Here is a 57,050-nt window from a genome sequence, read left to right on the forward strand (position 1 = left end):
CAGCGGAATTTTCAGATCGCCGCTCTCCTCGCAGGCATACGGAAGCTCGGTGTACGCGTTCTTGACGAGTTTCCACACCGCATCCGGCAGTTCGCGCCGTTCCGGACGCCAGGAGCCGATGGCAACAAAGCATTTACCGCGAAGCAGCTCTTCATCATCCGGGTAGACCGGATCGACCGCTTGGGTGGCGGAGATCAGGACGCGGCTGTGCTCAGCCAGTTCACGGGTATCCGCGCAGGTATGAATCTGGATGGCGTTTTTTCCAAACGATGCCAGACGCGCCAATAAGCGCTCGATAAAGCCGGAAAGATCCTTAGCGTATGCGTCATACAGATAAATATCTGTGATCGGGCGCACCTCGCAGGCATAGAGAAGTTGGTGTAGTCCCTGCATACCGCAGCCAACCAGACCAACTGAGGCAGCATCCTCTGGAGCCAGATAGCGCAGTGCGACACCGCCGACCGCACCGGTCCGCATTGCGGTCAGGGCACTTCCGTTCATAATCGCCTTCGGCAGACCGGTCTTTGCGTTATTTAAAATCATAAGTCCGTTCAGATACGGAATTCCCAGAGAGGGATTGTCCGGAAATTCAGATAACATCTTTGTACCGATGACGGAATCCAGAAAACACGGCATATAGAGCATCATATTTTTATCACGCTGTGCGATAAAACGATCCGGCATCTTGTAATTACCACTTTTGTGAATCGCATACGCATCTTCGATCGCGTCCATGACATCCTCTAAGGTGACGGACTGCCACATTTCTTGTTCGCTGAGAAATAACATATCAAAACCTCCTGAATATTTATGAATGAAATAAAACATATATACTAAAAATAGATTTATCACAAATCAAATATGGTTTGTATAGCTGGATTGTAGCAGTTTCACGTTTCATTGTCAAGATGAAAACAGAATAAAAATCAAGTTGCATATTTGAAATGGGGCGTGTATAGTAAAGAAAATTGTAGCGGTTCAGTAGGTTTACGCATTTACTGAGCTACAGGAAATGGATAAAATTAGCACAAGCGAGAAGGGAAGAATACCTGGAAAGGAAGGGGTAATGGGAGAAGTAATTAAAGTATTAGACTGGTTGTTAGAGAATTTGGTACAGATATGCACGGTCATGCTAGAATTGTTTGGAATCATTGTGCTGGTTTCGACAGCGGTATCCTGCTTTGTTCAGTGGATACGAAACAAGCGTCAGCTGATCCGCCTGAATCTGGCACAGGGAATTGCGCTGGCGTTGGAATTTAAGATGGGCGGCGAGGTACTCAGGACGGTTGTGGTACGAGAGTGGTCGGAACTTGGAATTTTGGGAGCCATCATTGTCCTTCGGGCAATGCTTACATTTTTGATTCATTGGGAGATCAAGAACGAAAAAAGAGAAACCCAGGAAGAGCAGGGAGGAAAGCCAGAGTAAAAAAGGAGCACGAAAAAGGGAGTCTGCAGGATGAGCGGACTCCCTTTTTTCGTGGTTAAACAAGATTAATGCGAAAATTATTTGTCGTAGAAATGAATGCGTTCCAGAATTTGCTTCTGGCTTTTGATTTCCATTTTGGAATAAATGGAAGCCAGATGCTTTTTGACAGTAGGGATGCTGACGAAGAGGGTGGAAGATATCTGATCGTTGGAATAGCCGCGCAGTAAAAGGCTTAAAACATTTACTTCTCGGTTCGTCAGGGAAAAATCCCGGCTGATCTGGGAAAGAGTACGATCCATCACATAGGATAAATCGAAGAACAGACATACAAAGCAGTCGTTGTCTGGTCCCTCCTTAAGATGGGAGCGGCTTACCTCCAGAAACAAAGGGCTGTTTTCCATCTTGTATTCGATATTTTGTCCGGTGATGCTTCCGGAACGGAGCAGCTGCCGGCAAAGAGAGCGAAAACAGTTGGAAATTGGATTGTTGGATAAATCTGCAAATCCATGATTCTCCATGTATGTATGGTAGGTTGTGTTGCACCCGATAAAATTCAGTTTATCGTCAAAACAGCCGATTCCGATGCAGTTGTAATTTTCCAGTACATGAAATGCCCGTCCGATGTTGAGCTCCCGCCCGTAATTTTTAAATACGTTGCAGAAATGCGGCTGGAATAACCGGACAAGGCTTAATTCATCTGGCAGGAAATTTTTTTTATCGTTGGATCGGTGGATGGAAAACACACCCCGCAGATCCCGGTTCCGAATCGAAAAATTCGTTTCAATGGAATCATGCAGCCCCATGGGAAGTAGAAATTCCTGAAAATAAAGAGAATTTTTTCGAACCTCCTGATTGAACAGTTGGTTGGTCAGGAAAGTTACATTGCTGTCGGAGTCCAGAATCGACAGAACATCGTCCATATGGCAGTATTCTTCCTGATACCGCCGTTTCTGTTCATCATTCCAGTTGATGGTGTAGATGGAATGGGTTTTGTAATTCTGTCCCTGCTTTTGGTAAAACAAAAAATTTGCTTTTTCAAAGAAAACAATATTGTTCAGGTTCAGGAAAAAACTCTCCATCCGTTTTTCAAGAAGAATTGAATCGTCGTAAAGTTCAGCAATGATCCGATTGACGTTTTCAATTCGTGATGTTGTAAAAAGATTTTCAGCACTCATGAAGATGCCTCCTTTCCCGTGAGTATTCAATTAGTGAAAACAAAATGGAATCAATACTAGACTATAGTCCAACTATTGTTTTAAACTATTTTTAATAGACTGATAATATATAAAGCATAATAAAATGTTGTTATGATTATTGCAAGTGGAAAAACTTTGAAAATAGAAAAAGTATCCAAAAGTATACTATGATAGAACCGAAAGTATCTACTGTTAACTGACGTCATGTATCATAATAACCAAAACACAAAAAACTTTGTATTAAAAATGATGTTTTTTGAAAGTTTTCATCATGATATGATTTTAACAACGAGATTTCAGAAAACTGAAAGAGAACGGACAAAATTTTTAATACGGAGGAGCCTATGAAAAAAAAGAATGAATTTTGTTTGCAGGAGATTAAGGGGAGAAAGGCAGTAACCTGTATCGAGACACATACAGAGGGAGAGCCAACCCGAACCATTTTATCGGGATTTCCGGAAATTCCGGGGAATACGATGGAAGAAAAGATGCTCTATATGATGCAGGAACAGGACTGGATGAGAAAAGCAATTTGTTTTGAACCGCGTGGAAATGACGTAATGTCCGGAACGATTGTTACCAAGCCATGCAATCCGGAGGCAGATTTTGGTGTTTTATATTACGAGGTTGGAAACTGGATGCCGATGTGCGGACATGATACGATCGGAGTTTCAACGGCACTGATTGAAAGCGGACTCTTAAAAGCGGAGGAACCGTATACATATGCGACCTTAGATACACCATCTGGATTGGTAAAAGTGAAAATTGAGGTGAAAGATGGCAAGGCGGTGCGGGTATCCTTTAAAAATGCCCCGGCATTTGTGATGAATCGGGATGTAAAGGTACAGGTTCCTGGATATGGTGAGATTCCGTTAGACATCGCATACGGTGGAAATGTATTTGCGTTAGTACCGGCATCGGCAATGGGCTTAAAGCTGGATAAAGAAAATGCAAAAGAGATTGTTGAAAAAGGAAATTATCTTAAAAAGTTTATCAATGAGCAGGTAACAGTCAAGCATCCGTATCTGGAAATCATGAACCAGGTAACGCATGTGGAATTTTTCGAACCGGGTACAGAAGGGGTTTCGGATGTAAAAAATGCAGTTGTCATTCCCCCGGCAGCGATTGACCGAAGCCCTTGCGGAACCGGTACATCAGCGAAGATGGCACTTCTTCATGCAGAAGGAAAGCTGGCAGTCGGACAGTCGTTTGTGCATGAGAGCCTGATTGGAAGTTTGTTCCACTGCCATATCGTTGAAGAGACAGAGGTGGCAGGAATTCCGGCAGTAGTACCGGAGATCAGCGGACGAGCGTTTGTGATGGGAGAGAGTACATGGTTATTCGATCCGGACGATCCATTCCCGGAAGGTTTCTTATTAGGCTAAATCGATAGAAATAAAATAAGAGTTTAAAGGTACAGGGAGGTACTTCTGAGGGAAAGAAGTACCTCGGGAGTTCACATAAAAACAGTATAAAGGAGGATACTTTATGAAAAAGAGATGGCTTTGCGGTACGATGGCATTGGTAATCGGAGCGATGGCAATGGCGGGGTGTTCAGGCGGAAATTCTTCTTCATCCGCATCTGCAGCCGGAACCGAAGCAGCAGATAGTGGTTCCAGCGTAGATACTTCCGGAGCAGAGATGACGATCCGTGTAGCACATGTATGTGGAACCGGTTCTCCGTATGATTACGGTGCGAATGCTTTTAAAAAGCTGGTCGAGGAGGGCAGCGACGGACGGATTAAAGTAGAGGTTTATGCAGGCGATATGACAACCGACGAGGTTGAGTGTGTTGAGATGGTTCAGAATAATAACCTGGAAATCGGCTGGGTAGGAACTGGTGCACTGGGCGGATTTGTACCAGATTTAGGCATTTTTGAGCTTCCATTCCTGTTTGAGGATGAGGATAATGTCAATAAAGCGCTGGAGGGAGAATTTGGCAATTCCCTTCTGGAGCAGTTAAGCGCGGTTGATGGAATTACAGGACTTGGTTTCCATGAGGATGGCTGGAGAAATATCCTGACTAAAGATAAGACAATTAATACCGTAGATGATATGAAGGGCGTTCGTATGAGAACCATGCAGAATGAAGTTTGCGTGGCAACCTACGAAGCACTTGGTGCTACACCGGTTGCATTGGCATCTGGCGAGCAGTTCACAGGACTTCAGAATGGCGTTGTAGATGGAACAGACAATAGTGCATTATATGCAGTAGCAGATGGTTATATTGAGGTTGTTAATAATATCTGCGATATTCATCATTACTATTCCAGCGGTATCATTGTTGCTTCTTCAAAATGGTATGAGGGTTTAAGCGAAGAAGACCAGAAACTCGTGAAAGAGTCAGCTATAAAAGCAGGCGAAGAGCAGAGAGCTTGGTTCCTGGAAAATGACGAGGCAAAGATTGCTGAGTATGAAGAAAAAGGTTATACCGTAACACGTCCGACTGATATTGATGCATGGAAAGAAAAAGTTGCTCCGGTATATGATAAAATGTACGCGGCACATCCGACCTGGGAAGGTCTGGTTGAGATGGTTCGCGCAGCGAAATAAAGTACAATAATTTTTGAACTATCATGTACTCCCGGAGCCTGTTTTCGGGAGTACATTTACAAAGAGGGGAGAAAAATGGCAGGATTGATTGAAAAACTTCACAAGATTGGCGACGTGATCAATACGGTTGCCAGAGTTGCATTAGGGGTTACGTCAATTGCTTTATGTATCGCGGTAATCGGCCAGTTTATTTTGCGATGGTTTGGAGCTACGATGCCATGGGCAACGGAGTTCTCCTGTTATATCTTCGTTTGGACCACGATGCTTGGCAGTGCCGTAGCAAGCCGTCATCTGCTTCATATCGGTGTTGACATGGTAATTAACTTGTGCCATGGAAAAACACGTCAGTTTATGCTGGTTCTGGCGGATGTGATTTTATTATTTGCACTTGTTTTATTTACAATTTCAGGTTGGAACTATACAGTTGCACAGATTCCGCATCTGGGAACGACGATCAAGGTTTCGCTGGCGCTCTTTTATGCAGCCCTTCCGGTCAGCGGTCTCATTATGATTTATTATACATTTGTGCAGCTTCTTGAAAATATATGTTACGGGGAAGCGAAAAAGATTCCTCTTCCGGGGGATGAAGAGTAGGAGGTCAATATGTTCAGCAGTATAATTTTATTTGGAAGCTTTTTCTTGTTTCTTGCATTAGGCGTTCCGATTGCTTTTGTATTGATCGTAGCGACGGTCTCCTATGCGCTTTTAAGTACCGGTGATGCTAACCTGGCGTTGGTTCCGCAGCGAATTATCTATGGTATTAATAGTTTTACCATGCTTTGTCTTCCATTCTTCGCTCTGGCAGGAAATATTATGAATCACGGCGGTATTACCATGCGTCTGGTTCGTTTCGCACAGGCATTCGTTGGACATATCAAGGGTGGTCTGGCGATGGTAGACATCCTGGTATGTATGATGTTTGGTACAGTTTCAGGCTCGGCGGTAGCTGGTACGGCGGCAGTTGGATGCCTGATGATTCCGGCAATGAAGGATGAAAAGTATGATCCGGCGTTTACAGCAGGTCTGACCGCGTGTGCATCCTGCTGCTGCCCGATTATCCCACCGAGTCTGGCATTCGTTATTTACGGTGCGGCAGCGAAGGTATCCGTTGGCGATATGTTTATCGCCGGAGTAGTACCGGGTATCCTGATGGGTATTATCATGATGCTGGTTGTTTATGTATTTGCAGTGAAACGTGATTTTTCAGCAGGTCCTAAGACAAGCTGGAAGGAAAAATGGGAAGCAACCAGACAGGCACTTCCATGTATCGGACTTCCGATCATCGTTGTTGGCGGTATCATGGGTGGTTTCTTTACTCCGACCGAGGCAGCGGCGGCAGCGGTTCTTTATTCCCTGATTCTGTCGGCATTTGTATACCGGACCGTTGGCTGGAAAGAGCTCTGGAAATCGATTATCGACAGCGCGATCGACAGTGGTACGGTTATGCTGATTGTCGGCGGCTGCTATCTGTTTGGATGGGTTATCTCCAATGAGAGATGGGCAGTTTCTGTAACGAATATGCTGGTTGGTCTTCATACTTCTTTAGCAGTAAAACTGTTACTGGTCAATCTGGTTCTTCTGGTTGTTGGTATGTTTATGGATAGTGCTCCGGCAATCATGCTGGTAGCGCCGATTCTGGCACCGGCGATGGCAAGCCTGGGCGTTGATCCGATTCAGACTGGTATGATTGTCTGCCTGAACCTGACCATCGGTCTGGCAACTCCGCCGGTAGGTGTCTGCTTATACACGGCAACCAATATTGCAAGATGCAAATTTGGAGATACGGTTCGAAATGCAGTACCATTCCTGGTAGCGATGCTGGCAGCATTAGCGATTATTACGAATGTTCCGGTAGTATCCAGAATTCCATTTATTTTAATGGGACGATAGAAACGAGAGGGGACGTTGAAGTTGGACGTTCCCTTTTCCTTTACAAAAACACGAATCAAAAATGATGAATAAAAAACATGGAATGATTGATACAAAAAGGAGGACAAACCATGGAAAAACTACCCTGCAGTATCTTCAATGATGTACTCGGTCCGGTGATGCGCGGACCTTCCAGTTCCCATGTGGCAGGGGCGGCGCGGATCGCCTCCATGATCCGGCAATCTCTGGATGCACCGGTGAAAAAAGCGATTGTTGATTTTGATGTCAATGGTGCGCTGGCGGCATCGCACACGGGACACGGAACGGATATGGGATTTGCCAGCGGGCTTTTGAATATGGAGCTGGATGCGCCGGATGTCGCACAGTATGAGGCGATTGCGAAAGAACGGGGATTGGAGATCGAATACCGGATCCTTGATTATGGGGCAGAGCATCCGGGCAATTACCGGGCAGAGGTCTGGGATCAGAATGGAAATGTCGTGCATTGGGAGGCGATCGCAGTCGGCGGCGGTATGGTCGAGATGCAGAAATATGAAGGATTTTCGGTGCAGATAGCCGGAGATTTCTATGAGCTTCTGGTAATTGCGGATGTGGCACCGGGAATTGAGGAAAAAATAGAAGCGCTTTTGCCGGATGTTGAATTTTTCCAGAGCGATCAGAAGAATGGTCAGATCCTATATAATTGGAAATTAGCTGTTCCGCTGACAAAAAATGTGATCCAAGCCATCCGTGATGTGGCGGGTGTCAGCCAGGCGTGCTATCTTGAACCGGTGCTTCCGACGCATTCCAGCAGTACCTGTCAGGTTCCATTTTCAACGGCAGCCGCCCTGGTTGATTATGCGAAAGAGCATCCGATGGAGTCCTGGGAGTATGCATTGGAATATGAAGCTTGTCGGGGCGGTCAGTCGAGAAAAGCCGTATACCGTCAGATGGAACAGATCTTGTCGGTCATGGAACAGGCGGTTGAGACGGGATTAGCCGGGACAAAATATCGAGATCGTATTCTGGGCGAGCAGGTCAGCAAGGTGGCAGCAGCCGAGCAGGCAGGACGCTTGATTCCAGATCCGATTGTCAATGAGATCATCCGCTGTATCACGGCGGTGATGGAAAGCAAGAGCTCCATGGGCGTGATCGTAGCAGCACCGACCTGTGGCTCCTGCGGATGCCTGCCGGGAACGGTCATCGGACTGGCGCGGGCGCTGTCACTTCCGAGAGAAAAGGTAGTACAGGGACTTCTGGTTGCGGGTCTGGTCGGTGTCTTTTTCGCAGAGGAAGCGACGTTTTCGGCGGAAGTAGCCGGATGTCAGGTAGAGTGCGGTGCCGGTTCTGGTATGGCAGCGGCGGCACTCACGGCGATGATGGGCGGAACTATCGAAAATTGTATGGATGCGGCGTCTGTAGGACTTCAGAATATCACAGGGCTTGCCTGTGATCCGGTCGGAAACCGTGTTGAATGGCCATGTCTCGGCAAAAATATCATGGGCGGAAGCAATGCGCTTGCCAGCGCCAATATGATACTGGCAGGTTATGACAAGGTGATCCCGCTGGATGAGACGATAGGCGCAATCTATGAGATCGGTCTGTCACTGCCGCTGGAATTGCGTTGTACCTTTGGCGGTCTGGGTAAGACAAAGACTGCCCGGGAGATTCTGAAGCGGTCCGACGCGCATTTTCCGGGGGAAGAGGCGCGGTAGAAGTTTGTAGATGTGCGTAAAAATGGCAGGCATTTATGGAAATGTGAAATAGGACAAAAATTGATTGAGTGACTCTGTGGAGATACCATTTTTATAATGGTACATCTACAGAGTCATTTTGGATAAATAGTTTAAAGCTATTGTTAAGAAAAGATGCTACTGTTCACAGGTAGGCACTTTTGGAAGCGAAAGTGCCGGAAAAGATAAGAGATAAGAAAAAAGACTCCGTAGAAACAACGATATTATTCGATTCTATGGAATCCTTTATGAATAGTAATAGTAGATTTTATAGCGCCGTCGCCTTCGGCAGACTAAAAATAAATTCCGTCCCCACGCCCTCGGTGCTGACAACGTCAATATTTTCCCCATGTGCCTGAATAATCTCTTTGACAATCGCAAGCCCCAGCCCGGTGCCCTTTTTATCTTTTCCGCGCGATAAGTCGGTCTTGTAGAAACGTTCAAAGATTTTCTTCTGGCTGTCCTTCGGGATGCCAATGCCGGTGTCTTTGACGGAAATGAAGATTTTTTCATACCGGATGGAGGTCTGGATGTAAATGATCGAATCCTCGTGGCTGAATTTGATCGCGTTGTCGATCAGGTTGTAGAGAACCTGCTGGATTTTTCCGAGATCGGCGTAGACCATCTGGATGCTATCCGCAAAGGTCAGGTCAAACGTGATGCCTTTCGCGCTGCACGTGCCCTCGAAGGTTGCGGCGGTATCCTTGATCGTCCGGTTGATATCGAAATTTGTCCGGGTTAAGTAGCCTTTGCTGTCCAGGGAGTTGAGTGTCAGCATGCCTTGGGTCAGCTTGTTGAGGCGTTCGGTTTCGGAAATGACGATGTGCAGGTATTTATGATAGAGTTCCTGCGGGATTGTGCCGTCGAGAATCGCCTCGAGATAGCCCTTGATGGAGGTCAGCGGCGAGCGGAAATCGTGCGATACGTTCGCGATGAAATTGTGCTGGTACTGTTCCATTTCATTTAACTCGCTGGACATATAGTTTAATGTGCTGGCGAGATAGCCGATCTCGTCGTGGGTGGTAATCGGGATATTGTGTGCCAGGTTTCCGGCTGCATATTCATTGGCTGCGACCGTAATCTTTTTGAGCGGGAAATAGACCACTTTTGTAAAAACTAGAAGCACCACCAGGGATAGGAAGAACAGGATGATCGATGTTATGTAAATAATATTCAGAAATCCGTTCTGTTCCGCCTCAATGTTCTGGATTGGCATATGAATCACGATGTAGCCGTAGGTCTTCATATTGCCTGTGATCGGGGCGGAAACGGAGAGTACCTTGCTGTCAAACAGATTGTAATACTGTCCGATGGAATAGAGCCGGTTGCCCTGTGCGGTCGGGTCGAAATCGTCGATTGCGATGCCGGTACGACTGTCGCTGCTGTCCGCAACGATGGTGCCCTCATGGTTCAGGATCCAGATATCCGACTGCAGATAGGCGGAAACCGCCTCAAGCTGTGGGTATGCCGAGTCGAGATTGATGGTTTTGCCCTCGTAGGCTTTGCTGCACCGATCGGCAATCATGGTCGCCTCGTCATACAGAACCTCCGATTCGCGTTCCACCAGATGGTGGTAGGTCATCTCAGATGAGATGGTCGCGATCGTGATGAATCCAAGCAGACCGAAGATGAGATAGCCGATCAGCAATTTATAATAAAGAGAATGTGTGTAGTGGTTTGATTTCATGGTAAACCTCCGGTTACCTCTTCGCGCAACAGTTCAGTTCCTTTACTAACAGTTACCGTTTTACCTCAAATTTATATCCAATCCCCCAGACGGTCGTCAGCGCCCACTTGTCGTTGCCCTTGATTTTTTCACGGAGGCGCTTGATATGGACATCTACCGTCCGCGTGTCGCCGATGTATTCATATCCCCAGATATGGTCGAGAAGCTGCTCCCTTGTGAATACCTGGTTTGGTGAGGACGCGAGGAAATAGAGCAGTTCCAGTTCCTTCGGCGGCAGCTCGATCGAGTGTCCGTTGTAAATGACGGAGTAGTTCGTCAGGTTGACGATGAGATCCGGATATTCGACAAAATTGCCATGCTGTTCGGTCACGGACGATGCAGGCATCTGCACCGGCAGCTGGTAGCGCCGCAGAACGGCTTTGACTCTGGCAACCAGCTCTTTCGAATCGAATGGTTTGATCATGTAGTCATCGGCGCCCAGCTCCAGCCCCAGCACCTTATCAAAGATTTCGCCCTTGGCGGAGAGCATGATGATTGGCACCTGGGAGGTGCTTCGCAGTTCCCGGCAGACCTGATAGCCGTCGATGCCCGGAAGCATCAGATCAAGGAGAATCAGGTTGGGCTGAAATTCGGGAAATACCCGGAGCGCTTCTTCCCCGTCTCCGACAATTTTCGTTTCAAAACATTCTTTCGTCAGGTAAAGTGAGATTAGTTCAGCAATGTTGTAGTCGTCATCTACGATGAGAATGCGCTGCTTTTCAGCCATGTTGATTCCTCCTGTTTTTTTGGATATTTGTAACTGTTCAGTACCTTCACAGTTATGGATATTTCTTATTTAAATGTCACGATTGTAACGCCTGTATCGCCTTCGCCAAACTCGCCAAGCCGGTATTCCTTGACATAGCTTAATTTCTTCAAGTGGCGGTGTACGCCCGCTTTCAAAGCGCCGGTTCCACGACCATGTACGACGCGGACCTGCGGAAGATGCGCCAGGTAGGCATCATCCAGGTATTTGTCGAGTACCGGGATCGCCTCATCGACGGTCATGCCAATCAGGTTGACCTCCGGCGATACGCTGAAGGACTTGGACATCTTGATCTTGCTGCTTCCGCTTCCGGATCCGCGGGAACCGCCCGTATGCGTGCCGGAAAGTCCCGGTCCGGTGATGGATGCTTCCTCGACCATTTCCAGATCGCGGATATTGACGAGGGAGCGCAGAATTCCCATCTGTACATACAGATCGCCCTTGGCGTTCGGCAGGGAGCTGACGGTTCCCTTTAAATTCATCGAGAGAACGCGCACGGTATCGCCGAGACGCAGCTTTTTCGCGGAAACGGCTTTTTTCGGTGCGGCGGTTTTCTTAACTGCCAGTTTCTTGTCTACATCCTGGATCTTGCCGCGCAGCTTGGTCCGCTCGGCTTCCAGTTCTTTATTGACGCCGGAAGACTTGGCAAGCTTGTTGATGTTGCGGATCGTCTGATCGGCGGTGTCCTTTGCATCCTGAAGGATCTTCTGAGCTTCCTCGCGGGCTTTGGAAAGCATTTTTTCCTTCTGCTCGGAGAAACGTTCTTCCTTCTGCTGGAGGCGGTTCTTCAGCGTTTCAATTTCCTGTTTATAGGAGGCGATCTCTTCGCGCTCTTTTTCAATGGTCACGCGGCTGTTTTCCAGATTGGCAAGCAGATCCTCGAAGGATTCGTCCTTCTGCTCCATCTGGTTTTTCGCCTCGTCGATGATATAATCCGGCAGCCCCAGCTTGCGGGAAATGGCAAATGCATTACTTTTTCCTGGAATACCGATGAGCAGGCGGTAGGTCGGGCGGAGAGTCTCGACGTTGAATTCGCAGCAGGCATTTTCAACGCCTGGCGCGGTCAGCGCAAAGACTTTTAATTCGCTGTAATGCGTGGTTGCGATTGTCCGGCAGGTCATGTTGTGCAGGAAATTTAAAACCGCAATCGCCAGCGCCGCGCCCTCGGTCGGGTCGGTACCGGAACAGAGCTCATCGAAGAGACAGAGCGAATTGGCGTCCGCCTCATTTAAAATCGAAACGATATTCGTCATATGGGCGGAGAATGTACTCAGATTCTGCTCGATGCTCTGCTCATCGCCAATGTCGGCAAATACATTGTCAAAAACAGCCAGCTCGGATCCCTCAAATGCCGGGATATGGAGTCCTGACTGTCCCATCAGGGTAAAGAGTCCGACGGTTTTTAAAGAAACGGTTTTACCACCCGTGTTTGGACCCGTCACAATCAGAAGGTCAAACGAATCGCCAACCCAGATGTTGATCGGAACGACCTGTTTCGGATTTAAGAGCGGATGGCGTCCGTCCTTGATATTGATATACCGTTTGTTGTTAAATTTCGGTTCCACGCAGTTATAGTGGCGGGAAAGAGCTGCCTTTGCGAAAATAAAATCGAGCTCTGCCAGAATCGAAAGATCCGAGAGGATCGCGTCGGTGTAAGGCATAAGCTGGCTGGAAAGAGCTGCCAGAACGAACTCAATTTCCCGTTTTTCCTGGATTTCCAGCTCGCGCAGTTCGTTGTTCAGCTTGACGATCGCGAGCGGCTCGATAAATACAGTCGAACCGGTCGAGGACTGGTCGTGCACCATGCCTGGGACCTGGGATTTATACTCAGCCTTGACCGGCAGGCAGTAGCGCCCGTCGCGCATTGTGATGACGGCATCCTGTAAATAGGTCCGGCTGGAATTTAAAATAGAATTTAACTGGGTATGGACGCGTCCGCCCACAATCTTCATGGAGCGGCGCACTTTGGCAAGTCCCGGACTTGCGTCATCGCTGACCTCATCCTCGGATGGCAGGCAGCGCTTGATCTCATTGTTGACCGGCGTCAGCGGATCCAGGGCGCGGAAGCGCTCATCAAGGGAATCATCTGGAAATTCTTCGGATTTCTCATGGCGCCCGTAGCTCTGCGCGCGGGCAGCGACTGTCAGCAGGGAGCTGACAGCGAGAAGCTCCGGGATCCCCAGGGAACTTCCGATTTCCAGACGTTTCATGGAACCACGCACATCCTTCACGCCGCCGAAGGAGAGACTTCCCTTCATGCGGACGCGCGTCAGGGCATCGGTCGTCTCCGTCTGGCTCTGCCGGATCGTCCCCAGATCACAGGACGGCTGCAGTTCCCGGCACATCTGTTTTCCCATCTCCGTGGAGGCGTACTCCGTGAGCTGGTCGATGATCTTTGTATATTCGAGAGTTTTTAATGCTTTTTCATTCATGTTGTGGTAATCCTCTTAATTTAAATGGTGTTCACATGATACCGTGACCACTAAATTCGTGAAAGACCTCATTAAGTGGTCAGGTATAAGTTCTCACTAGACTCGAAAAGACCTCGTCAAGTGTTCACATTATATCACATTCCCCGCCGTCTAGCCAAGCATTCGCACTTTTTTCTTGCATAACCTTAAGAAGGAAAGTATAATTAGGATATGTTATGCAAAGGGGAAAGTGAAATGCCGGATTCAGAAGAACTTGAAAAAAAGGAAAAACGGGAATTCATGAGAGAAACGATAGTGAAGCCGCCGCTGACCAGAAAACAGATTGCGAAGCGGGTGGCTCTCTTTGTATGCGCGTCAGCCGCATTTGGAGGAGTCGCGGCGGTTTCGTTTGCGGCGGTAAAGCCGTTTGCGGATCGGTGTTTTCAGGAAAATGGGATGCAGGAGACATCCTCAGTCGAGTTTTCCAAGGACGATCCGGACTCTGTTTCGCCGTCGGACGGTGCAGATGCGGATATGACAGCGCAGCCGGAACAAATGGAGCAGGAGATTGATGAGGCGGTCAGCGAGGCGCTTTCCAGCTATCAGTTTTCCGTAGACAATTTCAATTCGATGACGTCGGTGCTGCGTGGAATCGGGGAACTGGGTGATAAGTCGATCGTGACGGTCAGCTCCGGCAAACAGGATACGGATATATTTGGAAATCCGGTGGAAAATACGGGTGATTATGCAGGTGCAGTCATCGCGGAGAGTGATGGAGAATTTCTGATCTTTACTTACGCCGATGCGGTGCGGGCGGCAGATTCGATCAATGTGAGATTTTCGGATGGAACGAAGATCGCTGGTACAGTGCGCCAGATTGACGAAGTGCTCGGAATGGCAGTTGTGGCGGTGCCGTCCGGCAATCTGCCGGAAGAAGAGCGGAAAAAGGTGCAGGTGCTTTCACTTGCCAATTCATATACGGTCAAGGCAGGCGATGTCCTCGTAGGTATCGGCGGTCCGTCCGGACAGGTGCATTCGCTTTCGTTCGGAACGGTATCCTACGTGGCGCGCAATGTGCAGATTACAGATGGACTGACGCGGATCCTGTATGCGGATATCAGCAGCAATTCGCAGACGGGTACCTTTTTGATCAATACAGCCGGAGAGATGGTCGGCTGGACATCGGAGTCCTGCCGCAGCGAGAGCTGTACAGATCGGACGGCGGCGTACACCATTTCCAGCTACAAGCCGATTCTGGAGCGGCTGACGAATGGCGCTTCGGCGGCATATCTGGGCATCCTGGGACAGGATGTGAGCCGTGCGATGCAGGGGAGCGGCATTCCGGCGGGCGTTTACGTGACGGAGGCAGTCTCCGGCAGCCCGGCATATGACGCTGGCATCCAGCCCGGCGATATTATTGTGAAATTTGGCACAAAGGAGATCGGAAGTTTCAAAGATCTCCAGGCGCAGATTGAAAATTCCGCGAGCGGCGTGTCTGTATCGGTAAATGTGATGCGGAAAGGGCGCGACGGATACACGGAAATTCCATTTTTGGTATCTCTGCGCGCCAGATAGAAATTCAGGAGGATATAGGCAGAATGAGATATATTGAACAGTTCCGGGAAGGAATGAGAGTCTCGGACGTATATTTATGTAAGACGAAACAGCACGCGGTGACGAAAAACGGAAAAGAGTACGCTTCCGTGCTGCTTCAGGATAAAACAGGCACGGTAGACTGCAAAATCTGGGATTTAAGTTCCCCGGGCATCAATGATTTTGAGCCGCTGCAGTACGTCTATGTGGACGGCGATGTGACGGTTTTCCAGGGTTCCAACCAGTTAAATATCAAGCGCATACGCAAGGCGGACGAGGGCGAGTATCAGGAAAGCGATTACCTTCCGGTCAGCTCAAAGGATATCAAGATAATGTATCAGGAGCTGACGGCTCTGGTGCAGTCTTTCCAGAATCCGTACCTGAAAAAGCTGGCATCCAGCTATTTCCTGGAAGATAAGGCATTTGTGAAGAAATTCTGCTTCCATTCGGCGGCGAAGAGTGTGCATCATGGTTTTGTGGGCGGACTTTTGGAACATACGTTAAGTGTTATGAAACTCTGTGATTTCTACACGAAGTCATATCCGGCGCTGAACCGCGATCTGCTTCTGACGGCGGCGCTGTTCCACGACATCGGAAAAGTGCAGGAATTATCCGCATTTCCGGAAAATGATTATACGGACGACGGTCAGCTCTTAGGTCATATCGTGATCGGCACGATGATGGTTGCAGACCGTATTAAGGAGATTCCGGGATTCCCGGCAAAGACAGCGGCGGAGTTAAAGCACTGCATCCTTGCGCACCACGGCGAATTAGAGTACGGTTCCCCAAAGAAACCGGCGCTTCTGGAGGCGCTGGCATTGAATTTCGCGGACAATACCGATGCGAAGATGGAGACGATGCTGGAAGTTTTAAAGAGCGGCGGGGAGAATCCGGGCTGGCTCGGATATAACCGTTTCCTGGAGACGAATGTGAGAAAGACGACGCCGACGGAATAATAATAAGATAACAGACATCTAAAATGAGTCTAAATGTATATAAGAAAAAGAAAACAGCGCTGCACAAGCAGATGCTGCCTTGCAGAAGCGGGGGAACGAAAAAATAGGAATCAGGACTCACCACCTAAAGAGGTGGGAGTCTTCTCGTTTCATAGGGAATTGCGTCCTATGAAACAAAAAACGCTCCGCGGGATGCGCACTCGCGCGAAGAAGAAACATGTCGCAAGCGACCGCGCCCGGCACGAGAATGTGCCAAGGCACATTCTTTTTTAACTGAGATAAATAAGAAAAATGGAGAAGGATACCAGGAAGGTACAGCGGTTCAGCAGGGACCGCACTTTTCTGATATCCTTTTGTTTCATAAAGAAAAATATAGGGGTACAACAGAAAATATGAAAAAACGAGAAAATACAGGCAAAATCATTGGAAAGGTGTTCGGAGAAGCCAGGGCACTTGGCGTCACTGCCTTAGCGGCGGCAGTCATGCTTTCCGGATGCGGAAACGCTGGAAATCAGGCGCAGAAAGGCGGTTCCGGCGCAGAACAGACGGAAAATGTTGAAAACGGCGAAAATGCAGCGGAAAATACCCAAATAAGCGTTATTATCGCGATGCCGCCGACTTCAGAGCCGGAGGCGGGCTTTGATCCGGCATATGGCTGGGGCGCGGGCGAGCATATGCATGAACCGCTGATCCAGAGTACCCTGACAGTGACAGAAGCAGATTTGAGTATCGGGTATGATCTGGCGACAGATGTGGAGACCTCCGAGGATGGAATGACATGGACGGTGACGATCCGCGACGATGCGAAATTCACGGATGGCGAGGCGCTGACCGCGGAGGATGTGGCATTCACTTATAACACATTGAAAAAGACGAGTTCCGTCAACGATTTTTCAATGCTGAAACAGGCGGAGGCGATCGATGATGTGACGGTTGTGTTTGAGATGGAACGCCCGTTTGCTATCTGGTCATACACGATGGCGGTGACGGGAATTGTGCCGGAGCATGCATATGGAACGGATTACGGCACACATCCGATCGGTTCCGGGCGATATATCCTGAAACAGTGGGACAAGGGGCAGCAGGTGATTCTGGAAGCCAACCCGGATTATTATGGGGATGCGCCGAAGATGCGGCAGGTCACGATTCTCTTTATGGAAGAGGATGCGGCATTTGCGGCGGTGCGCGCCGGGCAGGTGGATGTGGCGTACACGGCGGCGTCCTATGCAGACCAGTCGGTTCCAGAATTCAGTCTTTTGGACTGTGAGACGGTGGACAACCGTGGATTTAACCTCCCGGCGGTGCCGGAGACGGTACGGGAGGATGGCGTAAAAATCGGCAATGATTTTACCGCGGATGTGCAGGTGCGCCGGGCGATCAACCTGGCGATTGACCGGCAGGAAATGATCGATCATGTGTTAAATGGTTACGGCAGCCCGGCATATAGTGTCTGTGACAAGATGCCGTGGTACAACGATGAAATGGAGAACATTTCCTATGATGTGGAGAAGGCGGAAGAGATGCTGGGTGCGGCGGGATGGAAGAAAAATGCTGACGGCATCCGCGAAAAGGATGGAGTGAAAGCCATTCTGGAATTTCTCTATCCGACCGGGGATTCGGTGCGTCAGGCGCTGGCAGCCGATACGGCACAGCAGTTAAAAGAGATTGGAATTGACGCATCGATCCGCGGCACCGGCTGGGATACTGCGTATGACGAGGCACAGTCGCAGCCGCTTCTCTGGGGCTGGGGCGCGCACACGCCGATGGAATTTTATAATATTTACCATACAAAGGCAGATACGGGGCTGGCAGAATATTCGCCGTATGCGAATGAGACTGTGGACGCTTATATGGATGAGGCCCTGGCAGCACCGGATCTGGAAAGTTCGTATGAATTGTGGAAAAAGGCGCAGTGGGACGGCGAGACGGGTGTTTCAGCCGAGGGTGATCTTCCGTGGATCTGGCTGGTGAATGTCGATCATCTGTACTGGGTGAGAGACGGGCTTCATGTCGCAGAGCAGAAGGTGCATCCGCACGGTCACGGCTGGTCCATCGTCAACAATGTCGATCGGTGGTACTATGAGTAGGATGAAATGGTTTGGGCGCAGTCTGCTGCACCTGATTCTGCTGCTTTTGGCAGTCAGTCTGGTATCGTTTCTGCTGGTGTCGATGTCTCCGGTCGATCCGCTGCAGACGAATGTCGGGCAGACGGCGCTCGGCTCGATGGCGCCGGAGCAGATCGAGAAGCTGCAGGCGTACTGGGGCGTTGGTGTGCCGGTCTGGAAGCGCTTCTTTAGCTGGATTTCGGGCATCTGTCATGGTAATTTTGGCATTTCCCTTCTGTACCGCAGACCGGTGCTGGAGGTGATCGCGGAAAAGGCGTCTGCGTCAGTGTGGCTCCTTCTGTCTGCGTGGCTGTTTTCGGGAATCGTGGGGATATTTTTAGGAATTGCAGCGGCGGCAAAACGGGGCAAGTGGGTGGATCGCCTGATTACGGGCTATTGCATCGTGATCGCGGGAACGCCGTCCTTCTGGCTGGCGCTGGTGCTGCTGCTTCTCTTTACAGTGCAGCTTCCCATCTTCCCAATCGGGTTCAGTGTCCCGGTGGGAATGGCGGCGGACGAGGTCAGCCTGGCGGATCGCCTGTATCACGCATTTCTGCCGGCGTGTACGCTGGGACTGACAGGGATTTCTTCGATTGCGATGCACACGCGCGAAAAAGTGATTGAGATTCTGGAAAGTGATTACGTACTCTATGCGCGGGCGCGGGGCGAGAGCGGCTGGCGGCTGATTTTCCGGCATGGACTCCGCAACCTGCTTCTCCCGGTAATTACGCTGCAATTTGGCTCGATCAGCGAGATTTTCGGCGGTTCGGTGCTGGTGGAACAGGTCTTTTCCTATCCGGGACTCGGACAGGCGGCGGTCACGGCGGGGCTGGGAAGCGATATCCCGCTTCTGATGGGAATTACACTCATCAGTGCCGTGCTTGTATTTGCAGGAAATGCAGCGGCGGATGGGCTGTACCGGCTGGTCGATCCGAGACTTAGGAAAGGAGGCAGGGCATGAGAAAGAAAACACTCTGGCTGCTGGGAATTTCCCTCCTTTTCCTGATTCTGGTGACAGTGCTTGGAATCGTCTGGGAGGATGCCGCACAGCAGGTCGATTTTGCGAGAAAAAACCTGCCTCCGGGAACCGGCGGGCTGTTTGGAACCGACTGGATGGGGCGGGATATGCTGAAACGGACGGTTGCGGGGCTTTCTTTAAGCATCCGGCTGGGGCTTCTGACCGCGGCGATCAGCGCCGCGGTGGCATTGGCGCTTGCATTGCTGGCGTCGCTTGGCGGGGGACTGATAGATTCATTGGTATGCGGGCTGATTAATCTGGTAATGGGAATCCCGCACATGATTCTCCTGATCCTGATTTCCTACAGTCTGGGAAAGGGATTCCGGGGTGTGGCAGCCGGGATTGCCCTGACGCACTGGGCGTCGCTGGCGAGACTTTTGCGGGCGGAAATCTTACAGATCCGGGAAAGTCCGTATGTGCGGATCTCCGAAAAACTGGGGAAAAAGCCCTGGTGGATTGCCTGGAACCACATCGTCCCGCAGGTATCGCGGCAATTTGTGACCGGGTTAATTCTTCTCTTTCCCCATGCGATTCTTCATGAGGCTGGCGTGACCTTTCTGGGCTTCGGTCTTTCCTCCGAGCAACCGGCGATCGGTGTTATTTTATCCGAGAGTATGTCGTACCTGATTACCGGAAAATGGTGGCTGGCGCTCTTTCCGGGCGCGGCACTGGTGCTGGTAACGCTGGGATTTCAGGCGATCGGGCAGAGCCTGGGGCGGCTGATGGATCCGGGGAGCGCGCATGAGTAGAGGATGCTGGGAATGAGGCAGAAAAACATATATTTTGATAAAATGATGCGATTAAGACAAAAACAATCAAAAACGATGCGGCTATCAGATTTGGAACAGACAGATGTTCTCAAAGAACGGAGATTGCGTGAAAATCGTGATTCCATGGAAAAGCCGATATTGAAAATTCAAAATCTAAACTTATATTTTACGCAGTATGCGCGTGGGCTTAGACGGCGCGAACTCCATCCGCTCCGCGACCTTTCCTGCAAACTTTTCAGTGGGGAGCTGACGGCGGTGGTCGGGGCGAGTGGTTCGGGAAAAAGCCTGCTGGCGCACGCGATTCTGGGGATCTTGCCGTACAACTGCCGGATGGAAGGAAAAATTTCCTATCAGGGAGAGGTTCTGGATGAGACGCGGCTTGCCGGGCTGCGGGGCAATGGGATTTCCCTGATTCCGCAGGGGGTTTCCTATCTCGATCCGTTGATGCGGGTCGGGGATCAGATCTGTGGCGGCAGAAAAGATGAAGCGACGCGGGCAAAATGCCGCCAGCTTTTGAAGCGGTACGGGCTGGATGAATCAGTGGAAAAATGTTATCCATTTGAGCTGTCGGGCGGCATGGCGCGGCGCGTCCTGATGGCAGCGGCACTGATGCAGGAGCCGAGGCTGATTGTGGCGGATGAACCGACACCGGGGCTGGAGGCGATGACCGCGCGCCATGTGATCCGTCATTTAAAAGAGATGGCACAGGACGGGGCAGCGGTGCTTCTGATTACTCATGATCTGGAACTGGCGATTGAGATGGCGGACCGGATTCTGGTGTTTTATGACGGGACGATTCTGGAGGAAGTAAAGCCGGAGAACTTCCGGGAGGGACGGAATCTGAAAGAGCCATACACGCAGGCGCTCTACCGGGCACTGCCGGAACATGAATTTTTTGGAGGAGAATGAGATGTCACTAAAGGCAGAAAACCTATCTTTTTCGTATGAAAATGGAGGGCGCCACGTGCTGACGCGTATTTCCCTGAAAATTGAGCCAGGAGAGCGCGTGGGTCTGGTGGCGCCGAGCGGATATGGAAAAACGACGCTGTGCCGCCTGCTGGCGGGATATGAGAGACCGGAGGCGGGAACGGTAGAGATTGACAGCATACCGATTGAGAATATCCGGGGCTGTATGCCGGTGCAGTTAATCTGGCAGCACCCGGAGCAGGCGCTCAACCCATGCTGGCGGATGCGCCAGGTTCTCAGTGAGGGCGGTCAGGTGGATGGGGAGAGCCGGGGACGGCTTGGCATCCGGGAAGAATGGCTGGATCGTTTTCCATCGGAGCTTTCCGGCGGCGAACTGCAGCGGTTCTGTATTGCCAGAGCGCTGGCGGCAAATCCGCGGTATCTGCTGGCGGATGAGATTACCGCGATGTTTGACGCAGTGACCCAGAGCCAGATCTGGCAGGCGCTTTTGCATGAGGCAAAGGAGCGGGAGCTGGGAATGGTGATTGTGAGCCATTCGGAATCTCTTTTGAAGCGGATTTGCACGCGGCGGATTGATTTAAAGGCATTGCAGGAAAAGATGGCAGCAGTTTAGCCGGTTCACATATTGACAGAGAAAATCGGGATTGACCGAGCGGAATGGAACAATCGGGATTGACCGAGCTCATAAGAGCGAGGGATGCTTCTTGTCCAAAGGACAAGAAGATGGGCGATAGTAAGAGATTAATAATTCGGGATTTGGTAAGGAGGAGAAATGGACGTTCGGAAGCTGTTGGAAGAGGTAAAACAGGGGACTACGAGTATTGAGGAAGCGGAGAATGCGTTCAAGAATCTTCCTTACGAAGATTTAGGGTATGCGAAGCTGGATCTGCACCGGAAATTGCGTTCGGGATTCCCAGAGACGGTGTTCTGCCAAGGAAAGCCGGATGCCTATCTGGCGGATATTTTCGAGACGCTGTACCGGGAAAATGGGGAAGTACTCGGAACGCGGGCGACGCCGGAGCAGTGGAATCTAGTGCGGGCGCGCATCCCGGAGATAGAATACGATCCGGTTTCAAAAATTTTGCAGGCGAGAAAATCATCGGAGACACCGCGGAAGCTGGAAGGGCTGGTGGCAGTCTGCACAGGCGGAACCGCGGATATCCCGGTTGCGGAGGAAGCTGCCAAAACGGCAGAATTTTTCGGCTGCCGCGTGGAGCGCTACTATGATATAGGGGTGGCGGGCATCCATCGCCTTTTATCCAAACGCGAGGTGATTGCGCGGGCAAACTGCGTGATTGCGGTGGCGGGAATGGAAGGCGCGCTTGGCACAGTTGTCGCCGGGCTGGTGGAAAATCCGGTCATTGCGGTTCCGACCTCGGTCGGCTATGGTGCAAGTTTTCATGGACTGTCGGCATTGATCACGATGATTAATTCCTGTGCGAACGGCATTTCGGTTGTAAATATAGATAACGGCTACGGCGCAGCATATCTGGCGGCGCAGATCAACCGCCTGGCGGTGCGGGAGCCGAAGAAGACGGCAGAGTGATAGTGGTTTGTGATAATTGCATAAAAGCGAAAAACGGAAATGTATCAATAAAATGAGAAAAGTAGAGGGAGAAGTAAAAATGGATGAGAAAATCTTATATCTGGATTGTGCGTCTGGAATCAGTGGAGATATGACGGTTGGCGCACTGTTGGATCTTGGAGCAAGCCGGGAAAAACTGGTACGGGCATTGGACAGCCTGGGCGTATCCGGGTATCATCTGCATTTTGGGCGGACGAAGAAATGTGGAATCGATGCGTATGATTTCGATGTACATTTAGAGGAAGAAGAGCATCATCATCATGACCACGAACATGGTCATGAGCACGAACATAGCCATGATGAGCACGACCATGAGCATCATCACGATCATGAACACACTCACGACCATGAGCACAGCCATGATCACGCTCACACCCACGATCATATGCATCCTCACGTCCACCGCAACATCCATGACATTTTCGAGATCATCGATCGTCTGGATGCATCTGACCGCGTTAAAAACCTGGCGCGCCGGATGTTTGAGATTGTGGCGGGGGCAGAGTCGAAAGCACACGGAATCCCGGTCAGCGAGGTTCATTTCCATGAAGTCGGTGCAATTGACTCGATTGTGGATGTTATCAGTGCGGCATTCTGCCTGGAGGATCTGGGAATCCACCGCGTGGTGGTATCGCCGCTTTCCGAAGGTCATGGATTCGCGCGCTGCCAGCACGGTTTAATGCCGGTTCCGGTTCCGGCGACGGCGAATATCGCAGCGGCACAGGGCTTGGAACTGACGCTTCGGGATGTCGAAGGAGAGATGGTAACGCCGACCGGCGCGGCGATCGCGGCGGCATTCCGGACAGAAGCGGCGCTTCCGAAGAAGTACCAGATCGAAAAGATCGGTATCGGCGCCGGAAATAAGGATTTCGCGCACGCGAATATCCTGCGGGCGATGCTTCTGACGGATAAAACGGTGGAAGTAGAAACCGGAAAAGACGGTCACGACGAGAGCTCCATGTGGGTCATGGAGGCAAACCTGGATGACTGCACCGGCGAGGCGCTGGGATATGCGATGGAGGTGCTTCTGGAAGCGGGCGCCAGAGATGTGTGGTACACACCGGCATATATGAAGAAAAACCGTCCGGCGTATGTGCTTCATGTACTGACAACGGCAGAAAAACGGGAAGAATTAGAACAGCTTGTCTTCTCCTGTACGACCACGATCGGTGTGCGCCGTTATCCAGTAGAGAGGACGATACTGCCACGGGAAGTAAAGGAGATCCAGACCCGTTACGGGGCAGCAAAGGTAAAAATCTGCAAGCGCGGCGGCGTGGATACGTGCTATCCGGAGTATGAGAGCGTGCGCGCGATCTGCCGGGAGACAGGGAAGCGCTTCATGGAAGTATTCCACGGAGTAATGGAAGACGGAAGTATTAGTTTACAGTAGGCACTTTTGAGATTGAAAAACGGCACAGTGCATTCTCGTTAGATAATTAAGAGGAGAATCAAGAACCATGGAAAATAAACCAATGATATCAGAGACAGAAAAAAGAGAAGCTTTAAAACATTTCATGGCAGAAAAAGCGAAAGCACCGGTCTGTGTCGCCTTTTCGGGCGGTGTGGACAGCAGCCTGATTCTCAAGCTGGCGTGTGATACGGCGAAGAAGACGGGAATGCCGGTTTATGCTGTGACATTTCACACCATGCTGCACCCAGCCTGTGATCTGGAGATCGCGGAGCGGGTGGCAAAGGAGCTGGGCGCGATCCATAAAATTATCCAGGTCAATGAGATGGAGCTGGAAGCCATCCGGATGAATCCGGTCAACCGCTGTTATATCTGCAAACACCACCTGTTCGCGACACTTCTGGATTTTGCAAAAGAAGAGGGGATTCCGTGCGTGATGGACGGAACCAATGAGAGCGACCTGCATGTGTACCGCCCGGGTATCCAGGCACTCCGTGAGCTGGGGGTCGTCAGTCCACTTGCACAGTGCGGACTGGAGAAAAAGGATGTCAAGGCATTTGCGGCTGACTTAGGAATTTCCGTTGCATCCCGTCCGTCCATGCCATGTATGGCGACCCGCCTTCCATATGGAACTTCCTTTGACATGGAAGTTTTGAAGCGGATTGAGAAAGGCGAAGATTATCTTCGAAGCGTGTTTGGCGGAAATGTGCGCCTGCGCCTGCATGGCGATATTGTCCGGATCGAGGTGGATGCGGATAAATTTGAAAAAGCGATTGCCGAGCGGGAGACGATCTGCAGGACATTAAAAGAAATGGGATTTCTGTACATTACACTCGATCTGGAAGGTTTCCGGTCGGGAAGTATGGATATAGTGGAGAAACTCAACGCGCTGGTCGGGAAATGAATGTAAAGGAGATGGAAATCCCATGCAAGAAGAATGTATTGTCTGTAAAGCACCTCTTATTTATCTGGAACAGGATGAATGGATGGAGTGCGAATTATGTCATAAAAAAGAATTGAGCAAGACCAGATGCCAGAACGGGCATTATGTCTGTAATGATTGTCATACGAAGGGACTGGACACCATTCTTTCCCTGTGTATAGACGAAACATCCAGAAATCCGATCGAGATTGTCCGGAAGATGATGGATGCACCGTTTTGCCATATGCATGGACCGGAGCATCATGTCATGGTGGGAGCGGCGCTGCTTACTGCATATAAAAATGCGGGAGGTGCTATTAATCTGCGGGAATCTGTGATGGAAATGCTGAACCGTGGGAAAGCCGTTCCAGGAGGAACCTGCGGATTCTGGGGTGCCTGCGGAGCGGGAATCAGCGCAGGTATGTTTGTATCTATCTTGTCTGGGGCGACGCCGCTGACGGAGGAATCCTGGGGACTTTCGAATCAGATGACATCAAAAGCACTGGAAGCGATTTCGCGCACCGGCGGTCCGAGGTGTTGTAAAAGAGATTCTTATCTGGCGATTCTGGCGGCGGTTGATTTTGTAAAAACGCATTTTGGAATCGAAATGGAATGCACAGAAGTCCAGTGTACGCATTATACTCAGAACAATCAGTGTATTGGCAAGCGCTGTCCATTTTGGCGATTTGATGATAGTATTTGACTATAAATGGATAAACGGAGATAATAAAGCTGCGATATAATTAGATTGTGCGAGATGGGATTGCAGTTTGCATAATGTGTGAACTGTGATGAGAGAGCAATTTCTCGTGTAATAGGAAATTCCCTGGAATGCCCTATTACACAAAAAGGCACATCCTTTTTTACGTGGAAAAATCGAAATTTATAAAGGAGAATATTGATGAAACTATTTTTATGTTCACATTTTTCAAGTGTAGGAAGTCTGATAAAGGAAGAAATTGAAAATAAAAAAGTCGCATTTATTCCAACAGCTTCGCTGCGTGAAGGCTACACCGGTTATGTCGGCTCGGCTCGAAAGCTATTCAATAAACTGGGAGCAACCGTAACGGAAATTGATATTTCAACGGAGGCTTATTTAACGATACAGTCCGTTTTTGAAGATGCGGATGTGATCTATTTTACTGGTGGAAATTCTTTCTTCCTTATGGATCAGCTCCGTAAAACGAGAACGGATGAGCTATTGAAGAAGGAATTGGCAAAGGGAAAACTGATGATCGGTGAATCGGCGGGTGCGATTATATGCGCTCCAACTATCCAATATATTGAACAAATGGATGAAAAGCCGGAGGACTACTCACAAGAAGATGATGCAGGGCTTGATTTGATTGATTTCTATGTTCTTCCGCATTATCTTACAGCACCATTTAAGAAAGTTACTGAGAAAATAATGACTGAATTTTCGGATTTGAATCTATGCCCAATTAACAACCGTCAGGGAATTGTAATCGATGGTGAAGGTTCAAAGGTTATTTGCAAAGACTAATTTGAAAATTCCAGTTTGAAAAATTGAGAAATCGTAAAATTGAAGAAAAGGAATGCACAGTTCTTAGCATATCGGGAACTGTGCATTTCTGTAAATAAATACTTTTAATTAGCCGATTACGGCATCCTCTGCTGTAAAATGTTCCAGAGAATTTTCTTTTACCTGAATGCAGATATAAGTAATTCCAGAAATATCGGATGCAAAAAACTGACGCTTTGCAGAAGGTGCGATTTTTAGCCAGTCTCCAGTTGAAAGACTGATTTCTTCTCCATCAATTATGGCTTTGCCGTTACCTGAAAGAATTCCATAGATTTCTTCATTTTCTTTATGAGAATGAACAAATGGGACATTTGCTCCTGCAGGTAGTTCGTTTAAACTGATTTCTGCACCTGTTAAAGACAACTTTTCATGCAGCTCAATTCGGTTTTCCTTTCCAATAGTTGTTTTTGTGTAATTTGCCATAATAACCTCCATAGTTAATTTGTAGTTTCTGGTTGCTTGGTATTAGTATAGTGTGAGACACATACAAAAACAAGTACGCACCTTTTTGTAACTGTACACTCAAAAATGAATGTGTTACAATAGACTCGGAGGTGAGAATTATGCGAGCAAAAGAAGAATTACCGGAATGCCCAGTTGCAACAGCAGTATCTCTTATCGGAGGAAAATGGAAACTGCTGATTTTGCGTAACTTGAAAGAGCGTCCATGGAGATTCAATGAGCTACAACGAAGTATAGATGGTATTTCACAAAAGGTTTTGACAGATAGTTTAAGACAAATGATGAGTGATGGGCTGGCATATCGCCACGATTACCATGAGCAGCCACCGAGAGTTGAATACGGCTTAACTGAACTCGGAACAAAAATGCTTCCAATTGTTAATTCACTTGCTGACTTTGGTAACTACTATAAATCAATTATTGAACAGAATTAAGGACGTTAGTATTTGAAAAGATCGAACAATTCCAGTTTGTATAACAGGAATTTATCAGAAAATGAGGAATAGTTGAAATGGAGGCGCTATAATAACATGAAGATTGAAGGGAACCAGAAAGAACTGGATGCAATGGTAGAATTTCATAAGGGAAACCGTGTCGAGGGACTGAGATTGCAAGAAGAATTTGCAGCGGAATTTCGTAAGGAGTATAAAGACAAAGATCACTGTCCTTGCCTGAAAGCCTGTCGTTATCACGGAAACTGTAAGGAATGTGTAGCAATCCACAGAGCGCATCAGGAACATGTTCCTAATTGTATGCGACCATTGATTAATAAAAAATTGAAATTGATGTCAGAATTAACAGAGCATACCTTGGCAAATGAAATAGAAGCTCCACATGAGATTTTAAGAAAATAGGCAAGTCAAATTCCCGTTTATTGGGAAGTCGCAGAGAACGAAAAATCGGAAGTTTACAGCGAGGTGAAAGAGGTTGAATTATGTAGAATATGGAAAAGAAAACAAATATGATGATAATATATTTTTTCAAAAATACAGTCAAATGAGTCGCTCACAGCAGGGACTAGCCGGTGCAGGAGAATGGGAAACATTGAGAAAGCTGCTGCCGGATTTTAAAGATAAGCGTGTGCTTGATTTAGGATGCGGCTATGGATGGCACTGTATTTATGCGATGGAACACGGAGCGTCTTCTGTTGTGGGTGTTGATATTTCTCATAAAATGCTCGAGGTAGCCAAAGAAAAAACACATTTTCCACAGGTTGAATATAAATGCTGTGCTATAGAAGATGTGGAATTCCCAGAGGAGAGTTTTGATGTAATATTAAGTTCACTTGCGTTTCACTATGTAGCAGATTATGAGATTTTAGTAAAAAAGATATATAGAATACTGAAGTCTGGTGGTAAGCTAGTTTTTACGGTTGAACATCCTGTTTTTACTGCCTATGGAACACAAGACTGGCATTATAACGAAAAAGGAGAAATACTGCATTTTCCGGTGGATAATTATTATTATGAGGGCAAACGGACAGCTGTCTTTTTGGGAGAAAAGGTTACAAAATATCATAGAACACTGACCACATATCTAAATACACTGCTTTCAAATGGTTTTATAATAAATCATATTGTGGAGCCGCAGCCGCCGGAATACATGATGGATATTCCGGGGATGCAGAATGAAATGCGCCGTCCCATGATGCTGATTGTATCGGCGAACAAAAAAGTGGATAGATAGAACTAAAACACCTATAAGGTATAAATGGAGGTAATTTATGTTTAAAGAAAAAATTATTATAGAGATGAAAGAAGTATTCAAAGAAATTCCTTTTGGCATAGAGCATACTCTCAAAGTTTTGAAAAATGCAGAAGATATAATGAAAGGAGAAAATATCGGAGAGGAAGAAAAAGAATTCATCAGTATTATTGCTATACTACATGATATTGGTGCGGTTGAAGCACAAAAAAAATACGGTTCTATTGATGGTGTCTATCAAGAAAAGGAAGGACCAGAAGTAGCGAAAGAAATATTAAAAAAGGTAGGCTATAACAAAAATATTGATAGAATATGCTTTATAATAGGCAACCATCATACTCCATCTAAAATTGATGGACTTGATTTTCAAATACAATGGGAAGCTGATTTGCTTGAAAATTTAACGGTTATGGATAAAGAAAAAGAACAGGAAAAGATAAAAAAGTGTATAGATGAAAACTTTAAAACAAACACAGGAAAAAGGATAGCTTATAATCGCTTTATTTTAGATTAGTAGTAGATTATTACAGTTATGTATTTTATATCGCAAAGAAAAAATAGTAGTTAAGTTTAACCCTAGGGTTAAATGATGAATATGTTGAGGGCATTTTTGTTTCTGGTGAAATGCAATCGCAGGGTATAGGTAAAATTCTGCTGAATTATGCAAAGGACAAAAGGAGTAAGTTGTACTTGAACGTATACCAAAAGAATGCACGGGCAATATCTTTTTATAAGAGAGAAGGATTTGAGATTCAGCATAGTGGCTTAGATGAGGCTACCGGAGAAAAAGATTATGTAATGACATGGCAACACAAATAGAAATTCCAGTTTGGTTATAAGATCGGATTTATCAATGATGCTGAGATATGGTTACTCATGTTAAAAAAACGCAATACCTCTGTTCATATATATAATGAGGATGAAATAGACGAGTTGATTCTGCTGATATGCGATAGCTTTATTCTGGCTTTCACGGTTCTTAAAGATACACTTGTGAAGAAGCTGGAGGAAGCAGAAAGCGATTGGATGTAAAAAAGCAGTCGATAACCCTGGGAGGAGTCCGTGGTGAAGGATAAAGCAGTATATACATGTACATATAAATCAAAGTTAGGCGATATTCTGCTGGCGGCAGACGCGATCGGGCTCACGGGTCTGTGGTTTGAGGGGCAGAAGTATTTTGCAAATACACTTCCAGACGGAGTTATTTCACAGGAACCCCTAATTTTAACAGAGGCAAAGAGATGGCTGGATATCTATTTTTCTGGCAAGGAACCGGATTTTACTCCGGCGCTGCATCCGACCAGTTCAGTGGGGCATAACGAGATTTCCATTATCATCCCATGCCACCGCGTGGTGGGAACGAGTGGAAGCCTGACTGGGTATGCGGGTGGAATTGAGAAGAAGGTGGCACTACTTATGCTGGAACATACCGATATGAGTCGTTTCTTTGTGCCGAAGAAAGGAACGGCGCTTTAGTTATTAAGTGGAAAAATCGGGATTTGCGTTGAGGTATAGAAAATAGAATGAAGAATTCAAAGGTTAAAATAATCGCTTTAATAATGTGGATTATTTTTGAAATTGTAGCTGTTGTGTTATGGCTATCAAAAGATAATATTTTTTATTTATTGAATTTTAGTTATATTGGTACGTCAATAGCATTAGGTCTAGTGTTGATGGCTAACAATCAACCATATGCAAGAAGAATTGTCCAGTTACTTGTTGGTACATATATGCTGGTTTACCTTGGACTTATTGATAATGAAAATATGCAGATAGAGGGATTCTGGTATTACTTATTTACTGGAGTTTTCGAGGCCGCAACAATTCATTATGCAGTAGCAAAGATATTCGGTCCACTGATATTTGGAAGAGGCTGGTGTGGATTTGCTTGTTGGACTGCAATGATACTTGATTTTTTACCATATAAAACTCCTCAAAGTCATGAAAGACGAAAAATTGGGTGGATAAGGTATATCGCGTTTGCTGTATCATTGATCTTTGTTTCCGTACTTTTCTTGTGTAAAGTGGATAACATTGAACGAATAATGTTTTGGGCATTTTTGATAGGGAATATTGTTTATTATTTAGTTGGAATTGCAACGGTGTACAAAGGGAACATAATAAAAAACTTAATAATGGACTGCCAATCTTACACAAAGTACCGCCCAAACGAGACTACGGGCGGTATTTTTGTATCATGGCGGAGAAAGGAGGAACTTCCCACGGGGGCTTGACTGAAAAGTTGAGCCCCTTTTTTCATGCCAAAAAACAGGAGGTAAATGCTTATGGCAGATGATAAAACCACAAAAACGCCGGAACAGACGGTAACGGATAGCGGGCCGGGCAAGGAAACGCCTCCCGCTCCCCCAAAAGAGCCGGGGAAGGTTTCCGTTTCCCCGGAGCCGGAAAAAAAGACGGAACCAGAGGTAAAGAACCCACAGGTTTCTGTCTATAACTTCGCTGAAATTATGAAGGAAAAGAAAGTCGAGGAACGGGCGGCAGCTCCCGGCGTGGAAAAGCCTGACCCGGCAAAAGCGGAGAAACCGGAAAAGCAGCCGGAGGCTCCGAAAAAAGCAGAGGAAAAACCCAAAGAGCCGGAACAGCCGAAGCGCCGGGGCCGTCCCCCGAAAGCAAATAAGGACAAGGACGCAGCCCCGAAGTCCAAAGTTCCCGCACAGAAACCGGAAAAGGCGGTCAAAAAGGAACCGGAGAAAAAAACGGCTCCAACGATACAGGCCGCTCCCGCTCCGAAAGGACCCGAAAAGCCAAAGGATGCTCCACGCCGGGGCAAGGAGCAGATCGTCTATATCAAGCTGAACGAACTCCACGCCTTCAAGAACCATCCCTTTGAAGTCCGGGATGATGAAGAAATGCGGGCTATGGTGTCCAGCGTCAAGGACAAGGGCGTGACCCAGCCCGCTATCGTCCGTCCCCGTGAGGATGGCGGCTATGAGGTCGTGTCCGGCCACCGCCGCCAGAAAGCCAGTGAGCTTGCCGGATATGCGGATATGCCCTGTATCGTCCGAAACCTGACAGATGATGAAGCCATCACACAGATGGTGGAGGACAATCTGAACCAGCGTGAAGAAATCCTCCCCAGTGAGCGGGCCAAAGCCTTAAAAATGCAGCTTGAAGCCATCAAGCACCAGGGCTCCCGCACTTCGGGCCAGATTGACCCGAAGGACGCAGGTAAACGCTCCAACGAGATCGTGGCCGAGCGGAACAAGATGGCCGTCAAGCAGGTGCAGCGGTATATCCGTCTCAATGAGCTGGTTCCAGACCTGATGAAGCTGATGGATGAAAAAAAGCTGGGTTTTACTACGGCGGTGGAGCTTTCCTATATCGGCAAGAAGAACCAGAACTATATCGCCGTCGCCATTGACAGCCAGCAGTCCTCGCCTTCACAGGCGCAGGCAAAGCGTATGCGTGAGTTGGACGAAAAGAAGCTACTCAACGGGGACGTGATCGACGGCATTATGATGGAGGACAAAAAGGAGGTAGACAAAGTGATTTTGACAGGTGCGGAACTGAGCAAGTATTTCGGCAAGGAAACTACGCCGAGGGAAATGAAGGACCAGATTATCAAGCTGCTGGACGACTGGAAGGGCCAGCAGAAGGAACACGAAAAGCCGGAGAAGAAAAACGAACAGGAAAAGTAAGCCGAAACTTCGGGTCAACGTGGCCCGAGGATTGCGGGGCTCTGCCCCGCGCCCCGAAGCTCTGGAGATATAAATTATTCCCCGTCGCCAGTTATTCCGTAGCATAGCCGGGAAAATCAGTCAAGGGCAGCGCCGCCGCAGGCGGTGCCAGAGGCACCCTTGACGGATTTCTCCCGGTTATGCTTTTTCCCGATCAAGCGACGGGGATATAAATTCTCCAGAGCTGTTCCCCTTCCCGGGGGAAGGGGCGGAGGGGTTGGGCGATACCTTGCTTTTCCCTAAACCAAAACAGAAATGGAGGTTCAACCAATGAAACGACCTTTAGCATACCTGACCGCCGCATGGAGCGGCGAGCCGGATGTTGATATGGAGCTGGCGACCCACTACTGCCGCCTTGCTTATGAGGCGGGCTTTTCCCCGATCTGCCCGCTCTTGTATCTGCCGCTGTTTTTGAATGACAGCGTTCCCGAGGAACACAAGGCCGGGATTGATATGCGCCGGGATATGCTGCGGCGCTCCCACACCCTGATTGTCTGCGGCAGCGCTGTGGACGAGGATGTAAAAAATGATATTGCGGTTGCCGGGCGGCTGGGCATTGCGGCGACCACACTGGAAGGGGTGCTTGCCGTGAAGGGACACGGCACCCCGGGCCATGCCGGACATTAAGCTGGGGAGCCTTTTCGACGGGATCGGCGTGTTCCCTCTGGCTGCTTCCCGGTGCGGTATCCGTCCGGTATGGGCCAGTGAGATTGAAAAAGCGCCCATCTCCATAACCAAAAGGCACTTTCCCGACATGGTGCATTTGGGGGATATTACGAAGGTGGACGGCGGGAAAATCCCGCCGGTTCATGTAATTACCTTCGGTTCCCCCTGTCAGAACCTTTCTCTGATCGGCAACCGCTCCGGCCTTGCCGGGGCAAAATCAAGCCTGTTCTATCAGGCGTTTCGTATCATACAGGAAATGAGGGATGCTACTGATAACCTATATCCAGCTATCGCTGTTTGGGAAAACGTCATGGGAGCGTTTTCTACAAATGACCGGATGGACTTTAGAACCGTCTTATCCGCCTTCTCGGACACCGAAGTTCCAATGCCTCCTTCGGGAAGATGGGGAAACGCCGGAATGGTGCGAGGGGGAACGCCTGATGTGTGCTGGCGACTCATGGACGCCCAGTATTGGGCAGGCTCCCGAAGGCTGGCACGAAGGCAGCGGATTTTCGTCGTGGCGGATTTTGGAGGCAGACGTGCCGCAGACATACTATTTAAGCCCCGTCCAATGCTCCCACTTCCTCCGCCTTGCGGAGAGGGCGGGTGGGCCGCCGCCGAAGGAGATCGAACAGCTTCTTTTGAAACAGGGCGGCAGATACCAGTCATCCACCCCTTTCAGTGCTTCCGTATGCGGGGAGCGGCAAAAAGGCAGGAAGAAACGGCCTTCCGAAACAGCTTCGGATTACCAACTGACCCTTTTCCCACTCTTTTAGCCAGTGATGTAACGCCCTTTGCCTTCTGGTATGAGGGCGACCCGAAGGGCGGCTGTATCCGTTTTCTGACGGAAACGGAAAGCGAACGGCTGATGGGGCTGCCAGAGGGCTGGACAAAGTACGGGGCGGACGGCGTGGAGATCCGGCCTCTGCAACGCTACAAGGCACTGGGAAACGCGATTGCCCTCCCTTGCGCCGATTACATTATGGCCGGGATTTATGAGGTGCTGGCTGACCGGGCCGGAAAGGAGGAATGAGCCCATGTTTGAAGCCTATATAACCAATACAGCCCTATACCCCTTAATGGGGATTGAGGTAGGGACAACGGTACATTTCCCCATGACGACACAGGAGTTGCAGGCCGCCCTTGCCAAAATCGGGATAGACGGGAAACGGTACAGCGAAGTGTTCTTTACCAGCTTTGACAGTGATGTGCTGGGGCTCTACGATTATCTCTACGAATGTGAGAACATCGACGAGCTGAACGAGCTGGGCCACGCCCTGCTGGAAGTACGGGATAAGGGCGGACTGGAAACCTTTGAAGCCGCTCTTGTCTTGGGAAACCACACAAGGAGCGTGAAGGATTTGATAAACCTGACGCAGAACCTTGACCTTTACCGCTTTTACCCGGATATTTCCGATGATGAAGGGCTGGGCCGTCTTTACGCCGACGAGCTTGGGACTATCGACATACCGGAGCACATTCAGAACTACTTCGATTATGAGGCATACGGGCGGGATGTGCGTATCAACGAGGGCGGCGTATTCGCTCCCGGTGGGTATGTGTCGGCAGTCCCGGAGGGCTTCAAGGAGTATTACCACGGGCCGCAGGACATTCCGCCGGAACACCGGATATTTGCCTATCCTGAAAAGGCCGAGCCTGTCCACTCCATTCTCGCTACACTCAAACGGTTTCAAGAAGCCCCACCCGCTCCGAAAAAGGACAAGGCGGAGACTTCCCATGAAGAACGGTAAGACTTCGGGCCAGCATGGCCCGAAGCATAAAGGAGGTGCATACCATCAACTATTACCCTATCAATGAAGGAGCCGCCCGCCGGGCAAAAGAAATGAACAGCTTTTCCGACTACAAGGAAGGGAGCGCAACGGCGGAATACCGGGCAATGGTGGACAAGGCCGCCGCCATAGCGGAACAGCAGAAATCCCGGGTAGACCCCATGTACCATGAGAAGATCGACCATCTGCTGGACACCTACGCCCGCAAGCTGGCCGAAAACATGAACCAGGGCTTTGCCATTGACGCAAGGGTTCCCTCTGTGATGATCGCCGGACCTGCCAATTTCCCGGTGGGAAAGAAGGAAAAACAGAACCGGGCCCGGGACAGCAACATGGAGGAATGGCGGTATATTCAAGGGCTGCTGGATAAGATACGCAGTACCGGCATGGGCGGGATCAGCGCCGATGACCCGGCAGCGATTGAAAAGCTCCAGAAGAAGCTGGACGGGCTGGAACGCTCCCAGCTCATTATGAAGGAGGTCAACGCCTATTACCGCAAGCATGGCAAGCTGGACGGTTGTGCGCTGCTGTCGCCGGACCAGATTGAAAAACTGAAAGCAAGCATGGCGTCAAGCTGGCGGAGCGACCCGAGGCCCTTTGAAAGCTACCAGCTTACCAACAACAATGCGGAGATCCGCCGGGTAAAGGCCCGTATCGAACAGCTTTTCAAACAGGCGCAGCGGGAGTTTTCCGGCTGGGAGTTCGACGGGGGCCGTGTGGAGATGAACCGGGAGGACAACCGCTTGCAGGTGTTCTTTGACGGAAAGCCTGACGCGGACACCCGGGCCGAGCTGAAAAGCAGCGGCTTTCGTTGGGCTCCCAGCGTGGGCGCATGGCAGAGGCAGCTCACGGACAACGCCATCCGGGCGGCTGACCGTCTGGAATGTATCAAGCCGCTGTCCGGCGAAAAGCCCTCCCAGCTTCAAAAGAAGCCCTCTATCTTGCAGACCATGCGGGAACAGGGCGAAAAAGTCCAGACGGAGCCGGAAAAGAAAGCTCCGTCCGGCAGAGATGCCGAGCGGTAAGCCTCGGGCCACATTGGCCCGAGGTTTTCTGTTCCCCGAGATTGTACGGGGGCCTCCCGGATAGCGGGAACCCCGACGGAAAGGAGGTTTTATGCAGGAAGAAGTAAACCAAAAAACGGTTGCCCTTTCGATCAGGACAACGAAGCTCACAGGAAAAGTGCTGGCTGCCGCTCTTGGCAAGGTGGTTCGGGCGCTGCAAAAGCACCACCAGAAGGCGCTGACCCCGCAGGGACGCCAGAGCGTGAAAAAGCTGATGAACCACTATGGCGGCAAAAGTGCCATGCCCTATGTGGGAGCTCCAAAGGATTTTGACCGGATCGCGAAGGAGTTCCATGTGGACTACGCTTTCCATAAAGTGAGCCCCGGTCATTACCTGCTGTTTTTCAAAGCCAATCAGGCGGACGCTATCACGGCGGCCTTCCAGAAGTACAGCGCAAAGGTGCTGAACAAAGAGCAGGACAAGGCTTCCATCCTCGGTCAGCTTCGGAAATTCACGGAGCAAATCAGGACGCAGGCAAAGGAAAAGCAGCGGACCAGAGAGGCGGTGAAGGACGGACGTTGAGTGACAAGATCAGAAAATATGTGCTCCCAAACCTGCCGTACCTCTTTGTGTTCTGGTTTTTCTCCAAAATCGGGACGGCCTACCGGATCGCCCCCGGCACAGACTTCGGGACAAAGCTCATGGGGATGCTTGATACCTTCCCCAAAGCCTTTGAAACCTACTGGCCGGGGCTGGGAGGTATTGACCTGCTGGTGGGCCTTGCCGGTGCGGCTGGGATGTATCTGCTGATACAGTCAAAGATCAGGCAGGCGAAAAAATTCCGGCGGGATGCGGAGTACGGCACCGCCCGCTTTGGAACAAAGGAAGATATAAAGCCATTTGTTGACCCTAAATTTCAGAACAATGTCATTCTGACCGGGACGGAGTTCCTTACCATGAACACCCGTCCGAAGATACCCGCCAATGCCCGGAACCTAAACGCCTGTGTCATCGGATCGTCCGGCTCGGGAAAGACAAGGTTCTGGTTGACCCCGCAGCTCCTTCAAGCCCATTCCTCGTATGTGGTGGTAGACCCGAAGGGCGGCACTCTCGACCAGTGCGGGCGGTTTCTGCAACGGGAGAAATACAGGGTGCGGGTGTTCAACAGTATCGACTTTTCAAAATCCATGCACTACAATCCGCTGGCCTATATCAAGACAGAAAGCGATGTTTTGAAATTTGTTACCGCCCTGATTGCCAACACCAAAGGCGACGGCAAGGAGGGCGACGAGTTCTGGACAAAAGCAGAAACCCTCTTGTACTGCGCCCTTGTGTCCTACATCGTCTTTGAGGGGCCGGAGGAAGAACGCAACATGAATACGCTGGTGGAAATGATAAGCAGCATGGAAGTCCGGGAGGATGACGAAACCTTCAAAAACGCGGTGGACTATATGTTTGACGGGCTGGAACGCCGCAGCCCCCAGCACTTCGCCGTGAGGCAGTATAAGAAATACAAGCTCGCCAGCGGCAAGACAGCCAAAAGCATTTTGATTTCCTGCGGTGCAAGGCTGGCTCCCTTTGACATTCCACAGCTCCGGGAGATCATGTCCTATGACGAGCTGGAGCTTGATAAGCTGGGGGACGAAAAATCGGCGCTGTTCTTTCTTATCAGCGACACGGACACCACCTACAATTTTTTGGTTGCCCTCGCTTTTTCGCAGATGTTCAACCTTCTGTGTGAACGGGCTGACAACACCTATGGCGGGCGTCTGCCCTACCATGTGCGGGTGCTGTGGGACGAGGCAGCCAATACCGGACAGGTGCCGGGGCTGGAAAAGATCGTGGCCGTCATCCGCTCCCGTGAGATCAGCCTGACGCTTTTTTATCAGGCAATGAGCCAGTGCAAGGCATTGTACAAAGACCATTCCGAAACCATCATGGGCAACATGGACAGTATCGTATTCCTCGGAGGCCGGGAGGCTTCCACCCTAAAGGATATTTCGGAAAACTGGCTGGGCAAGGCCACCATCTCTATGCAGACCGAGGGCCGAAGCCGTGGACAGTCTGAAAGTTACAGCCAGAATATGCAGCGGCTTGGCCGGGAGCTGATGACCACCAGCGAGATCACCACCATGCCCGGGGATAAATGTATCTTGCAGTTTCGGGGGCTCCCGCCCTTCCTGTCCCCGAAGTATGACTTGAAAAAGCACCCGAATTACAAGTACACAGCCGAATTTGATAAAAAGAAAAACGCCTTCCGCTTGGAAAGCCTGTTCCGCCACCGGCCATTGAGACTAAAGCCGGAGGACGAATACACGGTGTACGAAGTGGACGGCTCCGACACGGACGAAGAAGCTGACCTGTTGAATTTCGATGATCTGGACAGCGACGAGTTTGTGTAACTTCGGGCCATGTTGACCCGAAGCGCCGCCGATGTGGGCGGCTTTTTTTGTACCCAAAATCATCAAACAAACAAAATGGAGGAACGTATATGGAATTTTTCAATCAGGCAATCGACATTCTCAAAATTCTGGTCATGGCTCTTGGCGCCGGTCTGGCGGTATGGGGCGTCATCAACCTTCTGGAAGGTTACGGGTCGGATAACCCTGCGGCAAATGCTCATGTACGGTAAAGTATCACAAGAAAATTATGTCGAATTGACAGCCGCCTCCGCTATACCGAATAAGGAAATAAAGAGTCCTCAAATTTTGCGCTACTAAATGAAGACGAGCGGAAGTAATCTCCCGCTCGTCAGTAAACTTAACTATGCCATATCAATCCCGCTTCTTTCCCGCCACCGGCACTAAGAACAGCGCGGGCAACAGCAGGAAAGCGGTACAGACCAGCCCCCAGGGTATGGACACCTGCTGGGCTACCAGCCCCACAATAGGCCCGCCGATGATCTGCCCGAAAGAGTCCAGCTGTCCGCTGGTGGAAAAGACTGTGGCGCGCATTTTCTCATCCACATGGTCGTTCATCCAGGCGGCCAGCACAGGCTCCTTGATGGTGCGCATAAGCCCCGCCAGCAGGAACACCAACAACATGAACCAAAAGCTCCGCCCCACCGCGAAGAGAACCAGGCACAGGATATACCCGGCGCTGGTGGACATGACCACACTGGTTCGGCTGACAGTCCCTTTTTTCTCCATGCGGGCGATGAGCAACTGAGAAGCCAGAATACCTAAGCCGCTGCCGATAAGACTGATAACACCGAACCAAGTGACGCTGTTCAGCGGCCCGATAACGGGTATTACCGTGTCATCCAGAAAATGAGCGGTGGAGAGCCGGTCAAAGCCTTCACTGGCAAGTCCCCCGCATAGTGTGATTGCTAAGAGCGTCAGCAACACAGGTGCGCCTTTCACAAAGCCCAGGTTGAGCTTGAACAGGCAGACAAAGTCTTTAAGCAAGCCCTGCCGTTCCTCAATAGCAGGGGAGAAGTTGGTTTCTGGCATGATGCGACCCAACACCAGCCCCAACAACAAGCACAAACTGCCCCCCAAGATGAGAGGCATTTGCAGGTTTATGTTTCCCAGCAGTGTGCCCAGCACCACGCCCAGAACGCCGCCGATTTGCCCCATTTGACTGCCCCGCAGGAACACCTTGTCTATGGGTTTGTCCTCTTCCTCCGAGGCAATCCACGCCTCCAGAGCGCCGGTGATGAAGGTATCACCGCAACCCCAGACAACTTGGGCCAGCAGAACCGGCGCGAACCACGGTAGCGCACCCTCCATCAGAAAGCCCAGGCCGTAGAGGAACATTCCAATCAGCACCGAGCGCCGACGGCTATACAAATCCGCCACCACACCGGTGGGCATCTCGAACAGAAAGCAGGAGGTCTCCTGAACCGTCCCTACCAGGACAAGCTGGAAAGCATCCAGCTGCACCACCTCCAGGTGGTACACGATGGAAAGCACTGTGGACATAGAAACCGCCAGGGAACAGACAAATCGGAACAGCAGGTAGACAGAATATGCCTTTGAATTTTTAGCAAACATGAAGTTACATTCTCCTTTCAAATCTCATTTTATATGACTTTTGCAAGCTGTTAAGCTAACTTGTGGAACATATGCCGAACCTTATCTATACGGCTATTCGGGCGGCGGGGTTGGCAAATAAATTTACCAATAGCTGGCTGGTATCCTTTTAACTCTGTCAAGCAGACTCCCTGCCCATTTGTGAAATAAGTTAAATCGTTCCTGTATTCTTGAATACATCTAGCAGGGATTTCTCCTTTCAGAATGACCTCGTCATTCTTTATCTGAGTACTTACAATATCTGCACAATACCTTGGAGCATCATGATACGCCCGTGAGAGATATTCCTGCGGTGCATAAATTTCAAAGTGGAGATATGGCTCTAATAGTTCTGTCCCTGCTTTTTTTAAAGCCTGCTCCAATACGATAGGGGAAAGCAGCCGAAAGTCTGCGGGGGTACTTACAGGACTATAATACAATCCATATTCAAAACAGATTTTACAGTCTGTCACTTTCCATCCATACAGCCCCTGCTCGCAGCCATAAAGAACCCCCTCCATAACCGCATTTTGGAACGATTGATTTAAATATCCAAGTGAAACTCTGCTTTCATACTGCACTCCGCTTCCAATAGGGAGCGGCTCTATGGACAACCCGACAGAAGCCCAGAAAGGATTTGGCGGGACTTCTATGTGGATGGTGTGGCTGGCTGCTTTGAGCGGCCGCTCCATATAAATGACGGAGGGTTCCTTTACCACTGTTTCAAGCTTGTATTTTTCCGACAGCAAAGCGGAAACAACCTCCAACTGCACCCGGCCCAAAAAAGAAAGAATGATCTCATGGGTGATGGAATCCACTTCGCAACGCAAAAGCGGGTCAGTATCCGCAAGTTGCGTAAGAGCGTCCAGCAGCCGTTCTCTTTGCGCTGCCGTTTTCGGCGCAATCGTCGTCCGCAGCATGGGGAGGGGGTCCTCGCGCCACCTTTTACGAGGGAGCCGGGTTTGGTCCCCTAATACATCGTTTAACCTCACGCTGTCGCTGGGAAGGATAACAATTTCACCCTGATAAGCGGTGTCTGTCCGAACAATTTCCCCTTTGGATGGAATACGCATCTCTGTGATTTTCAGCTTTTCTCTCCCGGCCAGGGCCACCGTATCCCGCAGGCGCAGCGTTCCGCTGTATAACCGTAGATAGACACGCCGCTGGCCGCAATCGGTGTACTCAACCTTGAAAACGCTGCCGCATAGGGCGGCGCCCCCCTGTTCCCCAATCGGTTGGAACAGCCCTGTCACCGCATCCATCAACGGTTGAATGCCAAGGCCATTTTTGGCGCTGCCATGATAGACTGGGAACAGGGAGGCGTCTTGAACCCGCTGCTGTTCCTCCCGCGCAAGTTTTTCCCGGCTGATTGGTTCTCCTGCGATATACTTTTCCAATAATTCATCGTTATTTTCGATGACCGCATCCCATGCTTCTATGTCGGTATTTTCCTCCAGGACTATTTCCGGGGACAGCGACACCGTCTGCTTGATGATAATATCGGCGGAGAGCTTATCCCGAACAGACTGAACCACGCTCTGCAAATCAACGCCAGCCTGGTCGATCTTGTTGATAAAGATAACGGTGGGAATGTTCATTTTCCGCAGGGCATGGAACAGAATACGGGTCTGGGCCTGCACGCCATCTTTAGCGGAGATCACCAAGATGGCCCCATCTAAAACAGCCAAAGAGCGGTACACCTCCGCCAAAAAATCCATGTGGCCGGGCGTATCCACAATGTTAACTTTACATCTGTGCCACTGGAAGGAAGTGACTGCCGCTTGAATGGTAATCCCACGCTGCCGCTCCAAAAACATGGTGTCCGTCCTCGTTGTCCCTTTTTCGACGCTCCCCGGTTCTGAAATGGCTCCGCTGGCATATAGCAGGCTCTCCGTCAAGGTCGTCTTTCCAGCGTCTACATGGGCAAGAATTCCAATATTGATTATTTTCATGTGATTGTCCTCCCTTTACAGCCCCAAAGGGCATAAAAATCCCCAGCAGTAAAATACTTTTACCACTGGGGATTATAAGTTGCGGACATACACATATACAGCATACACCTGTTTGTGATTGCTGTTTTTGGGGATATGTCAAAATTGATAAGGCAAAAGTATTCTTAAATTGGGTACAAAAAACTAAGCCCCTACAAAAGGAGCTATCATAATCCTTTGTTCCCACTATTTGATTATAGTTTTATTTAAGAATACCTTGCCGCATATTTTTTACTCCTTTTCTGGATTAAATCATTGTATCACATCAGTTTTAATCATTGTATCACATCAGTTTTAGGAAAGCAAGTACCTAAAAGAAATTTTTCTTCCCCTTATATGTAACAATCATACCGGCTTCCTAGCGTTCAGAATGTTTTCTGCTGTCTGCTGTGGTGTTTGGTTGGAATTGTCCAACCAAAAGCCGATCCGTGGTGTTGTCTGCATTTTACTAAATACAAATTCAATGTATACAGAAAGATATAAGGAGTGGGAGGGATTCCGCCGTAGTTGGCATTGTAGGAAAATCCAAAAGTTTAGATTTTCCCACAATGCTTATCTTTTGGTCTTTGGTTCGGAATAGTGTAGTGCTGGCGGTCTATCTCTTGTTTTCGGTTGCTTGCTTCCTTACCGTACATGAGCATTCTCTTGCGGCTGCTCTTGCCCGATTGCCGGAACAGACGCAGGAAGAAATCTTTTTGTACTACTTTCAGCACTTGACGCAGAAAGAAATCGGAGAACAAAGCGGCTGGACACGCAGCACAATCGGGCGGCATATACGGCTTGCCTTGAAGCGGCTGAAAGAGGAAATGGAGGTGCTGTCCCATGAGTAACCGACTTCTCCCCTATGACACTATCATAAAGGCACATGAGGGCGACCCCATAGCGATACAAGCCGTCCTTGACCGATACGCTGGATATATCCGCTACTTCTCTAAGATGAACGGCTATTACAACTCTGATATGGAGGACTACATCAGAACAAAGCTGATTGAAAGCCTGTTCAAGTTCCGGCTTGACCGATAACATAGAAACTGAATATCCCGCCGCCCCGCAGCGGCACATGAAGCAGTAAATCCGAAAAAGATTTGCTGCTTTTTTTGCGCTCATTTTTGGCAAATTTCCAAAAGTTCCGTATTAGATAGTGAAACCAAAAAAGGCTGCCGTTTTTTTTAGACAGCGGGCAAAACGCAGCTTCCGAAACGCCTTATTGTCGGGAAAGACCGAGCCGCCGGAAAAGTTCTTGCCGGAAAGTCCGTCATTTTTGCTTTTTGCGGTGTTGTAGGGAGTAAGAGGAAGAACGCCAGCCCGCAGCCTTTTATGAAAAAGCTGGTTATAGATTTTCTGAAAAAGTGGCAGTAGGAAGTGAACGGCAGTCCGGCAGTTTCTTAGAGCAAGATTCTACCACGGTGCCAAAATCCGCATATCTGCGGTTTTGCCCCTTTGGTAAATCTTGTTGGGGAGTGCCTTCCCCAAACCCTGCTCATGCGCCCTGTCGGGCGAGAAAGGAGGTCAACGCTTGAAGAAAAAATACAACACACCCCACCGCTGCCATGTGGTCAAAACCCGCATGACCGAGGAAGAATACGCCGACTTTACCGAGCGGCTGAAACACTATGACATGAGCCAAGCCGAATTTATCCGGCAAGCCATTACACGGGCGACCATTCGCCCCATCGTTACCGTTTCCCCGGTCAATGATGAACTGTTGTCCGCCGTTGGCAGGCTGACCGCCGAATACGGAAAAATCGGTGGCAACCTCAATCAGATTGCCCGCGCCCTCAACGAGTACGGCACACCATACAACGCCCTGTCCGTTGAAGTCCGCGCCGCCATTTCTGACCTTGCTGCCTTGAAGTTTGAAGTCCTGCGAAAGGTAGGTGACGCTGTTGGCAACATTCAAACATATCAGCTCTAAAAATGCGGATTATGGCGCAGCCGAGCAGTACCTCACCTTTGAACATGACGAGTTTACCATGAAGCCCACCCTTGATGAAAACGGGCGGCTCATGCTCAGGGAGGACTATCGAATAGCCACGCTGAACTGCGGCGACGAGGATTTTGCCGTTGCCTGTATGCGCTCCAATCTCCGCTATGGGAAGAACCAGAAGCGGGAAGATGTAAAAAGCCACCACTACATTATCAGCTTTGACCCACGGGACGCGGTGGACAACGGTTTGACCGTAGACCGGGCGCAGGCGTTGGGCGAGGAATTTTGCCGGAAGCAGTTTCCCGGACACCAAGCCATTGTCTGCACCCACCCGGACGGACACAACCACAGCGGCAATATCCATGTGCATATCGTTATCAATTCTCTGCGGATAGAGGAAGTTCCGTTCCTGCCTTACATGGACAGACCGGCAGACACCCGCGCCGGGTGCAAACACCGCTGCACAGACGCGGCGATGGAATACTTCAAAGCCGAAGTCATGGAGCTGTGCCACCGGGAAAATCTCTATCAAATCGACCTTTTGCATGGCAGCAAAAACCGCATTACCGAGCGTGAGTATTGGGCGCAGCGGAAAGGGCAGGCAAAGCTGGACAAGGAAGCTGCCGCCTTGCCAGCCGAGGAGCAGCCAGCCAAGCCCACGAAGTTTGAAACAGACAAGGAAAAATTGCGGCAGGCCATACGCACCGCGCTGTCCTCTGCCGCAAGCTATGGCGAGTTCGCCGCCGTTCTCTTGCAACAGGGCGTGACTGTCAAGGAGAGCCGAGGGCGGCTATCCTACCTCACGCCGGACAGGACAAAGCCCATTACCGCCCGCAAGCTGGGAGATGATTTTGACCGCGCTGCCGTTCTTGCCCTTTTGGAACAGAACGCCCACAGAGCCGCCGAGCAGACCGCAACCGTACCCGAATACCCCCGCAACATAAGGGAGCGTTTGCAGGGCAAAAAAGCTGTCCAAACCACCCCGGAAAAGGACGGTATTCAGCGCATGGTTGACCGGGCAGCGAAGCGAGCGGAGGGAAAGGGCGCGGGCTATGACCGCTGGGCGGCAGTCCACAATCTGAAACAAATGGCGGCTACCGTTGCCGCCTACGGGCAGTACGGCTATTCGCCGGAGGAGCTGGACGCAGCCCTTGTATCCGCCAATGCGGATTTACAGGACAGCACCGCCAAGCTGAAAGCCCTGGACGCTGCTATCCGGGAGAAAAAGGAGCTTCAGACACAGGTGCTTGCCTATGCCAAGACCAAGCCTGCCCGTGACGGTCTGAAAGCGCAGAAAACGGAAAAAGCCCGCAGTGCCTACCGGGAACGGCACGAAAGCGATTTTATCATAGCGGACGCAGCCACCCGTTATTTTCGGGCGCATGGCGTTTCCAAGCTGCCAAGCCATAAAGCCCTGCAAGCGGAAATCGAGCAGCTTACCGCCGAAAAGAACGCCCATTACAACGAATACCGGGAGAAAAAAGCCCGTGTCAAGGAGCTGCATACCGTGAAAAGCAATCTTTCTCAAATCCTGCAAGGCGAGAAAGGCAGAGAGAAAAAGCACGAACATGAGCGTTAAAAACCGCCCCGAAACGATACCAAAACAGGGATATGCCCTGCACCCTATCCGCAATACTGCCCACCTTTGAAACGGGGCGCACAGCGCAGGAAATCCCCAAAAATGACACCGAGAAACTACATTTTTACCGACCTATCCGCTTATACCAGCGGAAACGGCAGAAAGGAGCGAGAAATGCCACGCATGAGCAAAAAGCGGCGGTTGGAATGGGGCTTTTTCCTCAACCACCGAAACCGTATTACCTACAATGACCTTTGCCGGGGCTGCACACACGGCTGCAAGCAGAGCTTCCGAGCGATTATCGTCCTCTGCCCCCGGTATTTCTCTAAGAGATGGAAACACAGGGAGGACACCGCCAATGGCAGATAACCGCAAATATTACTACCTCAAACTGAAAGAAAACTTCTTCGACAGCGATTCCATTGTGCTGTTGGAGGACATGAAAGACGGGATTTTGTATTCCAATATCCTCTTGAAGCTGTACTTAAAATCGCTGAAAAATGGCGGCAGATTGCAGCTTGACGAGCATATCCCCTATACCGCCCAGATGATAGCCACGCTGACCCGTCACCAAATCGGGACGGTGGAACGGGCATTAGCCATCTTCCAGCAGTTAGGGCTTGTGGAGCAGCTTGACTGCGGGCTGCTTTATATGACCGACATCGAGCTGATGATCGGTCAATCCTCTACCGAAGCGGAACGGAAACGCGCCGCAAGGCTTGAAAATAAGGCACTTTTGCCGCCGCGGACAAATGGCGGACATTTGTCCGACATTCGTCCACCAGAGATAGAGATAAAGAAAGAGATAGATATAGAGTTAGAAAAAGAGGGAGAGTTAAAGGGACAAGCCCTCGCCCGCAGCTATGGCAGATATGAGAATGTATTTCTGACTGATACGGAGCTTTCCGAACTGCAAGCGGAGCTGCCCGAAAAATGGGCGTACTACATTGAGCGGCTTTCCGACTATATCGCGTCCACGGGCAAGAAATATAAAAACCACACCGCCACTATCCGCAGATGGGCGGCAGACGATACCGCAAAGGCTGCCCCGAAACAGGGCATACCCGAATACACCTGCAAGGAGGGCGAGAGCTTATGAGTAATCTGTTTACAGAACGAGTTTTGAATATGGCGGCTGTTACCCCACAGCCGGAGGACTACACGGGCGAGGACGGACTGCTTTACTGCGGCAAGTGTCACACTCCGAAAGAAGCCTACTTCCCGGAAAAGCAAGCCGCCCTGTTTGGGCGTGACCGCCACCCGGCAGAATGTGACTGCCAGAAAGCCCAGCGTTTGGAGCGTGAAGCCGCCGAACAGCGCAGAAAGCACCTTGACACCGTGGAGGACTTGAAACGCCGGGGATTTACCAATCCTACCATGCAGGAATGGACTTTCGCCAACGACAACGGGAAATGCCCGCAAATGGAGATTGCACACTTCTATGTGGAGCATTGGGAAATCATGTGCGAGGAAAATATCGGCTATCTGCTATGGGGCAAAGTCGGCACAGGAAAAAGCTATTTTGCCGGGTGTATCGCTAATGCCCTCATGGAGCAGGAAGTCGCTGTCCGCATGACGAACTTCTCTGCGATTTTGAATGACCTGACCGCCAGCTTTGAGGGGCGCAACGAGTATATCGAGCGTCTTTGCCGTTTTCCTCTGCTTATCATTGATGATTTTGGAATGGAGCGCGGCACAGAGTACGGTTTAGAACAGGTCTACAATGTGATTGACAGCCGCTACCGCAGCCGCAAGCCCTTAATCGTTACCACCAATCTGACATTGGACAGCCTGCAAAATCCGCTGGACACCGCCCATGCCCGGATTTATGACCGCCTTTTGGAAATGTGCGCCCCTATCCTCTTTACGGGAGAGAACTTCCGCCGTGAAACGGCGCAAGCCAAGCTGAACAGACTAAAAGAATTGATGAAATGAAAGGAGTTGCCTATGGCAGAGAACAAGCAGAACACCACCCCGGCACGCCGCCCGGACTGCGTGACAGAGATCCGCATGGGCAACACCGTCCTTGTCGTTTCCGGCTTTTTCAAAAAAGATACCACCGACACCGCAGCCGATAAGATGATGAAAGTGCTGGAGACGGAAGCCGCTACACAAAAAACGGCGATTTGACCGACCATAAAGAAGCAGATTTGACGCTTTTGCCGCTATACAGACAGCCGCCCCATGTGGTACAATCAAGGTACGGAATAGTGGGGCTGGCTGTCGGAAACGGAGGATTTTATGTTAAGACAGACCAACCAACAACCAATTACCGCCCTTTACCCAAGACTTTCCCATGAGGACGAGCTGCAAGGCGAGAGCAATTCCATTTCCAATCAGAAGCGTATCCTTGAAACCTATGCAAAGCAGAACGGCTTTTCCAATCTGCGCTGGTACACGGACGACGGTTATTCTGGTGCGAACTTTCAAAGACCCGGTTTTCAAGCCATGCTTGCGGACATTGAAGCCGGAAAAGTCGGGACAGTTATCGTAAAGGATATGTCGAGATTAGGGCGAAACTACCTGCAGGTGGGAATGTATACCGAGATGATTTTCCCACAGAAAGGTGTCCGCTTCATCGCTATCAATGACGGAGTGGACAGCGCACAGGGCGACAATGACTTTGCCCCGCTGCGGAATATCTTTAACGAATGGCTGGTGAGAGATACGAGCAAGAAAATCAAAGCAGTGAAACGCTCAAAAGGTATGAGTGGCAAGCCTGTTACGAGCAAACCCGTGTACGGCTACCTCATGGACGAGGACGAAAACTTCATCATTGACGAGGAAGCCGCACCCGTGGTCAAGCAGATATACCGTCTGTGCCTTGCCGGGAACGGTCCGACCAAGATAGCCCGTATGCTGACCGAGCAGGAAATCCCAACGCCGGGAACGCTGGAATACCGCAGGACGGGCAGCACACGCCGCTATCACCCCGGCTATGAGTGCAAATGGGCGACAAATACCGTGGTGCATATCCTTGAAAACCGGGAGTACATGGGCTGTTTGGTGAACTTCAAGACGGAGAAACCGTCCTACAAGACCAAGCACAGCATAGAAAATCCCATTGAGAAACAGGCAATTTTCGAGAACCACCATGAGCCTATCATCGACACCCAGACATGGGAGCGTGTGCAGGAATTACGCAAACAGCGCAAGCGTCCGAACCGCTATGATGAAGTGGGCTTGTTCTCTGGTATGCTCTTTTGCGTGGACTGCGGCAGCGTCATGTATCAGCAGCGTTACCAGACCGATAAGCGGAAACAGGACTGCTATATCTGCGGGAACTACAAGAAGCGCACCCATGACTGCACCGCACATTTTATCCGCACCGACCTTTTGACTGCGGGCGTTCTCTCCAATCTACGGAAAGTGACGAGCTATGCGGCAAAGCATGAAGCCCGGTTTATGAAGCTGCTGATCGAGCAGAACGAGGACGGCGGCAAACGCCGGAACGCCGCCAAGAAAAAGGAACTGGAAGCTGCCGAAAAGCGTATCGGTGAACTTTCCGCTATTTTCAAGCGGCTGTATGAGGACAGCGTAAGCGGTCGCATTTCTGACGAGCGTTTCACGGAGCTTTCGGCAGACTATGAAGCCGAACAGCAGGAATTGAAAGAGCGTGTTGCCAGAATACAGGCGGAGCTTTCCAAAGCACAGGAAGCTACCGTAAACGCAGAAAAGTTTATGAACATTGTCCGCAAGCACATGAACTTTGAAGAACTGACCCACACCCTCTTGCGTGAGTTTGTAGAGAGAATCGTTGTGCATGAGTGCAGCTACGATGAAAACGGCACACGCAGACAGGATATTGAGATTTACTATTCTTTCGTCGGCAAAGTGGACTTGCCCGAATGACCGCCCGCCCTATCCGATATCAAAGGCAAGTATCGGATAGGAAAGGCAAAATTTTTTACACTTCTATTACTTCTTTATCACACATAAACAAAATCACAGGGCATTAAGCAGCTTATGGCCGGCGGCGGTGTTGTTCTGATCGGCCTTCAGCTTATCCCTCTGCTGTCCGGCCTGTTCAGCTAAGTGTCACCCGTTGTCCCTTTTCCAGAAAAGGAGCTGATGTATGGACTTTATCATCGACGCAATCGTTGAATGGCTGAAAGGTCTGCTCGTCGATGGTATCATGGGAAATCTGGACGGCCTTTTCGATAACGTCAATCAGAGCGTTGGCGAGATCGCCACACAGGTAGGCACGACCCCGGCGGACTGGAACGCCGGGGTCTTTTCCATGATACGACAGATCTCCGAAACTGCCATTCTGCCAATCGCCGGGGTCATCCTCACTTTTGTCATGACCTATGAACTGATACAGATGCTCATAGAACGCAACAACCTCCATGAAGTTGACACATGGATGTTTTTTAAGTGGGTGTTCAAAACCTTTGTGGCTGTGATGATCCTGACGAATACCTTCAATATCGTGCTGGCGGTCTTTGATGTGAGCCAGCATGTGATCCAGCAGTCAGCGGGCATTATCCAGAACGGGACAGAAATCACGCCGGATGTGCTGGACAGTCTGCGGACAGAGCTTGAGGCGATGGAGTTAGGCCCTCTGTTCGGACTCTGGCTACAATCCTTCCTGATCCAGCTTACCATGATTGCCTTAAACATCGTGATCTTCGTCATCGTATATGGCCGTATGATTGAAATTTATTTACTCACAAGTTTAGCGCCTATCCCGTTTGCCACCGTCCCCAACAGGGAAACCGGACATATGGGGCAGAACTATTTCCGCTCCCTCTTTGCGGTGGGCTTTCAAGGTCTGTTGATCTTAGTCTGTGTTGCCATCTATGCGGTGCTGATCCAGAGTATCGCCGCCGACGGCGACCCCATCGGGGCGATCTGGGGATGCGTGGGATATACGGTGTTGCTGTGTTTTACCCTGTTCAAAACGGGCAGCCTTGCAAAATCCATCTTCGGCTGCCATTAAGAGACTTCGGGCCATGCTGACCCGAAGCGGAAAGGAGGCGGTATGCCCCGGCGTTACAAACAGGGTGCGGACGGACAGCCGCACCCGGCTTTCTACGGAAAGCTCCCCGAAGAATTTTCTAAAGCAGACACCATGCGCTTTATGGTGGAAACCGATCTGAAACTGTCCGGGTGCGTATCGGCGGACACGCTGGCGGCACTCCGGGCGGAAGGCTATGACTACAAGGACGGGAACCTTGTTCCCGCCGGAAAGGAGGAAACCATGCAGGAAAAGGTTGCAAACACCACCCCGACCGCACCGTTGAAGCTGGATGTAAGCGTGCGGGTCATCGAACCTGTGAAAAATCTGATGGGCTTTGCCAGCGTGAAATTCAATGACTGCTTTGTGGTGGAAAATCTGAAAATCGTACAGGGCAGCAAGGGCCTCTTTCTTGGGATGCCCAGCCAGCCGGACGGCAAAGGCGGCTACCGGGATATGGCCTACCCTGTCACAAAGGAGTTCCGAGAACAGCTCAATACCGCTGTTCTGCAAGCCTATGAGGCAAAGCTGGAACAGATGGCGGAGCGCGGCTCTGTGGGGCGTGCGTCTATCAGCGACCAGCTCAAAGCCGGGAAAGCGGCTGCCGAACAGGCAAAGGCAGAACGGCCTCCGAAGGAAAAATCCAGCCGCAGCGCAGAGCGTTGATCTCGGGCCATGCTGGCCCGAAGCAGAAAGGAGGCGGGAACCATGCCACGCAAACGGACGGGCTATGACGCGGCCTGCTACTATGACGGAAAACTGCTGGGCCGCTGTACTAAAGCGGACAGCGACGCCTATACCCTGTTGATGAACGCCTGCGGCGGGGACGCCGCCCGTGTCCTTCGGGAATATGCCTATTTTTCCCCGGAACTGAAAGTCATCTTAGAAAAGGCAGCACTCATGCAGGCGGACCGGAGCCGGACGGGCGGAATGTTCCATGCGCCGAAAAGCTCCCCATGGGGCGAGGTGCAAAGCTGTGAAACCCTCTGTCCGGGGGTGTTTCTGGTATCTACCGCCAGCCACGGCGGAACGATGGTGGCAAACGAGGTAGCCGCCGTCCTCTCCCCGGCGGCGAAAAAGTGCGGCTTCAAGGATAAGGGCTATATCTGCTATGAGGAGGACGCACAGGAAAGTGTGGTGCTCCGGGAACTGCTGGACAAAAAACTGTGGAACATCCCTGACCGCATTAAGGACAAAGGACAGTTTGAAGAAAAACTCAATCAGTCCATCCGGCAGTATCACCCCGAATACTGGCGGGCAAGGCAGAGCGGACGAGAGGCCGCCGAAGCTGCCCGCAGCACAGCCCCGGCCAAAGAGGCCGCAAGATAACCTCGGGCCATGCTGGCCCGAAGCAATAAAGGAGGTGTACCAAAATGGCCTATGTGCCAGTACCAAAAGACCTTTCCAAAATCAAGACAAAGCTGGCCTTCAACCTAACGAAGCGCCAGCTTGTTTGTTTTTCCAGCGCAGCGGCGGTGGGCCTCCCGGCCTACCTGTTTTCCCGTGGCAGTATCGGGAACAGTGCCGCCATGTTCCTGATGATCGGCCTCATGCTCCCGTTCTTCTTTCTGGCTATGTATGAACGAGACGGTCTGCCGCTGGAAAAAGTGCTGAAAAACATCATCCGCACCCGGTTCCTCTATCCCCGTGTGCGGCCTTACAAAACCGAAAACTTCTATGCGCTGCTTAGCGCCAGAAAGGAGGCGCAGCCGATTGCGAAACAGCAGAAGGGCCGGAAAGCCCGCAGGCAGAAAGCCTGAAAAGCAGGGCCTTACCGGCCTGTTCACGAAAGGAAAGAACATTCCCACCACCGCCCAGCAGACCCTCCCTTACCGGGAAATGTACCGGGACGGGGTGTGCCGGGTAGCGGACCGCTATTACACCAAAACCATTGAATACGAGGACATCAACTACCAGCTCGCACAGTCCGAAGATCAGGCAGCCATCTTTGACGGGTGGAGCGCCTGCCTCAACTACTTTGACAGCAGCCTTCCGTTCCAGCTTTCCTTCCTCAACCACCGGAGCCGCCCGGGCAGCCGGTACAGCGTGAACATCCCCATGCAGGACGATGATTACAACAGCGTCCGGTGTGAGTATGTGGAAATGCTGGAAAACCAGATCGCCAAAAGCAACAACGGCATTGTCCGCACAAAGCTCCTGACCTTCGGCGTGAACGTGGACGACCTTCCCACCGCCAGGTCAAGGCTGGAACGTGTAGAGGCGGACATTTGCGGGAACTTCAAAAAGCTGGGCGTCAAGTGCCGCTCCCTTTCGGGGCTGGAACGGCTGGAGCTTCTTCACGGGCAGCTCCACCCTGGCAGCGGCTCCCCCTTCCGGTTTTCATGGGATATGATCCCCAAAACCGGGCTTTCCACCAAAGACTTTATCGCCCCGGACAGCTTCGACTTCCGTTTCAGCCGTCTGTTCCGGGTGGGGACGACTTGGGGCGCTGCCTCCTACTTGCAGATTTTGGCCTCGGAGCTCTCGGACAAGCTGCTGGCGGAGCTTTTGGAAATGGATGCGGAAATGACCATCACTCTCCATATCCAAACCGTCGATCAGGCCGCCGCCGTAAAATCCATCAAGGCCAAAGTCTCCGACATTGACAAGATGAAGGTGGAGGAACAAAAGAAGGCAGCCCGGTCAGGGTACGACATGGACATACTTCCACCCGACCTTGTAACGTACAGCAACGACGCAAAGACCCTCTTGGAAGATTTACAGAGCCGGAATGAGCGAATGTTCCTTCTGACCTTCCTTGTGGTAAACATGGCCCCGACCCGCCGGGAGCTGGACAATGACCTGTTCACGGTGTCGGGTATCGTCCAGAAATACAACTGCACCTTGAAGCGGCTGGACTTCCAGCAGGAGGATGGTTTTCTTTCCAGCCTTCCGCTGGGCCATAACGGCATTGAGATCAAGCGCGGCATGACGACCAGCTCCACGGCCATTTTCGTTCCCTTTATGACGCAGGAGCTCCGCATGGATGGCGAAGCCGTCTATTACGGGCTCAACGCACTTTCCCATAACGTCATCATGGCAAACCGGAAAAATCTCAAAAACCCCAACGGCCTGTTCCTCGGCGTGCCGGGCTCCGGCAAATCCTTTGCCGCAAAGCGGGAGCTTGTGAACGTGTTCCTTGCCACCCGTGACCGGATCATTGTGGTGGACCCGATGGGCGAATACTCGCCCCTTATCAAGCGGCTGGGCGGACAGGTCATCGAGATCGCCCCGGACAGCCCCCACCACATCAACCCGATGGACATTGACCTGAGCTTTGACGAGGAAAACCCGATGGCGCTGAAAGCCGACTTTATCCTGTCGCTGATGGAGCTGATCGTTGGCGGCAAGGATGGCTTGCAGCCGGTGGAGCGGACCGTCATTGACCGCTGTGTACGCCAGATGTACCGGGAACATTTGCAGGACCCGGAAACAAGCAAAATGCCGACCCTCCAAACCCTGTATGACCTGCTCTGTTCCCAGCCGGAGGGCGAGGCGGTACGGCTGGCAACTGCCCTTGAAATCTATGTGTCGGGTTCCCTTAACGTGTTCAACCATGAAACCAATGTGGACTTAAACCGCCGTCTGGTATGCCTTGACTTAAAAAAGCTGGGGGCCGGGCTTCGGACGATTGCCATGCTCATTATGCAGGACTTGGTAAACTCGCAGGTGTCCATGAATTTCCTGCGCGGTATCGCTACATGGTGCTACTTCGACGAATTTCATGTGCTGCTCCGTGACCGTCTGACGGCAAGCTATTGTGTGGCGATCTGGAAAATGCTGCGAAAAAAAGGGTGCGTTCCCAGTGCTTTAACGCAGAACGTGAAGGATTTTCTGGCAAGCCCGGAGATCGAGAACATCTTTGAAAACTCGGACTTCCTTGTGCTTCTCTCGCAGGCACAGGGGGACCGGCAGATTTTAGCCAAACAGCTTGGGATCAGCCCCCATCAGCTTTCCTATGTGACCCATACCAATTCCGGCGAAGGGCTGCTGTTCTTCGGGAACACCACCATCCCGTTTGTTGACCGCTTCCCGCAGAATACCGAGCTGTACGCCATTATGACCACCCGCCCGGAGGACAAAAAACAGGAAATGAACCGGGCATAACGCACTTCGGGCCATGATGGCCCGAGGTTTGGAAAGGAAGGATACATCATCGGAAAGAAACCGGATAAACGGAATTTTCAAAGGCCGGGGCCGACGGAGGATACCGGGAGCAATCGCCCCGGACCGGCTGAACGGGAAGGGTCTTCCCCCGCACCATCCCGACGCCTGCGGTTTAAGGACGAGGATACCGGGCAGGACAGTCCTTCGGGCCACAATGGCCCGAAGTCCAAAAGCGGTAAGTTTCAAGAGGACAGCCGGAAAAGCCGTCCCTCTGACCGCATGAGGCAGGAAGATGAAGCGGGCGGGCCGCAGGATACCGGCAAGGCACAGGAGCCGGAGGGCTCCGCCGAGAAGGCCGGGAGCAAAAAGGACAAGTACCAGAAAGCACAGGCAAAAGCGGAGCGCGCCGGGGAAAAGCTGGGAAAGGCCCGGGAGAAGCTGGATAAGGTCGAGGCGAAACGGGCGGCGCAGAAGCCACCGGGGCTTGCAAAGAAAGCTGTCCGGGGAGCCCGCACCGAGGCATGGTTTTATCTCCACAACAAAATCAACGAAGTCGAACATGAAAATGTGGGCGTGGAAGGAGCGCATAAATCCGAGCTGGCCGCAGAGGCCGGAGCCCGGAAACTGACCCGCTATGCCAAACGCCGCTGGCGGGAACACCCAGCCCGGAAGGTGGCAAAGTGGGAACGGAAGGACATAAAAGCCCGGGCCAATGTGGATTTTCAAAAGATGGCCTCCGAGCACCCGGAACTTGCCAGCAATCCGCTTTCCCGTGTGCAGCAGAAATGGAAACTGAAACGCCGGTATTCCAAAGAAGCAAAGGCGGCTGCAAAACAGGGCGCAAAGGCCGCAAAGAAAACCGCTGCCGCTTCGGGAACTGCGACCCGTCGGGCGGCGCAGTTTGTGACCCGTCATCCCGTGGCGGTGCTGGTCCTGCTCCTGCTGTTGCTGCTCTGTTTTCTTGTGTCGGCGGTAAGCTCTATCTTTCCCACGCTTGGCAGCGGCCTTGCCAATGCGTTATCCGGCACCTCCTACGCCTCGGAGGATACGGACCTGCTGGGCGTGGACGAGGACTACACGGCACTGGAAAACGAGCTGGCGCAGACGGTAGCGAACATCGAAAGCACCCATCCCGGCTATGACGAGTACCGCTATTCCGTGGACGAGATCGGCCATAACCCCTATGAGCTGGCGTCCTATCTCTCGGCAAAGTACCATGTGTATTTCCGGGAACAGGTGCAGGACGAACTGCGGGAGATCTTCGAGGCACAGTATGAGCTGACCTTGACGGAGAAAGTCGAGATACGCTACCGCACCGAAACCAGCACCGACCCGGAGACCGGGGAAACCACCACCGAGGAAGTCCCCTATGAGTATTACATTCTCAATGTGACCCTCACAAACAAGACGCTGCCCGCCGTGATCCTGCCGAGGCTTAACGAACAGCAGCGGGAAATCTACACCGTTATGCAGCAGCTCAAAGGCAACAAACCCTATCTGTGGGAAGGGATTTACAACGGCGGCGAAGATACCGGCCCCAGCTATGAGATACCCGGCGAGGCGCTGGATGACCCGGCTTTTGCGGCGCTCATGGAAGAAGCCACAAAGTACATCGGCTGGCCCTATGTGTGGGGCGGCTCCAGCCCGTCCACCTCCTTTGACTGTTCGGGCTTTGTCTGCTGGGTGTACACGGCCAGCGGCGTCCACAACCTGCCCCGTACCACGGCGCAGGGCATTTACAACCAGTGTGCTATCATTTCCCCCTCCGAGGCAAAGCCCGGCGATATTATCTTTTTCACGGGAACCTATGACAGCCCCGGCCCTGTGTCCCATGTGGGGATTTATGTGGGCGACGGGATGATGCTTCATTGTGGTTCGCCCATCCAATACGCAAACATCAATTCAAGCTACTGGCAGACACATTTCTATGCCTTCGGGCGTTTGTGAGCCAGAGGAAAGGAGTCCTTGCATGAACAAGATCGACAAGCTCGATAAGGAACTGGAAAAAGCCCGGGAGAAGGCTGCCGAGTGGCAGGCCAAAATCCGGGAGCTGGAAAAGCAGAAACAGGAGGAAGAAAACAGCCAGATCGTGCAGGCGGTGCGCTCCCTCAAACTGACGCCCGCCCAGCTTATGGCTTTTTTGAACGACCCCAAAAACAGCCTTACCGCTTCGGGTCATACTGACCCGAAGCCGGAGGCACCCGAAAAGGAGGACACAGCCCATGAAGAAAATTAAATACCGCAGGCTGGCGGCGATGGCTGCCAGCCTTTTGTGTTGCCTGATCTTTACAGTCCCGGCTTATGCACAGAGCAGCGAGCCGCAGCCGGAGACAGCTCCCTCCCTGGCAGAAACCGAAGCAGAGCCGGAAACCCAGAACCCCTTTACCCCGGACGGGACGGGAACCGTGGTGGACAACGCCACCGACGAGGATGGAAAGGAGTTCTACACCATCACCACAGCAGACGAGAGCGTGTTTTATCTGGTGATCGACAAACAGAAAACCAGCGAGAACGTCTATTTCCTCAATACCGTTACCACAGACGACCTTCTGCCTCTTGCCGAACAGGGTAAGGAACCGCCCAAAGAAGTGACCCCGGAGCCAGAGCCAAAGCCCACCGAACCGGTGGAGGAAGTACCGGA

General features: G+C 50.7%; 57 protein-coding genes and 3 pseudogenes (2 of these 60 cut by a window edge). 52 read left to right on the plus strand and 8 right to left on the minus strand.

Going from position 1 to position 57,050, the window contains the following annotated elements:
• Window positions 1-789 carry the 5' portion of an ornithine cyclodeaminase family protein gene (locus DXC57_RS13075; protein WP_182457311.1) on the minus strand. 198 nt of this gene lie to the left of the window's left edge, so the window shows 789 of its 987 coding nt (coding positions 1-789); it begins with the start codon at window positions 787-789; its stop codon lies beyond the left edge, outside the window.
• A gap of 277 nt (window positions 790-1,066) precedes the next feature.
• On the opposite strand from DXC57_RS13075, the gene DXC57_RS13080 reads away from it, so the two are divergent.
• On the plus strand, window positions 1,067-1,426 hold the full coding sequence (locus DXC57_RS13080; protein ID WP_118653032.1) for a DUF1622 domain-containing protein: 360 nt from the start codon (window positions 1,067-1,069) through the stop codon (window positions 1,424-1,426).
• 77 nt (window positions 1,427-1,503) lie between these two features.
• Here the strand turns inward: DXC57_RS13080 and DXC57_RS13085 are convergent, their stop codons facing one another.
• Complete coding sequence (locus DXC57_RS13085) at window positions 1,504-2,601, minus strand: helix-turn-helix transcriptional regulator (protein WP_118653034.1); 1,098 nt, start codon at window positions 2,599-2,601, stop codon at window positions 1,504-1,506.
• Window positions 2,602-2,966: 365 nt separating this feature from the next.
• On the opposite strand from DXC57_RS13085, the gene DXC57_RS13090 reads away from it, so the two are divergent.
• The 5 genes from DXC57_RS13090 to DXC57_RS13110 all read left to right on the plus strand — a co-directional run bounded on the left by DXC57_RS13090 (window position 2,967) and on the right by DXC57_RS13110 (window position 8,759).
• Complete coding sequence (locus DXC57_RS13090; protein WP_207665181.1) at window positions 2,967-4,007, plus strand: proline racemase family protein; 1,041 nt, start codon at window positions 2,967-2,969, stop codon at window positions 4,005-4,007.
• A gap of 103 nt (window positions 4,008-4,110) precedes the next feature.
• A complete protein-coding gene (locus DXC57_RS13095; RefSeq protein ID WP_118653036.1) occupies window positions 4,111-5,175 on the plus strand; it encodes a TRAP transporter substrate-binding protein in 1,065 nt (354 codons plus the stop codon).
• A gap of 75 nt (window positions 5,176-5,250) precedes the next feature.
• Complete coding sequence (locus DXC57_RS13100; RefSeq protein ID WP_118469284.1) at window positions 5,251-5,769, plus strand: TRAP transporter small permease; 519 nt, start codon at window positions 5,251-5,253, stop codon at window positions 5,767-5,769.
• A gap of 9 nt (window positions 5,770-5,778) precedes the next feature.
• A complete protein-coding gene (locus DXC57_RS13105; RefSeq protein ID WP_022358809.1) occupies window positions 5,779-7,065 on the plus strand; it encodes a TRAP transporter large permease in 1,287 nt (428 codons plus the stop codon).
• Window positions 7,066-7,175: 110 nt separating this feature from the next.
• Complete coding sequence (locus DXC57_RS13110) at window positions 7,176-8,759, plus strand: L-serine ammonia-lyase, iron-sulfur-dependent, subunit alpha (RefSeq protein WP_118653038.1); 1,584 nt, start codon at window positions 7,176-7,178, stop codon at window positions 8,757-8,759.
• Between the two features lie 286 nt (window positions 8,760-9,045).
• Here the strand turns inward: DXC57_RS13110 and DXC57_RS13115 are convergent, their stop codons facing one another.
• The 3 genes from DXC57_RS13115 to DXC57_RS13125 all read right to left on the minus strand — a co-directional run bounded on the left by DXC57_RS13115 (window position 9,046) and on the right by DXC57_RS13125 (window position 13,701).
• Window positions 9,046-10,464 carry a HAMP domain-containing sensor histidine kinase gene (locus tag DXC57_RS13115; RefSeq protein ID WP_107001859.1) on the minus strand — a complete coding sequence of 473 codons (1,419 nt, stop codon included), beginning with the start codon at window positions 10,462-10,464 and terminating at the stop codon, window positions 9,046-9,048.
• Between the two features lie 52 nt (window positions 10,465-10,516).
• On the minus strand, window positions 10,517-11,230 hold the full coding sequence (locus DXC57_RS13120) for a response regulator transcription factor (RefSeq protein WP_107001860.1): 714 nt from the start codon (window positions 11,228-11,230) through the stop codon (window positions 10,517-10,519).
• Between the two features lie 65 nt (window positions 11,231-11,295).
• Window positions 11,296-13,701, minus strand: coding sequence for an endonuclease MutS2 (locus tag DXC57_RS13125; protein ID WP_117796702.1), 2,406 nt, complete (start codon window positions 13,699-13,701; stop codon window positions 11,296-11,298).
• A 279-nt stretch (window positions 13,702-13,980) separates the two neighbouring features.
• On the opposite strand from DXC57_RS13125, the gene DXC57_RS13130 reads away from it, so the two are divergent.
• The 12 genes from DXC57_RS13130 to DXC57_RS13185 all read left to right on the plus strand — a co-directional run bounded on the left by DXC57_RS13130 (window position 13,981) and on the right by DXC57_RS13185 (window position 26,468).
• A complete protein-coding gene (locus DXC57_RS13130) occupies window positions 13,981-15,255 on the plus strand; it encodes a S1C family serine protease (protein ID WP_243101480.1) in 1,275 nt (424 codons plus the stop codon).
• A gap of 23 nt (window positions 15,256-15,278) precedes the next feature.
• The gene (locus tag DXC57_RS13135; RefSeq protein WP_022358800.1) at window positions 15,279-16,229 is read left to right on the plus strand and encodes an HD domain-containing protein; all 951 of its coding nucleotides are present in this window, start codon (window positions 15,279-15,281) and stop codon (window positions 16,227-16,229) included.
• 392 nt (window positions 16,230-16,621) lie between these two features.
• Window positions 16,622-18,316: an ABC transporter substrate-binding protein gene (locus DXC57_RS13140; protein WP_118653042.1), complete on the plus strand. Its 1,695-nt coding sequence runs from the start codon at window positions 16,622-16,624 to the stop codon at window positions 18,314-18,316.
• Complete coding sequence (locus DXC57_RS13145; RefSeq protein ID WP_347502109.1) at window positions 18,309-19,295, plus strand: ABC transporter permease; 987 nt, start codon at window positions 18,309-18,311, stop codon at window positions 19,293-19,295. The genes DXC57_RS13140 and DXC57_RS13145 overlap by 8 nt, the downstream gene beginning before the upstream one ends.
• The gene (locus DXC57_RS13150; RefSeq protein ID WP_118653044.1) at window positions 19,292-20,101 is read left to right on the plus strand and encodes an ABC transporter permease; all 810 of its coding nucleotides are present in this window, start codon (window positions 19,292-19,294) and stop codon (window positions 20,099-20,101) included. The genes DXC57_RS13145 and DXC57_RS13150 overlap by 4 nt, the downstream gene beginning before the upstream one ends.
• A gap of 90 nt (window positions 20,102-20,191) precedes the next feature.
• The gene (locus DXC57_RS13155; RefSeq protein ID WP_243101481.1) at window positions 20,192-21,031 is read left to right on the plus strand and encodes an ABC transporter ATP-binding protein; all 840 of its coding nucleotides are present in this window, start codon (window positions 20,192-20,194) and stop codon (window positions 21,029-21,031) included.
• Between the two features lies 1 nt (window position 21,032).
• Window positions 21,033-21,662, plus strand: coding sequence for an ATP-binding cassette domain-containing protein (locus tag DXC57_RS13160; RefSeq protein ID WP_118653046.1), 630 nt, complete (start codon window positions 21,033-21,035; stop codon window positions 21,660-21,662).
• Between the two features lie 159 nt (window positions 21,663-21,821).
• The gene (larB, locus tag DXC57_RS13165; RefSeq protein ID WP_118653048.1) at window positions 21,822-22,595 is read left to right on the plus strand and encodes a nickel pincer cofactor biosynthesis protein LarB; all 774 of its coding nucleotides are present in this window, start codon (window positions 21,822-21,824) and stop codon (window positions 22,593-22,595) included.
• Window positions 22,596-22,674: 79 nt separating this feature from the next.
• Window positions 22,675-24,024, plus strand: coding sequence for a nickel pincer cofactor biosynthesis protein LarC (gene larC, locus DXC57_RS13170; protein WP_118653050.1), 1,350 nt, complete (start codon window positions 22,675-22,677; stop codon window positions 24,022-24,024).
• Between the two features lie 67 nt (window positions 24,025-24,091).
• Window positions 24,092-24,946 carry an ATP-dependent sacrificial sulfur transferase LarE gene (larE, locus tag DXC57_RS13175; RefSeq protein WP_207665182.1) on the plus strand — a complete coding sequence of 285 codons (855 nt, stop codon included), beginning with the start codon at window positions 24,092-24,094 and terminating at the stop codon, window positions 24,944-24,946.
• A gap of 22 nt (window positions 24,947-24,968) precedes the next feature.
• Window positions 24,969-25,667 carry a DUF5714 domain-containing protein gene (locus DXC57_RS13180; RefSeq protein ID WP_118653052.1) on the plus strand — a complete coding sequence of 233 codons (699 nt, stop codon included), beginning with the start codon at window positions 24,969-24,971 and terminating at the stop codon, window positions 25,665-25,667.
• Window positions 25,668-25,865: 198 nt separating this feature from the next.
• On the plus strand, window positions 25,866-26,468 hold the full coding sequence (locus DXC57_RS13185) for a Type 1 glutamine amidotransferase-like domain-containing protein (RefSeq protein ID WP_118653054.1): 603 nt from the start codon (window positions 25,866-25,868) through the stop codon (window positions 26,466-26,468).
• Between the two features lie 108 nt (window positions 26,469-26,576).
• Here the strand turns inward: DXC57_RS13185 and DXC57_RS13190 are convergent, their stop codons facing one another.
• Entirely contained in the window at window positions 26,577-26,930 is a 354-nt protein-coding gene (locus DXC57_RS13190; protein ID WP_117597549.1) for a cupin domain-containing protein, read from the minus strand.
• Between the two features lie 140 nt (window positions 26,931-27,070).
• Between DXC57_RS13190 and DXC57_RS13195 the strand changes: the two genes are divergently transcribed.
• The 16 genes and pseudogenes from DXC57_RS13195 to DXC57_RS13275 form a co-directional block, all read left to right on the plus strand.
• A complete protein-coding gene (locus tag DXC57_RS13195) occupies window positions 27,071-27,403 on the plus strand; it encodes a helix-turn-helix domain-containing protein (protein WP_008373705.1) in 333 nt (110 codons plus the stop codon).
• A 96-nt stretch (window positions 27,404-27,499) separates the two neighbouring features.
• On the plus strand, window positions 27,500-27,823 hold the full coding sequence (locus tag DXC57_RS13200) for a hypothetical protein (protein WP_004613237.1): 324 nt from the start codon (window positions 27,500-27,502) through the stop codon (window positions 27,821-27,823).
• A 142-nt stretch (window positions 27,824-27,965) separates the two neighbouring features.
• Window positions 27,966-28,655: a class I SAM-dependent methyltransferase gene (locus tag DXC57_RS13205; protein ID WP_118653120.1), complete on the plus strand. Its 690-nt coding sequence runs from the start codon at window positions 27,966-27,968 to the stop codon at window positions 28,653-28,655.
• A gap of 37 nt (window positions 28,656-28,692) precedes the next feature.
• A complete protein-coding gene (locus DXC57_RS13210) occupies window positions 28,693-29,187 on the plus strand; it encodes an HD domain-containing protein (RefSeq protein ID WP_008981870.1) in 495 nt (164 codons plus the stop codon).
• Window positions 29,188-29,249: 62 nt separating this feature from the next.
• Window positions 29,250-29,492: pseudogene (locus tag DXC57_RS13215) on the plus strand (GNAT family N-acetyltransferase); the annotation flags it as partial.
• A 21-nt stretch (window positions 29,493-29,513) separates the two neighbouring features.
• Complete coding sequence (locus tag DXC57_RS13220; protein ID WP_279221104.1) at window positions 29,514-29,705, plus strand: nucleotidyltransferase substrate binding protein; 192 nt, start codon at window positions 29,514-29,516, stop codon at window positions 29,703-29,705.
• Window positions 29,706-29,738: 33 nt separating this feature from the next.
• A complete protein-coding gene (locus DXC57_RS13225; RefSeq protein WP_118653056.1) occupies window positions 29,739-30,149 on the plus strand; it encodes a methylated-DNA--[protein]-cysteine S-methyltransferase in 411 nt (136 codons plus the stop codon).
• Between the two features lie 47 nt (window positions 30,150-30,196).
• Window positions 30,197-30,907, plus strand: a complete 711-nt coding sequence (locus DXC57_RS13230) for a 4Fe-4S ferredoxin (RefSeq protein ID WP_243101483.1) — start codon at window positions 30,197-30,199, stop codon at window positions 30,905-30,907.
• Window positions 30,908-30,952: 45 nt separating this feature from the next.
• Window positions 30,953-32,332 (plus strand): ParB/RepB/Spo0J family partition protein, encoded by a 1,380-nt coding sequence (locus tag DXC57_RS13240; protein WP_118653058.1) that lies wholly within the window; start codon window positions 30,953-30,955, stop codon window positions 32,330-32,332.
• A gap of 309 nt (window positions 32,333-32,641) precedes the next feature.
• Window positions 32,642-32,998, plus strand: coding sequence for a hypothetical protein (locus DXC57_RS13245; protein WP_173015368.1), 357 nt, complete (start codon window positions 32,642-32,644; stop codon window positions 32,996-32,998).
• Window positions 32,985-34,070 (plus strand): DNA cytosine methyltransferase, encoded by a 1,086-nt coding sequence (locus DXC57_RS13250; protein ID WP_118653060.1) that lies wholly within the window; start codon window positions 32,985-32,987, stop codon window positions 34,068-34,070. The genes DXC57_RS13245 and DXC57_RS13250 overlap by 14 nt, the downstream gene beginning before the upstream one ends.
• 4 nt (window positions 34,071-34,074) lie before the next feature.
• The gene (locus DXC57_RS13255) at window positions 34,075-34,788 is read left to right on the plus strand and encodes an antirestriction protein ArdA (protein WP_118626794.1); all 714 of its coding nucleotides are present in this window, start codon (window positions 34,075-34,077) and stop codon (window positions 34,786-34,788) included.
• Window positions 34,789-34,802: 14 nt separating this feature from the next.
• A complete protein-coding gene (locus DXC57_RS13260; RefSeq protein WP_118653062.1) occupies window positions 34,803-35,852 on the plus strand; it encodes a hypothetical protein in 1,050 nt (349 codons plus the stop codon).
• Between the two features lie 91 nt (window positions 35,853-35,943).
• The gene (locus DXC57_RS13265) at window positions 35,944-36,414 is read left to right on the plus strand and encodes a PcfB family protein (RefSeq protein WP_025543433.1); all 471 of its coding nucleotides are present in this window, start codon (window positions 35,944-35,946) and stop codon (window positions 36,412-36,414) included.
• Complete coding sequence (locus DXC57_RS13270) at window positions 36,411-38,234, plus strand: VirD4-like conjugal transfer protein, CD1115 family (protein ID WP_118653064.1); 1,824 nt, start codon at window positions 36,411-36,413, stop codon at window positions 38,232-38,234. The genes DXC57_RS13265 and DXC57_RS13270 overlap by 4 nt, the downstream gene beginning before the upstream one ends.
• An 89-nt stretch (window positions 38,235-38,323) precedes the next feature.
• Window positions 38,324-38,452: pseudogene (locus tag DXC57_RS13275) on the plus strand (Maff2 family protein); the annotation flags it as partial.
• A gap of 154 nt (window positions 38,453-38,606) precedes the next feature.
• On the opposite strand, the gene tet(40) reads toward DXC57_RS13275, so the two are convergent.
• Both tet(40) and tet read right to left on the minus strand, forming a co-directional pair.
• Window positions 38,607-39,827: a tetracycline efflux MFS transporter Tet(40) gene (tet(40), locus tag DXC57_RS13280; protein WP_034595539.1), complete on the minus strand. Its 1,221-nt coding sequence runs from the start codon at window positions 39,825-39,827 to the stop codon at window positions 38,607-38,609.
• Between the two features lie 50 nt (window positions 39,828-39,877).
• Complete coding sequence (gene tet, locus DXC57_RS13285) at window positions 39,878-41,797, minus strand: TetM/TetW/TetO/TetS family tetracycline resistance ribosomal protection protein (RefSeq protein WP_117536993.1); 1,920 nt, start codon at window positions 41,795-41,797, stop codon at window positions 39,878-39,880.
• Window positions 41,798-42,384: 587 nt separating this feature from the next.
• Here tet and DXC57_RS13295 point away from each other — a divergent pair.
• From DXC57_RS13295 to DXC57_RS13385, 18 genes and pseudogenes are all read left to right on the plus strand, one after another.
• Window positions 42,385-42,666 carry a sigma-70 family RNA polymerase sigma factor gene (locus DXC57_RS13295; RefSeq protein WP_330411767.1) on the plus strand — a complete coding sequence of 94 codons (282 nt, stop codon included), beginning with the start codon at window positions 42,385-42,387 and terminating at the stop codon, window positions 42,664-42,666.
• Window positions 42,659-42,859: a helix-turn-helix domain-containing protein gene (locus DXC57_RS13300; RefSeq protein WP_006858003.1), complete on the plus strand. Its 201-nt coding sequence runs from the start codon at window positions 42,659-42,661 to the stop codon at window positions 42,857-42,859. The genes DXC57_RS13295 and DXC57_RS13300 overlap by 8 nt, the downstream gene beginning before the upstream one ends.
• A gap of 493 nt (window positions 42,860-43,352) precedes the next feature.
• Window positions 43,353-43,751, plus strand: a complete 399-nt coding sequence (mobC, locus tag DXC57_RS13305) for a plasmid mobilization relaxosome protein MobC (RefSeq protein ID WP_040647222.1) — start codon at window positions 43,353-43,355, stop codon at window positions 43,749-43,751.
• A complete protein-coding gene (locus DXC57_RS13310; protein ID WP_182457313.1) occupies window positions 43,723-45,342 on the plus strand; it encodes a relaxase/mobilization nuclease domain-containing protein in 1,620 nt (539 codons plus the stop codon). The genes mobC and DXC57_RS13310 overlap by 29 nt, the downstream gene beginning before the upstream one ends.
• Before the next feature lie 174 nt (window positions 45,343-45,516).
• On the plus strand, window positions 45,517-45,711 hold the full coding sequence (locus DXC57_RS13315) for a hypothetical protein (RefSeq protein WP_118653124.1): 195 nt from the start codon (window positions 45,517-45,519) through the stop codon (window positions 45,709-45,711).
• Window positions 45,701-46,441, plus strand: coding sequence for a phage replisome organizer N-terminal domain-containing protein (locus tag DXC57_RS13320; RefSeq protein ID WP_118653066.1), 741 nt, complete (start codon window positions 45,701-45,703; stop codon window positions 46,439-46,441). The genes DXC57_RS13315 and DXC57_RS13320 overlap by 11 nt, the downstream gene beginning before the upstream one ends.
• On the plus strand, window positions 46,438-47,277 hold the full coding sequence (locus tag DXC57_RS13325) for an ATP-binding protein (protein WP_118653068.1): 840 nt from the start codon (window positions 46,438-46,440) through the stop codon (window positions 47,275-47,277). The genes DXC57_RS13320 and DXC57_RS13325 overlap by 4 nt, the downstream gene beginning before the upstream one ends.
• Window positions 47,278-47,289: 12 nt before the next feature.
• Entirely contained in the window at window positions 47,290-47,472 is a 183-nt protein-coding gene (locus tag DXC57_RS13330) for a transposon-encoded TnpW family protein (protein WP_118653070.1), read from the plus strand.
• A gap of 111 nt (window positions 47,473-47,583) precedes the next feature.
• On the plus strand, window positions 47,584-49,194 hold the full coding sequence (locus DXC57_RS13335) for a recombinase family protein (RefSeq protein ID WP_118653072.1): 1,611 nt from the start codon (window positions 47,584-47,586) through the stop codon (window positions 49,192-49,194).
• Between the two features lie 90 nt (window positions 49,195-49,284).
• Window positions 49,285-49,377: pseudogene (locus DXC57_RS15775) on the plus strand (Maff2 family protein); the annotation flags it as partial.
• Window positions 49,378-49,417: 40 nt separating this feature from the next.
• On the plus strand, window positions 49,418-50,284 hold the full coding sequence (locus DXC57_RS13345; protein WP_117762130.1) for a VirB6/TrbL-like conjugal transfer protein, CD1112 family: 867 nt from the start codon (window positions 49,418-49,420) through the stop codon (window positions 50,282-50,284).
• Between the two features lie 42 nt (window positions 50,285-50,326).
• Window positions 50,327-50,968: a septation protein SpoVG family protein gene (locus DXC57_RS13350; protein WP_158579726.1), complete on the plus strand. Its 642-nt coding sequence runs from the start codon at window positions 50,327-50,329 to the stop codon at window positions 50,966-50,968.
• 9 nt (window positions 50,969-50,977) lie between these two features.
• Window positions 50,978-51,631, plus strand: a complete 654-nt coding sequence (locus DXC57_RS13355) for a hypothetical protein (protein ID WP_118278676.1) — start codon at window positions 50,978-50,980, stop codon at window positions 51,629-51,631.
• 44 nt (window positions 51,632-51,675) lie between these two features.
• Window positions 51,676-52,062: a PrgI family protein gene (locus tag DXC57_RS13360; RefSeq protein WP_003500106.1), complete on the plus strand. Its 387-nt coding sequence runs from the start codon at window positions 51,676-51,678 to the stop codon at window positions 52,060-52,062.
• Between the two features lie 79 nt (window positions 52,063-52,141).
• A complete protein-coding gene (locus DXC57_RS13365; protein ID WP_118653126.1) occupies window positions 52,142-54,409 on the plus strand; it encodes a VirB4-like conjugal transfer ATPase, CD1110 family in 2,268 nt (755 codons plus the stop codon).
• A gap of 279 nt (window positions 54,410-54,688) precedes the next feature.
• On the plus strand, window positions 54,689-56,356 hold the full coding sequence (locus DXC57_RS13375) for a CD1108 family mobile element protein (protein ID WP_118653074.1): 1,668 nt from the start codon (window positions 54,689-54,691) through the stop codon (window positions 56,354-56,356).
• 22 nt (window positions 56,357-56,378) lie between these two features.
• Window positions 56,379-56,645, plus strand: a complete 267-nt coding sequence (locus DXC57_RS13380; RefSeq protein ID WP_005927622.1) for a DUF4315 family protein — start codon at window positions 56,379-56,381, stop codon at window positions 56,643-56,645.
• Window positions 56,632-57,050: the 5' portion of a DUF4366 domain-containing protein gene (locus tag DXC57_RS13385; RefSeq protein WP_118653076.1), read on the plus strand. Its footprint extends 229 nt past the window's final position; 419 of the gene's 648 nt are visible here — the first part of the coding sequence; the start codon lies at window positions 56,632-56,634; the stop codon falls past the right edge of the window. Before DXC57_RS13380 ends, DXC57_RS13385 begins: the two co-directional genes overlap by 14 nt.

Origin of the sequence: Clostridium sp. TF06-15AC, assembly GCF_003481165.1 — a bacterium.
In the GTDB taxonomy this organism is placed as follows: Bacteria; Bacillota; Clostridia; order Lachnospirales; family Lachnospiraceae; genus Otoolea; species Otoolea fessa.

Excerpts from the sequence above, each read along its gene's own strand:
- DXC57_RS13080 (WP_118653032.1), top strand. The coding sequence starts at position 1,067 with ATGGGAGAAGTAATTAAAGTATTAGACTGGTTGTTAGAGAATTTGGTA.
- DXC57_RS13085 (WP_118653034.1), bottom strand. The coding sequence starts at position 2,601 with ATGAGTGCTGAAAATCTTTTTACAACATCACGAATTGAAAACGTCAAT.
- DXC57_RS13090 (WP_207665181.1), top strand. The coding sequence starts at position 2,967 with ATGAAAAAAAAGAATGAATTTTGTTTGCAGGAGATTAAGGGGAGAAAG.
- DXC57_RS13095 (WP_118653036.1), top strand. The coding sequence starts at position 4,111 with ATGAAAAAGAGATGGCTTTGCGGTACGATGGCATTGGTAATCGGAGCG.
- DXC57_RS13100 (WP_118469284.1), top strand. The coding sequence starts at position 5,251 with ATGGCAGGATTGATTGAAAAACTTCACAAGATTGGCGACGTGATCAAT.
- DXC57_RS13105 (WP_022358809.1), top strand. The coding sequence starts at position 5,779 with ATGTTCAGCAGTATAATTTTATTTGGAAGCTTTTTCTTGTTTCTTGCA.
- DXC57_RS13110 (WP_118653038.1), top strand. The coding sequence starts at position 7,176 with ATGGAAAAACTACCCTGCAGTATCTTCAATGATGTACTCGGTCCGGTG.
- DXC57_RS13115 (WP_107001859.1), bottom strand. The coding sequence starts at position 10,464 with ATGAAATCAAACCACTACACACATTCTCTTTATTATAAATTGCTGATC.
- DXC57_RS13120 (WP_107001860.1), bottom strand. The coding sequence starts at position 11,230 with ATGGCTGAAAAGCAGCGCATTCTCATCGTAGATGACGACTACAACATT.
- DXC57_RS13125 (WP_117796702.1), bottom strand. The coding sequence starts at position 13,701 with ATGAATGAAAAAGCATTAAAAACTCTCGAATATACAAAGATCATCGAC.
- DXC57_RS13130 (WP_243101480.1), top strand. The coding sequence starts at position 13,981 with ATGAGAGAAACGATAGTGAAGCCGCCGCTGACCAGAAAACAGATTGCG.
- DXC57_RS13135 (WP_022358800.1), top strand. The coding sequence starts at position 15,279 with ATGAGATATATTGAACAGTTCCGGGAAGGAATGAGAGTCTCGGACGTA.
- DXC57_RS13140 (WP_118653042.1), top strand. The coding sequence starts at position 16,622 with ATGAAAAAACGAGAAAATACAGGCAAAATCATTGGAAAGGTGTTCGGA.
- DXC57_RS13145 (WP_347502109.1), top strand. The coding sequence starts at position 18,309 with ATGAGTAGGATGAAATGGTTTGGGCGCAGTCTGCTGCACCTGATTCTG.
- DXC57_RS13150 (WP_118653044.1), top strand. The coding sequence starts at position 19,292 with ATGAGAAAGAAAACACTCTGGCTGCTGGGAATTTCCCTCCTTTTCCTG.
- DXC57_RS13160 (WP_118653046.1), top strand. The coding sequence starts at position 21,033 with ATGTCACTAAAGGCAGAAAACCTATCTTTTTCGTATGAAAATGGAGGG.
- larB (WP_118653048.1), top strand. The coding sequence starts at position 21,822 with ATGGACGTTCGGAAGCTGTTGGAAGAGGTAAAACAGGGGACTACGAGT.
- larC (WP_118653050.1), top strand. The coding sequence starts at position 22,675 with ATGGATGAGAAAATCTTATATCTGGATTGTGCGTCTGGAATCAGTGGA.
- larE (WP_207665182.1), top strand. The coding sequence starts at position 24,092 with ATGGAAAATAAACCAATGATATCAGAGACAGAAAAAAGAGAAGCTTTA.
- DXC57_RS13180 (WP_118653052.1), top strand. The coding sequence starts at position 24,969 with ATGCAAGAAGAATGTATTGTCTGTAAAGCACCTCTTATTTATCTGGAA.
- DXC57_RS13185 (WP_118653054.1), top strand. The coding sequence starts at position 25,866 with ATGAAACTATTTTTATGTTCACATTTTTCAAGTGTAGGAAGTCTGATA.
- DXC57_RS13190 (WP_117597549.1), bottom strand. The coding sequence starts at position 26,930 with ATGGCAAATTACACAAAAACAACTATTGGAAAGGAAAACCGAATTGAG.
- DXC57_RS13195 (WP_008373705.1), top strand. The coding sequence starts at position 27,071 with ATGCGAGCAAAAGAAGAATTACCGGAATGCCCAGTTGCAACAGCAGTA.
- DXC57_RS13200 (WP_004613237.1), top strand. The coding sequence starts at position 27,500 with ATGAAGATTGAAGGGAACCAGAAAGAACTGGATGCAATGGTAGAATTT.
- DXC57_RS13205 (WP_118653120.1), top strand. The coding sequence starts at position 27,966 with ATGAGTCGCTCACAGCAGGGACTAGCCGGTGCAGGAGAATGGGAAACA.
- DXC57_RS13210 (WP_008981870.1), top strand. The coding sequence starts at position 28,693 with ATGTTTAAAGAAAAAATTATTATAGAGATGAAAGAAGTATTCAAAGAA.
- DXC57_RS13230 (WP_243101483.1), top strand. The coding sequence starts at position 30,197 with ATGAAGAATTCAAAGGTTAAAATAATCGCTTTAATAATGTGGATTATT.
- DXC57_RS13240 (WP_118653058.1), top strand. The coding sequence starts at position 30,953 with ATGCTTATGGCAGATGATAAAACCACAAAAACGCCGGAACAGACGGTA.
- DXC57_RS13245 (WP_173015368.1), top strand. The coding sequence starts at position 32,642 with ATGAAACGACCTTTAGCATACCTGACCGCCGCATGGAGCGGCGAGCCG.
- DXC57_RS13250 (WP_118653060.1), top strand. The coding sequence starts at position 32,985 with ATGCCGGACATTAAGCTGGGGAGCCTTTTCGACGGGATCGGCGTGTTC.
- DXC57_RS13255 (WP_118626794.1), top strand. The coding sequence starts at position 34,075 with ATGTTTGAAGCCTATATAACCAATACAGCCCTATACCCCTTAATGGGG.
- DXC57_RS13260 (WP_118653062.1), top strand. The coding sequence starts at position 34,803 with ATGGCCCGAAGCATAAAGGAGGTGCATACCATCAACTATTACCCTATC.
- DXC57_RS13265 (WP_025543433.1), top strand. The coding sequence starts at position 35,944 with ATGCAGGAAGAAGTAAACCAAAAAACGGTTGCCCTTTCGATCAGGACA.
- tet (WP_117536993.1), bottom strand. The coding sequence starts at position 41,797 with ATGAAAATAATCAATATTGGAATTCTTGCCCATGTAGACGCTGGAAAG.
- DXC57_RS13295 (WP_330411767.1), top strand. The coding sequence starts at position 42,385 with ATGCTTATCTTTTGGTCTTTGGTTCGGAATAGTGTAGTGCTGGCGGTC.
- DXC57_RS13300 (WP_006858003.1), top strand. The coding sequence starts at position 42,659 with ATGAGTAACCGACTTCTCCCCTATGACACTATCATAAAGGCACATGAG.
- DXC57_RS13315 (WP_118653124.1), top strand. The coding sequence starts at position 45,517 with ATGCCACGCATGAGCAAAAAGCGGCGGTTGGAATGGGGCTTTTTCCTC.
- DXC57_RS13320 (WP_118653066.1), top strand. The coding sequence starts at position 45,701 with ATGGCAGATAACCGCAAATATTACTACCTCAAACTGAAAGAAAACTTC.
- DXC57_RS13325 (WP_118653068.1), top strand. The coding sequence starts at position 46,438 with ATGAGTAATCTGTTTACAGAACGAGTTTTGAATATGGCGGCTGTTACC.
- DXC57_RS13330 (WP_118653070.1), top strand. The coding sequence starts at position 47,290 with ATGGCAGAGAACAAGCAGAACACCACCCCGGCACGCCGCCCGGACTGC.
- DXC57_RS13335 (WP_118653072.1), top strand. The coding sequence starts at position 47,584 with ATGTTAAGACAGACCAACCAACAACCAATTACCGCCCTTTACCCAAGA.
- DXC57_RS13345 (WP_117762130.1), top strand. The coding sequence starts at position 49,418 with ATGGACTTTATCATCGACGCAATCGTTGAATGGCTGAAAGGTCTGCTC.
- DXC57_RS13350 (WP_158579726.1), top strand. The coding sequence starts at position 50,327 with ATGCCCCGGCGTTACAAACAGGGTGCGGACGGACAGCCGCACCCGGCT.
- DXC57_RS13355 (WP_118278676.1), top strand. The coding sequence starts at position 50,978 with ATGCTGGCCCGAAGCAGAAAGGAGGCGGGAACCATGCCACGCAAACGG.
- DXC57_RS13360 (WP_003500106.1), top strand. The coding sequence starts at position 51,676 with ATGGCCTATGTGCCAGTACCAAAAGACCTTTCCAAAATCAAGACAAAG.
- DXC57_RS13365 (WP_118653126.1), top strand. The coding sequence starts at position 52,142 with ATGTACCGGGACGGGGTGTGCCGGGTAGCGGACCGCTATTACACCAAA.
- DXC57_RS13375 (WP_118653074.1), top strand. The coding sequence starts at position 54,689 with ATGAGGCAGGAAGATGAAGCGGGCGGGCCGCAGGATACCGGCAAGGCA.
- DXC57_RS13380 (WP_005927622.1), top strand. The coding sequence starts at position 56,379 with ATGAACAAGATCGACAAGCTCGATAAGGAACTGGAAAAAGCCCGGGAG.